The sequence below is a fragment of the Citrobacter gillenii genome, from assembly GCF_013337685.1.
GTDB lineage: Bacteria > Pseudomonadota > Gammaproteobacteria > Enterobacterales > Enterobacteriaceae > Citrobacter > Citrobacter gillenii.
On the sequence record NZ_SUQN01000003.1, the window covers coordinates 459,956 to 517,626 of the forward strand.

Annotated in this window: 58 protein-coding genes and 3 tRNA genes (2 of these 61 running past the window's edge); 23 read left to right on the forward strand and 38 right to left on the reverse strand. The window is 52.1% G+C overall.

Features of this window, described 5'->3' with window-relative positions:
* Together ulaB and ulaA are read right to left on the reverse strand one after the other, a co-directional pair.
* On the reverse strand, positions 1-110 hold the 5' end (the start) of the coding sequence (ulaB, locus tag FCH32_RS09450) for a PTS ascorbate transporter subunit IIB (protein WP_096758566.1). It extends 196 nt beyond the left edge of the window; the window shows 110 of its 306 coding nt (coding positions 1-110); the start codon lies at positions 108-110; its stop codon lies beyond the left edge, outside the window.
* Positions 111-125: 15 nt separating this feature from the next.
* The gene (ulaA, locus tag FCH32_RS09455; protein ID WP_096758567.1) at positions 126-1,523 is read right to left on the reverse strand and encodes a PTS ascorbate transporter subunit IIC; all 1,398 of its coding nucleotides are present in this window, start codon (positions 1,521-1,523) and stop codon (positions 126-128) included.
* 366 nt (positions 1,524-1,889) lie between these two features.
* Between ulaA and ulaG the strand changes: the two genes are divergently transcribed.
* Positions 1,890-2,954: an L-ascorbate 6-phosphate lactonase gene (gene ulaG, locus FCH32_RS09460; protein WP_096758568.1), complete on the forward strand. Its 1,065-nt coding sequence runs from the start codon at positions 1,890-1,892 to the stop codon at positions 2,952-2,954.
* Positions 2,955-3,060: 106 nt separating this feature from the next.
* Positions 3,061-3,816 carry an HTH-type transcriptional regulator UlaR gene (gene ulaR, locus FCH32_RS09465; protein WP_096758569.1) on the forward strand — a complete coding sequence of 252 codons (756 nt, stop codon included), beginning with the start codon at positions 3,061-3,063 and terminating at the stop codon, positions 3,814-3,816.
* Here ulaR and yjfP read toward each other — a convergent pair.
* The gene (gene yjfP, locus FCH32_RS09470; protein WP_115259609.1) at positions 3,813-4,562 is read right to left on the reverse strand and encodes an esterase; all 750 of its coding nucleotides are present in this window, start codon (positions 4,560-4,562) and stop codon (positions 3,813-3,815) included. The genes ulaR and yjfP overlap by 4 nt on opposite strands.
* A 182-nt stretch (positions 4,563-4,744) precedes the next feature.
* Between yjfP and bsmA the strand changes: the two genes are divergently transcribed.
* Positions 4,745-5,074, forward strand: a complete 330-nt coding sequence (bsmA, locus tag FCH32_RS09475; RefSeq protein WP_135912686.1) for a biofilm peroxide resistance protein BsmA — start codon at positions 4,745-4,747, stop codon at positions 5,072-5,074.
* A gap of 147 nt (positions 5,075-5,221) precedes the next feature.
* A complete protein-coding gene (gene yjfN, locus FCH32_RS09480; RefSeq protein WP_135912687.1) occupies positions 5,222-5,497 on the forward strand; it encodes a DUF1471 family protease activator YjfN in 276 nt (91 codons plus the stop codon).
* Positions 5,498-5,582: 85 nt separating this feature from the next.
* Here the strand turns inward: yjfN and FCH32_RS09485 are convergent, their stop codons facing one another.
* The 21 genes from FCH32_RS09485 to nnr all read right to left on the reverse strand — a co-directional run bounded on the left by FCH32_RS09485 (position 5,583) and on the right by nnr (position 27,471).
* Positions 5,583-7,205 carry an isovaleryl-CoA dehydrogenase gene (locus FCH32_RS09485; RefSeq protein ID WP_174360804.1) on the reverse strand — a complete coding sequence of 541 codons (1,623 nt, stop codon included), beginning with the start codon at positions 7,203-7,205 and terminating at the stop codon, positions 5,583-5,585.
* Between the two features lie 84 nt (positions 7,206-7,289).
* Positions 7,290-8,456, reverse strand: coding sequence for a glutathionylspermidine synthase family protein (locus FCH32_RS09490; protein ID WP_174360805.1), 1,167 nt, complete (start codon positions 8,454-8,456; stop codon positions 7,290-7,292).
* A 2-nt stretch (positions 8,457-8,458) separates the two neighbouring features.
* On the reverse strand, positions 8,459-9,100 hold the full coding sequence (locus tag FCH32_RS09495) for a DUF1190 domain-containing protein (protein WP_117342427.1): 642 nt from the start codon (positions 9,098-9,100) through the stop codon (positions 8,459-8,461).
* A gap of 9 nt (positions 9,101-9,109) precedes the next feature.
* Complete coding sequence (locus FCH32_RS09500; RefSeq protein WP_096758576.1) at positions 9,110-9,508, reverse strand: DUF350 domain-containing protein; 399 nt, start codon at positions 9,506-9,508, stop codon at positions 9,110-9,112.
* 17 nt (positions 9,509-9,525) lie between these two features.
* Positions 9,526-10,185, reverse strand: a complete 660-nt coding sequence (locus FCH32_RS09505) for a YjfK family protein (RefSeq protein WP_096758577.1) — start codon at positions 10,183-10,185, stop codon at positions 9,526-9,528.
* A gap of 58 nt (positions 10,186-10,243) precedes the next feature.
* On the reverse strand, positions 10,244-10,942 hold the full coding sequence (locus tag FCH32_RS09510; protein WP_153880283.1) for a PspA/IM30 family protein: 699 nt from the start codon (positions 10,940-10,942) through the stop codon (positions 10,244-10,246).
* 15 nt (positions 10,943-10,957) lie between these two features.
* On the reverse strand, positions 10,958-11,362 hold the full coding sequence (locus tag FCH32_RS09515) for a YjfI family protein (RefSeq protein WP_174360806.1): 405 nt from the start codon (positions 11,360-11,362) through the stop codon (positions 10,958-10,960).
* Between the two features lie 122 nt (positions 11,363-11,484).
* Positions 11,485-12,216: a 23S rRNA (guanosine(2251)-2'-O)-methyltransferase RlmB gene (rlmB, locus tag FCH32_RS09520; protein ID WP_096758580.1), complete on the reverse strand. Its 732-nt coding sequence runs from the start codon at positions 12,214-12,216 to the stop codon at positions 11,485-11,487.
* Positions 12,217-12,289: 73 nt separating this feature from the next.
* Positions 12,290-14,752: a ribonuclease R gene (rnr, locus tag FCH32_RS09525; RefSeq protein ID WP_096758581.1), complete on the reverse strand. Its 2,463-nt coding sequence runs from the start codon at positions 14,750-14,752 to the stop codon at positions 12,290-12,292.
* A gap of 38 nt (positions 14,753-14,790) precedes the next feature.
* Complete coding sequence (gene nsrR, locus FCH32_RS09530) at positions 14,791-15,216, reverse strand: nitric oxide-sensing transcriptional repressor NsrR (RefSeq protein ID WP_096758582.1); 426 nt, start codon at positions 15,214-15,216, stop codon at positions 14,791-14,793.
* 216 nt (positions 15,217-15,432) lie between these two features.
* Positions 15,433-16,731, reverse strand: a complete 1,299-nt coding sequence (purA, locus tag FCH32_RS09535; protein WP_096758583.1) for an adenylosuccinate synthase — start codon at positions 16,729-16,731, stop codon at positions 15,433-15,435.
* A gap of 102 nt (positions 16,732-16,833) precedes the next feature.
* Positions 16,834-17,031, reverse strand: a complete 198-nt coding sequence (locus FCH32_RS09540) for a DUF2065 domain-containing protein (RefSeq protein WP_096758584.1) — start codon at positions 17,029-17,031, stop codon at positions 16,834-16,836.
* An 82-nt stretch (positions 17,032-17,113) separates the two neighbouring features.
* Entirely contained in the window at positions 17,114-18,118 is a 1,005-nt protein-coding gene (gene hflC / locus FCH32_RS09545; protein ID WP_115259618.1) for a protease modulator HflC, read from the reverse strand.
* 2 nt (positions 18,119-18,120) lie between these two features.
* Positions 18,121-19,377: an FtsH protease activity modulator HflK gene (gene hflK / locus FCH32_RS09550; protein ID WP_115259619.1), complete on the reverse strand. Its 1,257-nt coding sequence runs from the start codon at positions 19,375-19,377 to the stop codon at positions 18,121-18,123.
* 189 nt (positions 19,378-19,566) lie between these two features.
* Positions 19,567-20,847, reverse strand: a complete 1,281-nt coding sequence (hflX, locus tag FCH32_RS09555; protein WP_096758587.1) for a ribosome rescue GTPase HflX — start codon at positions 20,845-20,847, stop codon at positions 19,567-19,569.
* A 74-nt stretch (positions 20,848-20,921) separates the two neighbouring features.
* The gene (hfq, locus tag FCH32_RS09560) at positions 20,922-21,233 is read right to left on the reverse strand and encodes an RNA chaperone Hfq (RefSeq protein ID WP_096758588.1); all 312 of its coding nucleotides are present in this window, start codon (positions 21,231-21,233) and stop codon (positions 20,922-20,924) included.
* Between the two features lie 84 nt (positions 21,234-21,317).
* Positions 21,318-22,268: a tRNA (adenosine(37)-N6)-dimethylallyltransferase MiaA gene (miaA, locus tag FCH32_RS09565; protein ID WP_174360807.1), complete on the reverse strand. Its 951-nt coding sequence runs from the start codon at positions 22,266-22,268 to the stop codon at positions 21,318-21,320.
* Positions 22,261-24,129 (reverse strand): DNA mismatch repair endonuclease MutL, encoded by a 1,869-nt coding sequence (mutL, locus tag FCH32_RS09570; protein WP_174360808.1) that lies wholly within the window; start codon positions 24,127-24,129, stop codon positions 22,261-22,263. Before mutL ends, miaA begins: the two co-directional genes overlap by 8 nt.
* 9 nt (positions 24,130-24,138) lie before the next feature.
* Positions 24,139-25,473: an N-acetylmuramoyl-L-alanine amidase AmiB gene (gene amiB, locus FCH32_RS09575; RefSeq protein ID WP_117342430.1), complete on the reverse strand. Its 1,335-nt coding sequence runs from the start codon at positions 25,471-25,473 to the stop codon at positions 24,139-24,141.
* A 17-nt stretch (positions 25,474-25,490) separates the two neighbouring features.
* On the reverse strand, positions 25,491-25,952 hold the full coding sequence (gene tsaE / locus FCH32_RS09580; protein WP_096758592.1) for a tRNA (adenosine(37)-N6)-threonylcarbamoyltransferase complex ATPase subunit type 1 TsaE: 462 nt from the start codon (positions 25,950-25,952) through the stop codon (positions 25,491-25,493).
* Positions 25,942-27,471: a bifunctional ADP-dependent NAD(P)H-hydrate dehydratase/NAD(P)H-hydrate epimerase gene (gene nnr / locus FCH32_RS09585; protein ID WP_174360809.1), complete on the reverse strand. Its 1,530-nt coding sequence runs from the start codon at positions 27,469-27,471 to the stop codon at positions 25,942-25,944. The genes tsaE and nnr overlap by 11 nt, the downstream gene beginning before the upstream one ends.
* On the opposite strand from nnr, the gene queG reads away from it, so the two are divergent.
* On the forward strand, positions 27,470-28,609 hold the full coding sequence (gene queG / locus FCH32_RS09590; RefSeq protein ID WP_115259624.1) for a tRNA epoxyqueuosine(34) reductase QueG: 1,140 nt from the start codon (positions 27,470-27,472) through the stop codon (positions 28,607-28,609). The genes nnr and queG overlap by 2 nt on opposite strands.
* Before the next feature lie 269 nt (positions 28,610-28,878).
* Here queG and FCH32_RS09595 read toward each other — a convergent pair.
* From FCH32_RS09595 to orn, 4 genes are all read right to left on the reverse strand, one after another.
* Positions 28,879-28,954 (reverse strand) — tRNA-Gly (locus tag FCH32_RS09595).
* A gap of 36 nt (positions 28,955-28,990) precedes the next feature.
* Positions 28,991-29,066 (reverse strand) — tRNA-Gly (locus tag FCH32_RS09600).
* Between the two features lie 157 nt (positions 29,067-29,223).
* Positions 29,224-29,299 (reverse strand) — tRNA-Gly (locus FCH32_RS09605).
* A 196-nt stretch (positions 29,300-29,495) separates the two neighbouring features.
* Entirely contained in the window at positions 29,496-30,041 is a 546-nt protein-coding gene (gene orn / locus FCH32_RS09610) for an oligoribonuclease (protein WP_096758595.1), read from the reverse strand.
* A 106-nt stretch (positions 30,042-30,147) separates the two neighbouring features.
* Between orn and rsgA the strand changes: the two genes are divergently transcribed.
* The 3 genes from rsgA to mscM all read left to right on the forward strand — a co-directional run bounded on the left by rsgA (position 30,148) and on the right by mscM (position 35,593).
* Positions 30,148-31,200 (forward strand): small ribosomal subunit biogenesis GTPase RsgA, encoded by a 1,053-nt coding sequence (gene rsgA / locus FCH32_RS09615; protein ID WP_170972982.1) that lies wholly within the window; start codon positions 30,148-30,150, stop codon positions 31,198-31,200.
* A 92-nt stretch (positions 31,201-31,292) separates the two neighbouring features.
* On the forward strand, positions 31,293-32,261 hold the full coding sequence (asd, locus tag FCH32_RS09620; RefSeq protein WP_096758597.1) for an archaetidylserine decarboxylase: 969 nt from the start codon (positions 31,293-31,295) through the stop codon (positions 32,259-32,261).
* 17 nt (positions 32,262-32,278) lie between these two features.
* On the forward strand, positions 32,279-35,593 hold the full coding sequence (gene mscM, locus FCH32_RS09625; protein WP_096758598.1) for a miniconductance mechanosensitive channel MscM: 3,315 nt from the start codon (positions 32,279-32,281) through the stop codon (positions 35,591-35,593).
* Positions 35,594-35,674: 81 nt separating this feature from the next.
* Here the strand turns inward: mscM and yjeM are convergent, their stop codons facing one another.
* A complete protein-coding gene (yjeM, locus tag FCH32_RS09630; protein WP_135912694.1) occupies positions 35,675-37,177 on the reverse strand; it encodes a glutamate/gamma-aminobutyrate family transporter YjeM in 1,503 nt (500 codons plus the stop codon).
* 212 nt (positions 37,178-37,389) lie between these two features.
* Complete coding sequence (epmA, locus tag FCH32_RS09635; RefSeq protein WP_096758600.1) at positions 37,390-38,367, reverse strand: elongation factor P--(R)-beta-lysine ligase; 978 nt, start codon at positions 38,365-38,367, stop codon at positions 37,390-37,392.
* Positions 38,368-38,691: 324 nt separating this feature from the next.
* Between epmA and frdA the strand changes: the two genes are divergently transcribed.
* The 5 genes from frdA (at position 38,692) to FCH32_RS09660 (ending at position 42,622) form a co-directional block, all read left to right on the forward strand.
* Entirely contained in the window at positions 38,692-40,482 is a 1,791-nt protein-coding gene (frdA, locus tag FCH32_RS09640) for a fumarate reductase (quinol) flavoprotein subunit (protein WP_117342443.1), read from the forward strand.
* A complete protein-coding gene (frdB, locus tag FCH32_RS09645; RefSeq protein WP_096758601.1) occupies positions 40,475-41,209 on the forward strand; it encodes a fumarate reductase iron-sulfur protein in 735 nt (244 codons plus the stop codon). The genes frdA and frdB overlap by 8 nt, the downstream gene beginning before the upstream one ends.
* Before the next feature lie 10 nt (positions 41,210-41,219).
* Positions 41,220-41,615 (forward strand): fumarate reductase subunit FrdC, encoded by a 396-nt coding sequence (gene frdC, locus FCH32_RS09650; protein WP_003025537.1) that lies wholly within the window; start codon positions 41,220-41,222, stop codon positions 41,613-41,615.
* Positions 41,616-41,625: 10 nt separating this feature from the next.
* Positions 41,626-41,982 carry a fumarate reductase subunit FrdD gene (gene frdD, locus FCH32_RS09655; protein WP_003025535.1) on the forward strand — a complete coding sequence of 119 codons (357 nt, stop codon included), beginning with the start codon at positions 41,626-41,628 and terminating at the stop codon, positions 41,980-41,982.
* Positions 41,983-42,088: 106 nt separating this feature from the next.
* Positions 42,089-42,622 carry a lipocalin family protein gene (locus FCH32_RS09660; RefSeq protein WP_115259631.1) on the forward strand — a complete coding sequence of 178 codons (534 nt, stop codon included), beginning with the start codon at positions 42,089-42,091 and terminating at the stop codon, positions 42,620-42,622.
* Here FCH32_RS09660 and sugE read toward each other — a convergent pair.
* A complete protein-coding gene (gene sugE / locus FCH32_RS09665) occupies positions 42,619-42,936 on the reverse strand; it encodes a quaternary ammonium compound efflux SMR transporter SugE (RefSeq protein ID WP_016151397.1) in 318 nt (105 codons plus the stop codon). The two genes, FCH32_RS09660 and sugE, sit on opposite strands and share 4 nt — an antisense overlap.
* A 259-nt stretch (positions 42,937-43,195) precedes the next feature.
* Between sugE and FCH32_RS09670 the strand changes: the two genes are divergently transcribed.
* Complete coding sequence (locus FCH32_RS09670; protein ID WP_174360810.1) at positions 43,196-43,795, forward strand: helix-turn-helix domain-containing protein; 600 nt, start codon at positions 43,196-43,198, stop codon at positions 43,793-43,795.
* 30 nt (positions 43,796-43,825) lie between these two features.
* On the opposite strand, the gene ecnB is transcribed toward FCH32_RS09670, so the two are convergent.
* The 3 genes from ecnB to efp form a co-directional block, all read right to left on the reverse strand.
* Positions 43,826-43,972, reverse strand: coding sequence for a lipoprotein toxin entericidin B (gene ecnB / locus FCH32_RS09675; protein ID WP_096758604.1), 147 nt, complete (start codon positions 43,970-43,972; stop codon positions 43,826-43,828).
* Between the two features lie 107 nt (positions 43,973-44,079).
* Complete coding sequence (gene ecnA / locus FCH32_RS09680; protein ID WP_043018154.1) at positions 44,080-44,214, reverse strand: lipoprotein antitoxin entericidin A; 135 nt, start codon at positions 44,212-44,214, stop codon at positions 44,080-44,082.
* A gap of 56 nt (positions 44,215-44,270) precedes the next feature.
* On the reverse strand, positions 44,271-44,837 hold the full coding sequence (gene efp / locus FCH32_RS09685; RefSeq protein WP_096758605.1) for an elongation factor P: 567 nt from the start codon (positions 44,835-44,837) through the stop codon (positions 44,271-44,273).
* Positions 44,838-44,877: 40 nt separating this feature from the next.
* Here efp and epmB point away from each other — a divergent pair, with 40 nt between their 5' ends.
* Both epmB and yjeJ read left to right on the forward strand, forming a co-directional pair.
* Entirely contained in the window at positions 44,878-45,906 is a 1,029-nt protein-coding gene (epmB, locus tag FCH32_RS09690; protein ID WP_096758606.1) for an EF-P beta-lysylation protein EpmB, read from the forward strand.
* Positions 45,907-46,089: 183 nt separating this feature from the next.
* Positions 46,090-46,953 (forward strand): YjeJ family protein, encoded by an 864-nt coding sequence (gene yjeJ, locus FCH32_RS09695; protein ID WP_135912696.1) that lies wholly within the window; start codon positions 46,090-46,092, stop codon positions 46,951-46,953.
* An 88-nt stretch (positions 46,954-47,041) separates the two neighbouring features.
* Here yjeJ and FCH32_RS09700 read toward each other — a convergent pair whose 3' ends face one another.
* The 3 genes from FCH32_RS09700 to FCH32_RS09710 form a co-directional block, all read right to left on the reverse strand.
* Positions 47,042-47,395: a DUF4156 domain-containing protein gene (locus tag FCH32_RS09700; protein ID WP_042999161.1), complete on the reverse strand. Its 354-nt coding sequence runs from the start codon at positions 47,393-47,395 to the stop codon at positions 47,042-47,044.
* Between the two features lie 186 nt (positions 47,396-47,581).
* A complete protein-coding gene (groL, locus tag FCH32_RS09705; protein ID WP_096758608.1) occupies positions 47,582-49,228 on the reverse strand; it encodes a chaperonin GroEL in 1,647 nt (548 codons plus the stop codon).
* 43 nt (positions 49,229-49,271) lie between these two features.
* Positions 49,272-49,565, reverse strand: a complete 294-nt coding sequence (locus FCH32_RS09710) for a co-chaperone GroES (RefSeq protein ID WP_000027827.1) — start codon at positions 49,563-49,565, stop codon at positions 49,272-49,274.
* A 275-nt stretch (positions 49,566-49,840) separates the two neighbouring features.
* On the opposite strand from FCH32_RS09710, the gene yjeH reads away from it, so the two are divergent.
* Positions 49,841-51,103, forward strand: coding sequence for an L-methionine/branched-chain amino acid transporter (yjeH, locus tag FCH32_RS09715; protein WP_174360811.1), 1,263 nt, complete (start codon positions 49,841-49,843; stop codon positions 51,101-51,103).
* 53 nt (positions 51,104-51,156) lie between these two features.
* Here the strand turns inward: yjeH and FCH32_RS09720 are convergent, their stop codons facing one another.
* Positions 51,157-51,636: an FxsA family protein gene (locus tag FCH32_RS09720; RefSeq protein WP_115259635.1), complete on the reverse strand. Its 480-nt coding sequence runs from the start codon at positions 51,634-51,636 to the stop codon at positions 51,157-51,159.
* 339 nt (positions 51,637-51,975) lie between these two features.
* On the opposite strand from FCH32_RS09720, the gene aspA reads away from it, so the two are divergent.
* The 6 genes from aspA to FCH32_RS09750 all read left to right on the forward strand — a co-directional run.
* Positions 51,976-53,412: an aspartate ammonia-lyase gene (gene aspA, locus FCH32_RS09725; RefSeq protein WP_096758611.1), complete on the forward strand. Its 1,437-nt coding sequence runs from the start codon at positions 51,976-51,978 to the stop codon at positions 53,410-53,412.
* 114 nt (positions 53,413-53,526) lie between these two features.
* Positions 53,527-54,828 carry an anaerobic C4-dicarboxylate transporter DcuA gene (dcuA, locus tag FCH32_RS09730; RefSeq protein ID WP_135323446.1) on the forward strand — a complete coding sequence of 434 codons (1,302 nt, stop codon included), beginning with the start codon at positions 53,527-53,529 and terminating at the stop codon, positions 54,826-54,828.
* Between the two features lie 128 nt (positions 54,829-54,956).
* Positions 54,957-55,304 (forward strand): divalent cation tolerance protein CutA, encoded by a 348-nt coding sequence (gene cutA, locus FCH32_RS09735; protein WP_096758613.1) that lies wholly within the window; start codon positions 54,957-54,959, stop codon positions 55,302-55,304.
* The gene (locus FCH32_RS09740; RefSeq protein WP_174360812.1) at positions 55,280-56,989 is read left to right on the forward strand and encodes a protein-disulfide reductase DsbD; all 1,710 of its coding nucleotides are present in this window, start codon (positions 55,280-55,282) and stop codon (positions 56,987-56,989) included. Before cutA ends, FCH32_RS09740 begins: the two co-directional genes overlap by 25 nt.
* Positions 56,990-57,024: 35 nt before the next feature.
* Positions 57,025-57,600 carry a transcriptional regulator gene (locus tag FCH32_RS09745; protein ID WP_174360813.1) on the forward strand — a complete coding sequence of 192 codons (576 nt, stop codon included), beginning with the start codon at positions 57,025-57,027 and terminating at the stop codon, positions 57,598-57,600.
* Between the two features lie 67 nt (positions 57,601-57,667).
* On the forward strand, positions 57,668-57,671 hold the beginning of the coding sequence (locus FCH32_RS09750) for a DUF1176 domain-containing protein (RefSeq protein WP_174360814.1). It continues 2,009 nt past the right edge of the window; only the first 4 of its 2,013 coding nucleotides appear in the window; the start codon lies at positions 57,668-57,670; the stop codon falls past the right edge of the window.

Genomic DNA, 57,671 nt, shown 5'->3' on the forward strand with positions numbered 1-57,671 from the left:
TTCACCGTGTGGTCGATATTTGACTGGGTTAAAAACTGGTCCACTTTCATTTTCATAATCATGGAGCTGCCTTGCCCATTACCACATACAGCCAGAATACGTACGGTCATAATCGGAACTCCTTATTAAGCAGACTGTTCTGCCAGTTGTTTTTCTGCGTCTTCCTCAGCACGCAATGAGCGTCCTGCGAAAAACATATAAGCCAGTGCAATCACAATAATGACGGCCATAAAAATCAGCCCTATGGAGGCGAAGCCCTGCATCATCGGCGGTGCCAAAATTGACCAGTCCGCCATACCCATCCAGGCGCTCATACCGGTGAGTTTCACCGCCCAGACGCAGCCGAAGATTTCAATCATCCCCATCACCAGGCAAATCTTGAGCGCAGCACGCCAGCCGCCAAAGTGATTAGCAAACACGCCGATAGTGGCGTTAGAGAAGAACATCGGGATAAAGCCCGGAATGATCAGAATGGAGGAACCTACGCCGACAAGGATGCCGACGGCGATCAGCTGACCGATGGTGCCCCACATAAAGCCCCAGACCACAGCATTCGGCGCGAAGCTATAAATGGCCGCACAGTCGATGGCCAGTACCGCCCCTGGGATTAGACGCTGGGAGATACCGTTAAAGGCTTCAGAGAGTTCGGCGACAAACATGCGCACGCCCTGAGTAATAATGAAAATGGCCACCGCAAACGAGAAGCCGGTTTGCAGGATATAGACCGTCCAGTGGGTTTTTCCCGCCATCGCCTGCACCACATCGATACCGAAAGAGAGCAGGATCGCACCGAAGAAAATGGTCATCACAATCGCTGTCGAGACGATGTTGTCGTGGAAGATATTCAGCCAGCCTGGCAGCTTGAGGTCTTCAACGCTTTCCTCCTTTTTGCCCAGATACGGTGCGATTTTATAAGCAATCCACGACGCAAACTGCTGCTGGTGCCCGATAGAGAAGCCGCAGCCATCAGTCACTTCCTGCGTCGGCTTGTACATCATGTTTGAAGTGATGCCCCAGTAAAGCGACACCAGCACCGCAGTGCAGATAATGGTGGTCCACATGGAATAGCCGAAGATATAGAACGAGACCGCAATCAATCCCGCCTGCTGAAACATGATGTGCCCGGTCAGCATGATGGTGCGAATACCGGTAATCCGTCGTAGCAACACGTAACAGATGTTCAGCGCCAGCGCTAACAGCACCGCATAGCCCACCCAGCTATAAGCGTCGCCCATGCGTTCAATGGTTGCCATCATTGAGGCGTAGGTATCGGAAATCGCCCCGTTGATGCCATAAACCTCAGACATCTTCGCCACGACCGGTTTGAACGTGCTGGTGAGAATGCCGGACCCGGCCTGCAGCAGCATAAAGCCGATGATCGTTTTGATAGTGCCCTTGATGATAACGCTGACACTTTTACGCAGCAGGATGTAACCGAGGCAGGTCACAATACCCAACAGCAGCGGGGCGTTGGTCATGACCTGATTAAAGAACACGGTAAAGATGTTGTAGAGGATCTCCATAACGATCTCCAGTAGACGAAGTTGCTGAACATTCATTACAGATGCCCAGGATATTGTGCCCTCACTTTAGTTTTCAAAAGTAATCACATCAAGATTGAATTTGATTAAATGTGATGCAGTACGCAAATTATTCACTTACGAATGAAATGGTTTTTCCCACATTCAATCAAACGAAAATAAAATCAATAAAAACAATTAAATATGATTATTAATTAATGAGATGGCACTTTATCTTATTGCAATATTTATCGAGAGCGTCTCTTTTTGTTGAAAAAACACGCATTGCCATTTTGATAAAATGGTGTCAGGATTAATCAAAATAAGTCACAATTTGATTCAACTTGAACAAACCTGAAGGTAAATGCGATGAGTAAAGTAAAAAGTATCACGCGTGAATCATGGATCCTGAGCACATTCCCGGAGTGGGGCAGCTGGCTAAACGAAGAGATCGAACAAGAACAGGTTGCACCAGGCACCTTTGCGATGTGGTGGCTGGGCTGTACCGGAATTTGGCTGAAATCGGAAGGCGGGACTAACGTCTGCGTTGATTTTTGGTGCGGAACAGGCAAGCAGAGCCACGGTAATCCACTGATGAAAACAGGCCATCAGATGCAGCGTATGGCAGGCGTGAAGAAACTCCAGCCAAACCTGCGCACCACGCCGTTTGTTCTCGATCCTTTCGCTATTCGCCAGATCGATGCCGTTCTCGCCACCCACGATCATAACGATCATATCGACGTGAACGTTGCTGCCGCCGTCATGCAGAACTGTGCCGACGATGTGCCGTTTATCGGACCACAAACCTGTGTGGATCTGTGGGTGGGTTGGGGCGTGCCAAAAGAACGCTGCATCGTGGTGAAGCCAGGCGACGTCGTTAAAGTAAAAGATATTGAAATTCATGCGCTCGACGCGTTTGATCGTACGGCATTGATCACCTTGCCTGCGGATCAAAAAGCGGCAGGTATCCTGCCTGACGGCATGGATGCACGTGCGGTTAACTACCTGTTCAAAACGCCGGGCGGTACGCTATATCACAGCGGTGATTCTCACTACTCCAACTATTATGCAAAGCACGGCAACGAGCATCACATCGACGTCGCACTTGGCTCCTACGGTGAGAACCCGCGCGGTATCACCGACAAAATGACCAGTTCCGATATGCTGCGTATGGCAGAAGCGCTGAACACCCAGGTGGTTATCCCCTTCCACCATGATATCTGGTCAAACTTCCAGGCCGATCCACAGGAGATCCGTGTTCTTTGGGAGATGAAAAAAGACCGGCTGAAGTATGGCTTCAAACCGTTTATCTGGCAGGTTGGCGGCAAGTTCACCTGGCCGCTGGACAAAGATAATTTTGAGTATCACTACCCGCGCGGCTTTGAAGACTGCTTTACCATTGAACCGGATTTACCGTTTAAATCCTTCCTGTGATTGCAGTTAAATGCCGGGTCTTCCCGGCATTTTTACCCATTTATCTTAGTATTTTCAGGCTATTTCAAATATCATCTTTTCAAATCAATTTGTATCGGAATAGCTCATGACTGAAGCACAAAGACATCAAATATTGCTGGATATGCTGGCGCAATTGGGCTTTGTTACCGTTGAGAACGTGATTGAACGTTTGGGAATCTCACCCGCCACAGCGCGCCGGGATATCAATAAACTCGACGAAAGCGGCAAGCTCAAGAAAGTCCGTAACGGTGCAGAAGCCATTACCCAGCAGCGCCCGCGCTGGACCCCAATGAATCTGCATCAGGCGCAAAACCACGACGAAAAAGTGCGGATTGCCAAAGCCGCTTCCCAGTTAGTGAACGCAGGTGAAAGTGTAGTGATCAACTGTGGATCAACGGCGTTCCTGCTTGGCCGCGAAATGTGTGGCAAACCGGTGCAAATCATCACCAACTACCTGCCGCTGGCGAATTTTCTGATCGACCAGGAGCATGAAAGCGTGATCATCATGGGGGGACAGTACAACAAAAGTCAGTCCATCACGCTGAGCCCACAAGGCAGCGAGAATAGCCTGTATGCCGGACACTGGATGTTTACCAGCGGTAAAGGACTGACCGCTGACGGACTGTATAAAACCGATATGCTCACCGCGATGGCTGAACAAAAGATGCTTAACGTGGTCGGCAAACTGGTGGTGCTGGTCGATAGCAGCAAGGTCGGTGAGCGCGCGGGCATGCTGTTCAGCCGTGCCGATCAAATCGACATGCTGATTACCGGCAAAAATGCGAACCCTGAGATCCTGCAACAGCTGGAAGCACAGGGCGTGACTATTCTGCGCGTTTAGAGGTGTTGGCGGAAAAACGCGACTGTCGCCGCCAGCGCTTCTGGCGTGATGCGATGCCGTACGCCTGCTTCCCACAGGCAGGTCAGAGAGTTGTCCAGACCTGCCTGGATTAGCGCCTGTTGTAAGCGGAAGGTTTCCACTGCCGGCACCACGTCGTCATCCTGGCCATGCCACAACAGCAACGGTCTGTCGGCAAGGCGCTCCAGTTGATGCGTTACCTCCCAGTCAGCCAGTGGCGCGACAATCGCATCAAATTCCGCCTGCTGCTCCGTCGTCTGTACCAATACTGGCGGAAAAAGCGTATGGGCAAGTCGGGTAAAATAGCCCGATCCCATCAGGCAGGCTGCACATTTCACCTCGGGATGGCGCGCCATAATGCCCAGCGTTGTCATGCCCCCCATAGATGCCCCTGCCACGGCAAGACGTTCATCCAACAGCCAATTTTCAGCCACCAGCGCCGCACGTAACGCCGTAAATTCCTGCATGTTTTGCTGCAATATCTGCCAGAAGCGGTGCATTCTTTCCTGCGCATTACCGTGGAAGCGCGTGCCATGATCGGGCGCATCGGGCATGATGACCCGAAACCCGGCCTGTGCCAGTGCAACGGCAAAATAGCTGTAGACCAGACTGGAAGAGGTAAACCCGTGATAGACGATAACGCAGGGGAGTGAAAGGTCGTGTTTATTCGTGGGAAATGCGTGCAGGACAGGGATCCCCGCCAACTGTCGTGTTTCAATTTCTATCATATGTCGCCTCTTTTTTTCTGGTATGCCATGGCGAAATACTTAACGCAAGTGAATGTGTGCGGCAATGATTCATAATGTTGAGAACTGGGTTACGCTTTCGCAACATTTTCATTCGAAAATCGCGTGAGAGATAACAATTCGGGAACATTCCCCCTAAAGGGAAATTAATAAGGCACTACACTATGGCTATCAGGAAACGAGATAGAGTTATGCGTCGGTTTGCCTCTTTGATGCTGGTGATGATGTTAAGCGCCTGTAGCGTGCTGCAGGGCACGCCACAACCGGCACCGCCCGTCGCCGATCACCCACAAGAAATCCGCCGTGACCAGAGTAATGGGTTACAGCGATTGGGGGTTGTGAGCGCGTTGGTAAGAGGTTCTCCAGATGATGCGCTGGCAGAGATCCGCGCCAAAGCCGCTGCGGCTAAAGCTGATTATTACGTTGTCTTATTAGTCGATGAGACCATCGTAACAGGCCAATGGTATTCACAAGCCATTTTGTATCGTAAATAACATTGGGTTGAAATTTAGTCAGTTTTACATTGCTTTGCGCCCCTATGCGTTTTCCTGTGCACAATAAACCAACAGCAGGGAGCTGGAGGTTTATTCTCGCGATGGAATGCCCTGCCACGTGTAGGGGTACGAATAATGGAGCTGACGATGAAACAATCACTAGCCTTATCCTCACTGCTGCTTTCTGCTGGAATGGTGGATACCACGGCACAGTCTGCCGAGTTCGCCAGCGCTGACTGCGTAACGGGTCTCAACGAAATTGGCCAGATATCTGTCAGTAACATTGCGGGAAATCCGCAGGATGTGGAGCGTGTTGTGGCGTTAAAAGCGGATGAGCAAGGTGCCTCATGGTACCGGATTATTCAGATGTACGAAGAACAGCAGCCCGATAACTGGCGCGTACAGGCCATACTTTATGCATAACAGATTGCCGGATGGCGTAAACTTATCCTACCTACAACGAACGTAGGCAGGATAAGACGCGCCAGCGTCGCCATCAGGCATATTATTACCGTAATCCCCCCGTTGCCCGCAGTAGCAAATCATTCTGTACCTGTTCAGACAACTTCATCCCGCCGCGCGTATCCAGCATCATCTGACACCAGGCCTGCGCCACGGGCGGAGACGCATAACGCAACATCTGCGTCCCGCAGCCGAGCAGGAACAGTTGCTGGGTAATTTCCCGTCCCAGCGCTTCACTGGGTTTGTGTAAATGCGGCTGTAGCTTACGCACCATTCGATCGTAATGCCTGTCTTGCCCTTTGACCTCGGCAAAGGCCTCGCTGAGCATGTCGACCATACCAGGTTGTTTCGCCAACACCCGCAACACATCAAGGCACATGATGTTGCCAGACCCTTCCCAGATGCTGTTGACCGGCATTTCACGGTATAAACGCGGCAGCTCACTCTCTTCGCAATAGCCTGCACCGCCGAGCACCTCCATGGCCTCTGCAACAAATGGCATACCGCCTTTGCAGATGGAAAACTTGGCTGCCGGGGTGAATAACCGGGCCCACAACGCTTCTTTCGCATCCGTTCGACGATCCCAGGCCCGCGCCAGGCGAAACAGTAGCGCGGTTTGACCTTCCAGTTGAAGCGCCATGCGGCTTAATACCTGTCTCATCATCGGTTGATCAATCAACGGCTTGCTAAATACCTGGCGTTGATGCGCATGATAAATGGCGACAGAAAAAGCGCGTCGCATCATACTGTGGCTCCCCAGCGCACAGTCAAAACGCGTCATGCCGCCCATTTTCAGAATATGGCGAATACCTTCACCTTCTTCTCCCAGCAACCAGCCCATCGCGTCCTGAAATTCAACCTCACAGCTGGCATTAGAGCGATTGCCTAGCTTATCTTTCAGGCGCTCAAGACGGATGGAGTTACGCTGGCCATCAGGTAAAAATCGCGGCACAAAAAAGCAGGATAAGCCGCCTCTGGCCTGCGCCAGCACCAGATGGGCGTCACTTTGCGGTACCGAGAAGAACCATTTATGCCCCACCAGCCGATACGCGCCATCCGCCAGCCGTTCTGCCTGAGTGGTATTGCTCAGCACATCCGAGCCACCCTGCTTTTCCGTCATCCCCATACCAATCAGCAGGCCGCGTTTTTGCCCGCCGGGCAGAAGATGAGAATCGTAGCGATCGCTACGCAGCGGCGTCAGCCAGTCATGAAATTGCGAAGGTAACATCTGGAGTAACAACGGCGTAGCGGCAAAGGTCATGGTCACCGGGCATAAGGTTCCCGCTTCCACCTGTGCATGCAGCATAAAACGTGCAGCTCGGGCAACAAACGTTCCCTGCCGCGCATCCTCTTCCCAGGCAAGATTATGCACGCGGTTGGCGCACAATCCCTGCATCAGTAAATGCCAGGCGGGATGAAAGCGCACATCATCCAACCGCTGCCCCTGCGGATCGTATCGCAGCAATTCAGGCGGATACGCGTTAGCCAACCTACCCAGTTCAAGCGATTCTGCAGTGCCTAATTGCTGACCAATACTGGCGAGGAGATCGCTATCCCAGGCAGCGCCTTCGCGGTTGACTGCTTCACACAGTGCTCCATCCGATAGGTATAAGTTGCTGTTATTGAGTGGTACAGGTTGGTTAAAAACGGTATGCGTTTGCCAGTGCATTGTGTCTCCCTCCATCAATGGCCATCGCCTTAAGTATGGTCAGAACCACACTCTCTGCGAAGGAGGGAGATCACAAAAGTACGTTTAGCCAGCAATGTAATGAGGAATAAACCGAGAAGTATCTTTCGTAATCAACGTATTGTCTTCACGGATCCCCATGCCGCAGGCTTCATCGTCGACGATCCAACTACCAATCAGCGTGTAGCTATCGCCAAAACGCGGCAGCGGCTGAAACGCCTGATAGATCATCGGTTCTTCTGCGTAGTCGCCATCAGCATGTTCAACAATCTGCTGCTGACCATTAAAAATGGTGACGTTGCCCCCCTCACGGGAAAATATCGGTTTGCGTACATAGCTTTCGCCGGGTGCAATTTTTGACGTTTCACCTTCGAACCAGGCTGGCAGGAGGTTTGGATGGTTGGGGAAGTATCGCCACAGCAGAGGCATCAACCCTTTGTTACTGAGCACGCTCTTCCACAGTGGTTCGACCCACTGTTCCCGGCGATGACGTAGCAACGGACCGTTATCGTCACGCATCATCCACTCCAGAGGATAGAGCTTAAAGGCGCGACGAATGACGTTGTCATCAAGATCCGTCAGCACACCGCCGACGCCAAGCCCCAGATCCTCAACATAAATAAACCGCGACGCTTGACCTGCCTGCTGCGCACAATCCTGCAAATACAGCACGGTGGTGCGATCTTCGTCGGAATCTTCGCAGCAGCAGAAGTAAAACGGCTCCGGACTGTAAAGCTCACTAAAACGGGCGATCAGACGTTCCTGGATAGCGTTGTACTGGTCAGTGTCCCGCGGGATCGCCCCACTGCGGCGAGCATCTTCCAGCCATAGCCACTGGAAATACGCCGACTCGTACAACGACGTTGGTGTATCAGCGTTGTATTCCAGCAGCTTGACCGGCGCATTGTTGCCACACCAGACAAAATCCATTCGCCCATACAGCGAAGGATCGCGATTGCGCCAGCTCTCAGCAATAACATCCCAATACAGTGGGGGGATCGCCAGTTGCTGGAGGATCTGCTCATCCTTAACCGCCCGCTCAACGACGTCCAGACACATTTGATGCAACTCAGCAGTAGGCTTTTCGATCTGCTCTTCAATTTGCCGTAGCGTAAAGCGATAAGCCCGGCTTTCATCCCAGTAGATTTCGTTGTCGATAATGTGAAAATCAAAACCATGATCGTAGGCGATCTGGTCCAGATCCTGCCGAACAGGAATACCATGTCGTAACATCGTTAGCCTCCCCAGTGCCCGCGCGCGCTGGACGAACGCCCGTAACCCCCGCGAGAAACCGTCGAGACTTTCTTCGTCGTGTAGGCATGCGTCGTGGCGGTATCGTTTTTTCCGCTACCGGAACGCCAGGCATAGTCGCCTGAGGTCGTACGCCAGACGGGGCGGGAAACGTATGATGAGCCGCCACTGCTGTAAACATACTGCTCGTCACGATCTTTGCGAATCACCCGACTGAGCAAAAAACCGGTAAACACCGGCACCCAACTCTGATCGGTGCTATCGAGGTAGCAATCGCCAAACTGGGTCTGACAACTCGCCTTACTTAATTGCGTTGGCACTTTGCCATAGAACTCTGTCTTGGCATTGTTCCAGCCGTCCGCACACACGGTAGCGGTATTACCGTCATCAATACATTCGCTCACCGTGGAGTAAAACCGGCCGTCGCCGTCGTTGTCCGAGCCTGTATCATCCCCGCATCCCTTGAGGATAAAAAATGCTGCGCCGCCCATAATCGCCAGCGTCAGATACTTTCCACTGTAGCGACTGCGTTTTTTCTCAAAGGGATTCACCGGGCGATTCATTCGGGCGATCGCCGAATGACCTGTTCCCAATTTCTTTTGTCCGGATTTACGTTTTCTAGCCATGATCGTCCATTACCATGTCATACAGGCGGCATTAAAAATCCCGCCAGCCAGCGCAGCGGTTCCCATAAACAGTCCCGCAGCGGTGTTGTGGTTAATAATTTTTTCACTCAATGCTGGCATATATAAGCGTACACCACCGTAGATAATAAGCTGTATCACCAACGCAATACCGCCCCAGGCAAAATAATCAGGAATACTGACCGCGTTGATTGCTGCGCTGGATAAAGGAATAACGTAGCCTAGCAGCGTGCCGCTAAATGCCAGCGAGGCTGCCGTATTGTTATTTTTAATCAACTGCCATTCATTGTGCGGTGTTATCTTTGAATAGATAATAAGAAAAATTATCACCATGGCCGCACCAATAAAAAAATAGGCACAAAAGGCCAGTAATGATTCCAGGATATGCATTGTTTTCGTCCCTGACGTTAACCAATAATATTAAGAGATGTTAATGGGATATCGACACCCAGCGCCCGTGAGAATATCCACTCTGGCTCGCCTTGCTCATTAAACGACTCTTCGCCGTTCAACAGCAGATATTCCCAGGTATCTGCTGTTACCTGTCGTTGGTAGCCCATGGTAAAGTTATGCACTTCCCACTTTGCATGCTGCTGATTCTCGACCTTTTCCAGCATGTAGACTGGCTCAATATTCCCCGGTTCTTCGTCATTAAAAAAACGCTGCCAGTGCTGACCCTGCCAGAAAAGCGCTGGCATGCCGATCTCTGCCGGGCTAATGGCGGACTGCCAGTGTTTTTTCTGAGTTAAGCCATAGCTTTCTTCATACACAAACAGTTTGATATCGTCGATATCATCCATATCTGACCCGCCGGTGGTATTGATTTGCAGAAATTCCTCGCCCGAGGTGTAGTAGCGGAAAATCTGGCTTCCACCGCCCAAATTAATATGGCTGATTGCCGCAACGGTATACTCCTCGCCGGGCAACACCACCAACAAATCCTCTTCTAACAGGCGAAACGCCAGTGTGTCGAGCGTAAACCCTGCGCTCAAATGTAGGCCCAATGGGCCACGAACGGGCGTAGCGGCCTCTGCAGTGCCAAATATACGCTGTAAAAAAGTCGACATCGTTATCCCTTACTAACCTGCCAGCTAGCAATCTTTGCGGGCAGGCTTTGCCGTATAATTACTCGCCTTGCTGGCGTTGTAGTCGCGCCAGCACATCCTGGGCAGAACTTTTGTTGGCAGCGCCAATGCCGACTTCAGCCAGTTTCTCGTCCAGATTACGTCCGTCAGCCACTTTCTCCAGCTGTGTTGCCGCATCCAGCCGGGCCTGTCGCTCTGCCTGACGTGTTTGCAGACGTTTAAGTGACTCTGCTGCCGTCGATACGCTGGAAGAAGCCCCGACTGTAGATGTAGTCACGGCCTGTTGAGCGCGCTGCATCGCTTCCGTTGCCTTAACCACCTCAAGCTGCTGTTCAAACTGGGCAATCCGCTGGCCCGTTGCGGTAACGGCCTTTTCAACGCCATCACGTGAGATTTCTAAGTTAGTAAGCACTTGCTGTTCAGCCGCAATCACGTTCTCCAGACGCGCGATCTCTTCGGCGACTTCGTTAATTAACGACGGATTGACGTTTTTACTTAGCGCTTCCAGCGCCCGCGCTTCAAGAGTGGACTGACGTTCGCGCAGATCTTTCAGTTTGTCATTGCTCAGTTTCACGCGTGCCAACAGGTCAACTCGCGATTTCCCGGCTTTTTCCAGTTCATTTCTTGCGTCACGAATGTGTTGCTCCAGCATTCTGACGCCCTGTGCTTCTTCGATTGACTCTTCTGCCTGAGAAAGCACAGATTTGCCGAGGGTAAACAGGCTTTTCAAGATTCCCATCAACAGCGTTCCTTGTTATTTGTGAGTATATTCTTCAGTGATTTCCGCCAGATCTAGCGCGTTATCCACGAGCGTTGTCATTTCAAGCACCACGTCCTCTAATGTGGAGTTCAGCGACAGCGCACCAAATGCGACGTAGTATTCATCCTGCCGCACACGAGAAATGCCTACAGACGACAGTGGAAGCAGCTTTTGATTGCGTAATAAGAAAAGATTAAATGCATCCTGATGCTGAATATTATTCACTGGGCAAATAACAGTTTCGATAATCATCTGGCGGGAGGTAAATAGAATACTGAGAAGTAAGTCTCCATAATCATTCATTTTAATAATCAATGACTGCTCATTACTTATAATATCTATATTTAAACCATGAGAATTAGTGAGCGCTTTAGTCAGCACCTGCGGGGTCCATGCCATATATAAATCCTGTATGTTATACTTAAATAAATATAAAAATATTTTCCTTCTCTTATTAGAATATCAGTTTTAGATAAAAAAAAACCATCCGAAATTGGATGGCTTTTTCTGAAAATTAACGTTTATCCACGCTGGCGGACGGCCTCAAACAAGCAAATCCCCGTCGCAACAGAAACGTTAAGCGATGAAACGCTCCCCGCCATCGGAATACTGATCAGCTCATCACAATGTTCGCGGGTCAGACGACGCATACCTTCGCCTTCTGCGCCCATCACCAATGCCAGACGACCGGTCATTTTACTCTGGAACAGAGTATGGTCCGCTTCACCGGCGGTTCCGACGATCCAGATATTCTCTTCCTGCAGCATACGCATGGTACGTGCCAGATTGGTCACGCGGATCAGCGGTACGTTTTCAGCAGCACCGCAGGCTACTTTTTTCGCCGTGGCATTCAGCAGCGCAGAACGATCTTTCGGTACGATAACCGCGTGCACACCGGCAGCGTCTGCGCTACGCAAGCAAGCACCAAGGTTGTGCGGATCGGTGACACCATCGAGGATCAAAAAGAACGGTTGATCAAGTGAGGCAATCAGATCCGGCAGATCGTTCTCCTGATACTGACGACCCGGTTTCACGCGGGCAATGATTCCCTGATGAACTGCACCCTCACTTTTCTCATCCAGGAACTGGCGATTCGCCAACTGGATGACAACACCCTGGGCTTCCAGGGCATGGATCAGCGGCAGCAGGCGTTTGTCTTCACGCCCTTTGAGAATAAAGACCTCCTGAAAGCGCTCAGGCGCACGCTCAAGCAGGGCCTGCACCGCATGGATGCCGTAAATCATTTCACTCATGAATGTACTCGTTAAGATAGTTTAAGTGTAACGCCGGGCAACGCGTGGTCGCCCGGCTTACGGTTTATGGCTGTTATTGCGCGACGTTCTTTTTCGCCGCGCGCTTGGCTTTGGTGGCGGCCGCGATTTTAAGCGTTTTTGTCGAGGGCTTTTTCGCTTTTTTATCGCCTTTTTTCTCAGCCGTTTTTTTATCCGCCTGAGGTTTAGCTTTGCCTTTTTTCTCGCCGCGGAATGCGCTATCCGGTTCGAAATTCACCTTTTTTCCCGCCTGACGACGTCGGCCGGTGCTTTTACCCGTATCGCCTTTCTTCGCCTTTTCACGCGCAGTTTTACCCTCGTTGCGCGGGGCACGTTCGCTGGAGATCAGGCTAAAGTCGATTTTACGCTCGTCCATGTTGACGGCTTCCACACGCACTTCGACGCGATCGCCCAGGCGATACATCTGACCGCTTGATTCACCGGTCAGGCGTTGCCCAACCTGATCGAAGCGATAGTAGTCGTTATCCAGCGAGGAGACATGCACCAGGCCGTCAATAAACAGTTCATCCAGGCGGACAAAGAAGCCAAAACCGGTCACACTGGCAATGACGCCTTTAAAGACATTACCGACCTGATCCAGCATGAAGTCACACTTCAGCCAGTCAGATACATCGCGCGTAGCTTCATCAGCACGACGTTCTGCCATAGAACAGTGCTGACCCAGTTGCAGCATCTCTTCCATCGAATAGTGGTAGCCACCGGTTTCCGTGGTATTGCCTTTGTGGCCCTGCTCCTGCGCCAGCAGATACTTGATCGCACGGTGCAAAGAGAGGTCCGGGTAACGACGGATCGGCGAGGTAAAGTGGGCATAAGACTGCAGCGCCAGACCAAAGTGACCGCGGTTTTCGGGATCGTAAATCGCCTGCTTCATCGAGCGCAGCAGCATAGTTTGCAGCATTTCTGCGTCAGGTCGATCGGCAATCGACTCCAACAACTCGGCGTAATCGCGCGGCTCAGGTTTGTTGCCGCCCGGCAGCTCCAGTCCCAACTCCGCCAGCACGGAACGGAAGGAGGTAATCGCTTCAGTCGTCGGCTTGTCATGGATACGGAACAGTGCCGGCTCTTTGGCTTTCTCAACAAAACGTGCCGCTGAGATGTTCGCCAGGATCATGCACTCTTCGATCAGCTTGTGTGCGTCGTTACGCTGAGTCTGCTCAATGCGTTCAATACGGCGTTCGGCATTGAAGATAAACTTCGCTTCTTCGCTCTCAAACGAGATACCGCCGCGCTCTTCACGGGCTTTATCCAACACTTTGTAGAGATTGTGCAGCTCTTCAATGTGTTTCACCAACGGTGCGTATTGCTCACGCAGTTCCTCATCACCCTGCAGCATGTGCCAGACCTTGGTGTAGGTCAAACGCGCGTGGGAGCTCATCACCGCTTCATAGAATTTGTAGCCCGTCAGGCGCCCTTTCGTGGAGATGGTCATCTCACAAACCATGCACAGCCTGTCTACCTGCGGGTTCAGCGAGCATAACCCGTTGGAAAGGACTTCCGGTAGCATCGGTACAACCTGCGACGGGAAGTAGACGGAAGTCCCGCGGCTGCGCGCTTCCTGGTCCAGCGGGGTAGGCGGACGCACGTAATAACTGACGTCAGCGATAGCAACCCACAAACGCCAGCCACCGCCGCGTTTCTTCTCACAGTAGACTGCGTCATCAAAGTCACGCGCATCCTCACCATCAATTGTCACCAACGGCAAATCACGCAGGTCAACACGACCGATTTTGGCCTCTTCCGGTACTTCTTCTTTCAGCCCGGCGACCTGTTTAACGACTGCATCAGGCCAGATATAAGGGATTTCGTGCGTACGCAGGGCCATATCAACGGCCATGCTGGTACCCATATTGTCACCCAGCACTTCAACAATTTTACCCACCGCTTTAGTGCGACGAGTCGGGCGCTGGGTCAGTTCAACCACCACCACGAAGCCCATGCGGGCGCCCATCACCTCTTCTGGTGGGATCAGGATATCAAAGCTGAGACGGCTGTCGTCCGGAACGACAAAACCTACGCCCGCATCGGTAAAGTAACGACCGACAATCTGACTGGTTTTCGGCACCAGTACACGCACAATACGCGCTTCGCGGCGGCCTTTACGATCCGCGCCCAGCGGTTGCGCCAGTACCTGATCGCCATGGATGCAGGTTTTCATCTGCTCACTCGAGAGATACAGATCGTCTTTACGTCCTTCGACGCGCAGAAAGCCGTAGCCATCACGGTGGCCAATAACGGTACCTTTCAGCAGGTCAAGACGCTCCGGCAGTGCGTAACACTGCCGGCGGGTGAAGACCAGTTGCCCATCACGCTCCATCGCGCGCAGGCGGCGACGAAGCGCTTCGAGCTGCTCTTCGCCTTCAATGTTGAGTTCAACGGCCAGCTCATCGCGGTTGGCCGGTTTTTCACGTTTAGTTAAATGTTCGAGGATAAATTCCCGGCTCGGGATGGGATTCGCGTATTTTTCTGCTTCGCGTTCCTGGAAAGGATCATGTGACATCGAGGTTCCTCCATTGTCAGCTCTGATGAAGATTTTCGTCACTCCACCAGCAATAATTTATATAGCGGTTGATTCTTTTCAACCAAATCAGCAAGTGTGTAGTTGTCCAGTTCCGTGAGAAAACTTTGCACTGCCTTAGAAAGCGCCTGTTTGAGTCGACAGGCAGGGGTAATGTGGCAAAACTCGCTGCTGCAGTTGACCAACGTCAACGGCTCCAACTCGCGGACCACATCACCAATACCAATATCCTTTGCCGCTTTGCCCAAGCGGATACCGCCATTTTTTCCACGGATAGCAGTAACGAAGCCAGCCCGGCTAAGTTGATTAATTATTTTGACCATATGATTACGGGACACGCCGTAGACTTCTGTCACCTCAGAAATACTGGTCATACGTCCTTCGGGTAGCGACGCCATGTAGATTAGCGCACGTAATCCGTAATCGGTGAAACTCGTTAACTGCACATCAACCTCTGGAAAAAGGATAAAACGGATAAGCCTGGTAGTATTAATTATATTGATGATAAACCAGCCACCAGCCAGGTCGCTAATTTATTTCAATTCGGGAAGGAAAAAAGCGAGGAACCTACATGATTTTAAGCCAGATACTGATACAAAGCCTTGCATCCGGCTTGCTTTAAAGCAAGCGCAGCGCCATCTGACGCTACGCTACAACCTACATTATGCGTCGAACGGGTCGCGCAGAATCATGGTTTCAGTACGGTCTGGGCCAGTTGAAATGATATCAATCGGCACACCGGTCAGCTCTTCAATACGCTTGACGTAGTTCAGCGCTGCCTGCGGCAGACCGCTACGCTCTTTCACACCGAAGGTGGACTCAGACCAGCCAGGCATGGTTTCGTAGATCGGCTCGATGCCTTTCCAGTCGTCAGCTGCCAGCGGGGTAGTCGTGACTTCACGGCCATCCGGCATACGGTAAGCGACACAGATTTTCACTTCTTTCAAACCGTCCAGGACGTCCAGTTTGGTCAGGCAGAAGCCAGACAGGGAGTTAATCTGTACTGCACGACGCACAGCAACGGAGTCCAGCCAGCCGGTACGACGACGACGACCGGTGGTTGCGCCATATTCGTTACCCTGCTTGCACAGGAACTCGCCGACATCATCAAACAGTTCGGTCGGGAACGGACCCGCACCTACACGAGTAGAGTAGGCTTTGATGATACCCAGAACGTAGTCCACATAACGCGGGCCCAGGCCGGAGCCGGTCGCCACGCCACCTGCGGTGGTGTTGGAGGATGTTACGTACGGATAGGTACCGTGGTCGATATCCAGCAGCGTACCTTGCGCACCTTCAAACATGACGAAATCGCCACGCTTACGCGCCTGGTCCAGCAGATCGGAGACATCAACAACCATAGAGGTCAGGATGTCGGCAATCGCCATCACATCATCCAGCACTTTCTGGTAGTCAACGGCTTCAACTTTATAGAAATTCACCAGCTGGAAGTTGTGATATTCCATCACTTCTTTCAGTTTTTCAGCGAAGGTTGCTTTATCAAACAGATCGCCAACGCGCAGACCGCGACGTGCTACCTTGTCTTCATAAGCTGGCCCGATGCCACGACCGGTGGTGCCGATCGCTTTCGCGCCACGTGCTTTCTCACGCGCATTATCTAACGCAACATGATAATCAAGGATCAGCGGACACGCTTCAGACAGCAGCAGGCGCTCACGGACAGGAATCCCGCGGTCTTCCAGTCCTTTCATCTCTTTCATCAGCGCGGACGGAGACAGCACAACACCGTTACCGATGATGCTGATGACGTTTTCGCGAAGAATACCTGATGGAATAAGATGGAGGACGGTTTTTTCACCGTTGATTACGAGAGTATGGCCTGCGTTGTGACCACCCTGGTAGCGCACAACATATTTAGCCCGTTCAGTCAGGAGATCGACGATCTTCCCTTTACCTTCGTCACCCCATTGGGTGCCCAGTACGACGACGTTGTTACCCATTTTTCAAAATCACCGTTTGCTTAAAAATGGATTCTACCACCGCTTTTTCAGATATACAGCACTTTTTGCATGCGGAAATCCGTAAATTAGTCTACTTATTGGTCAGCCAATCGTTTTCTTCAACATGTAGTAGACCACCACGCCTGCAACCACAAGACCTCCACCAAAACGCCGCAAAATATTTTCAGGAAGTTGCGCCATTGCCCCGATCATTTTCTTCCAGGCACTGGGATATAGCATCGGACCCAGTCCTTCCAGCACCAAAACCAGCGCGAGTGCCAACAAAATTGTTGAGTTCATCCGTTGTCCTTATCTAAAAAGAAAACCACCGCATCCTTGGGGATGCTGGTGGTTTTGCTGGTTTAAAACCGCGGGTGCGAGTTTAGCGTGTTGCGTTGCTCGGCGTCTTCATGTAGCGGAAGAAATCGCTGTCCGGGCTCATGATCATCACGTCCTGATTGCCTTCGAAGCTCTTCTCATAAGCACGCAGGCTACGGATGAAGGCGTAGAAGTCAGGATCCTGACTGAATGCATCAGCAAACAGTTTAGCGGCTTCTGCATCGCCTTCACCGCGCATAATACGGCCCTGACGCTCAGATTCTGCCAACGTTTTGGTGACTTCATAGTCCGCTGTTGCACGCAGTTTTTCCGCTTCTTCCTGACCCTGTGAACGATGGCGACGTGCTACGGCTTCACGCTCAGCACGCATACGGTTGTAGATCGCCTCAGACACTTCAGCAGGCAGGTTGATTTGCTTAATACGCACGTCAACCACTTCGATCCCCAACGCCGCCATACTGTTCGGGTTGATGACCGGTACTTTACCGTTGGTTTCAGCCTGAACGCGCTCAGCCGCTTCGGCAATCGCGCTATCCGCTGCCGGCGTTGCGACTTCGTCTTCCGTACCTGCAGAACCCGAGTTCAGCGCGTCACGGACTTCCAGCGTTAAGCGACCACGAGAGTCGGTAACGATGTCTTTTACGTCCAGACGACCAATTTCAGAACGCAGACGGTCAGAGAACTTACGTTTCAGCAGAACTTCTGCCTGAGAAACATCGCCACCGCCCGTTGCCAGGTAGTAACGGCTGAAGTCACTGATACGCCACTTGATGTAGGAATCAACGATCAGGTCTTTCTTCTCTTTGGTGACAAAGCGATCGGCCTGGTTGTCCATGGTCTGAATACGCGCATCAAGCATCTTCACGGATTCAATAAATGGAATCTTGAAGTGCAGGCCCGGTGCAACAACCAATGGTTTGTTGTCATCGTCACGTAAAACTTTGCCAAAGCGCAGAGTAATACCACGCTCGCCTTCTTTGACCACAAAGAGAGACATGAACAGCACTACCAGAACGATGATGATAATCGCAATAACTGACTTACGCATCGTTATTCCCCCTGACGCTGGTAGTCGTTACGCTGCGCGTTAACGCGGCGTTGGTCCATAATATCGCCCTGACTGGTGGACGAAGTGTTGCTTGCTCCCGTGCTGGAAGAGGATGCTGGCGGCAGAGTCAGCAGGTTTGAGCTGCTCTGACTCTTGGCTGCCGGAGCGTTGCCGCCTTTTAGCATTTGATCCAACGGCAGAACCATCAGATTGCCACCCTTGTCGTTAACCAACACCTTACGGGTATGGCTCAGCACTTTTTCCATGGTCTCGATATACAGACGCTCGCGAGTAATTTGCGGTGCGGCTTTATATTCCGGCAGAATTTTGGCAAAACGCGCCACTTCACCCTGAGCTTCCAGGATGGTTCGTGTTTTGTATGCACGCGCTTCTTCAAGAATACGCTGCGCCTGACCATTAGCACGCGGCTGTACTTCGTTGGTGTACGCTTCTGCTTCACGAATGTACTGCTGCTCGTTTTCACGCGCCGCAATGGCATCGTCAAATGCCGCTTTCACCTCTTCCGGCGGACGAGCAGCCTGGAAGTTGACGTCCAGCAGGGTAATACCCATGTTGTATGGACGAATGGTCTCTTCCAGTTCACGCTGGGTATCGCTACGAATAACGGTACGCCCTTCGGTCAGGATACGGTCCATGGTGTATTTACCGATAACCCCACGCAGTGCACTGTCGGTTGCCTGACGCAGGCTGTCATCAGCACTGGTCACGCTAAACAGATATTTCTGCGGGTCGGTCACGCGGTACTGCACGTTCATCTCAACGCGCACGACGTTTTCGTCAGAAGTCAGCATCACACCGGAGGCTGCCAGTTCACGCACGGCTTCAACGTTTACCGGCGTAACGGTATCCACAAATGTCGGTTTCCAGTTCAGACCCGGCTCAACCAAATGGCTGAATTTACCGAAGCGTGTCACTACGCCGCGTTCCGCTTCTTTAATGGTGTAGAAACCGCTGGCTGCCCAGATAATGACAATAGCGGCTGCAGCAATAGTAAAGACTCGACCGCCCAGTTGCGGACGCGGGCCTTGCGATGAACTACCGCCACCACCAGAGCCTGTACCTTTACCGCCACCCAGACCACCGAGTTTTTTACTCAGCTTGCGGAAGATATCATCAAGATCGGGAGGCCCCTGCTCGCGACCACCTTTGTTTCCATTTCCCTCAGGGTTGCCGCCAGGTTTGCTGCTTCCCCAGGGGTCGCGGTCTTGTCCGTTATTACCGGGCTGATTCCACGCCATGTTTGTGCTCCATATTTGTTATGCGATGCTATACCTGCGTCTTTTGCGTTGCAGATGCGTTGGCTACGCCCTTCACTCCCAGTCACATAGTTGACTATGCGTTTGGGGATGCCGGGACTTGCCGCCTTCCTACCGTACAAAATCCACGAGGTATAGAGGCGAAAAAATCTTCAGGCCATATCCGACAGGTCAGACAACATAGTCTTCCAGTGCCGGTTCTTGTTTACAGAGGCGACGCCAGTCCACGATCGGCATACGTACTTGCAGACCTACGCTGCCGTCTTCCTCCATCCACTCTCTTTCTATTGCCTGAAGTTGGTAAAACCGGCTTCTCAGACGCCCTTCCTGCGGCGGCAAACGCAGCGTATGCTGCGCAACCTCACCAGAAAGACGCTCTGTTAAAGCCTGAAAAAGCTGTGGTATGCCAATACCGGTTTGCGCTGAAACCCAAACGCGGATTGGTTTATTTTCTTCATCTCTGTCGATACGCGGTTCAAAATCGTCCAGCATATCGATTTTATTCATTACCAGCAGAGTCGGGATCTCATGCGCATCGATCTCTTCGAGTACCGTATCGACGGCCTCAATGTTTTCCTGCACACGAAAATCTGCCGCATCAATAACGTGCAGCAGCAATGTCGCCTGACGAGTTTCCTGTAAAGTGGCTTTAAATGCCGCTACCAGGTCATGCGGTAAATGACGGATAAACCCTACGGTATCCGCCAGCACGGTTTCGCCGACGTCCGCCACATCGATACGACGTAGCGTCGGATCCAGGGTCGCAAACAGTTGATCTGCTGCATAAACCCGGGCTTCGGTTATCTGGTTGAACAGGGTGGATTTTCCGGCGTTGGTATATCCCACCAGTGATACGGTTGGGACATCCGCTTTCTTGCGCGACTGCCGCCCCTGCTCACGTTGCTTTTCAACTTTTTGCAGGCGCGACTGGATCTGCAAAATACGATTACGCAGCAAACGACGGTCGGTTTCGAGCTGGGTTTCACCCGGACCGCGCAAACCAATCCCGCCCTTTTGCCTTTCAAGGTGGGTCCAGCCACGGACCAGACGCGTAGCCATATGGCGCAACTGCGCCAGCTCAACCTGCAACTTACCTTCATGGGTACGCGCACGTTGGGCAAAAATATCTAAAATGAGACCGGTCCTGTCGATAACAAGACACTGGCATAACTGTTCCAGGTTACGTTCCTGGGCAGGGCTCAAAGCATGATCAAAAATCACCACCGCAGCGCCAGTCGCTTTTACGGCTTCCGCAATTTCGATTGCCTTACCTTCACCAACAAAAAACTTCGGGTGCGGTGCTTTACGGCTCCCGGTAATCACCTGCATTGCTTCGACACCGGCGGAAGAAACCAGAGATTCAAACTCCTGGAGGTCTTCCATATCTTTGTCTTGCGAAAAATAGATGTGTACCAGTACCGCCTGCTCACCGGCATCATAACGGTCAAACAAGCGTCAACCCCTTAATATATATCAACGGGGAACGCAGGATCTCTGGCTCCCCGTGTGTAAAACAGCCCAAAACCTTATTCGGTTTCTTCGCTGTCCTGTTGCGCAGAAGAACCCTGCGCGCTGCTACCATGATGGTAGTTACTGCTACCTGTGCCGCCGGTGGCATTATTGCTGTGATGAGATACCGGGCGAGACGGGACAACAGTAGAAATCGCGTGCTTGTAAACCATCTGGCTGACCGTGTTTTTCAACAGGATCACGAACTGATCAAAAGACTCGATTTGACCTTGCAGTTTAATACCATTCACCAAATAAATAGAAACTGGAACACGTTCCCGACGCAATGCGTTCAGGAACGGATCTTGTAAAGATTGCCCCTTAGCCATTCTCTCTTTTCCTTATATGCTTATTTGTACTTTGAACCTTTCGATTCTGAAAAATTGCGCACGATACGTTTCAATTGTACACATTCAATTCGCGATAGCACCAACAACCTGTAATACTTCGTTTCGCGCCTGGTCAGGCTTTTCACTGTCAAGCCAGTGCCCCCCTTCCCAACCACGTAACCAGGTTACCTGCCGCTTCGCCAATTGCCTCGTGGCGCAAACACCTCTATAAACCATTTCATCGTATGAAATTTCGCCTTCAATGTACGACCACATCTGGCGATACCCAACACAACGAATGGAAGGCAAATCCGTATGCAAATCTCCTCGGGCAAAAAGCGCCCGGACTTCTGCTTCAAAACCTGAAGCTAACATCTGATGAAAACGCTGCTCAATTCGCTGATGGAGCAGTTCACGGCTCGCCGGGGCGATTGCAAACTGATGCACCTGATACGGCAAAGCATCTCCTGACGTTTGCGTCAGCTCCGTTAAAGTTTTACCCGAAATGAAAAAAACTTCCAGTGCCCGGGAAAGTCTTTGCGGATCATTTGGATGAATCCGCGCCGCAGCAACCGGATCGATCTCCTGAAGCTGTCGGTGTAACGCATCCCATCCACGCTCTGCCGCCTGCTGCTCAATGCTGGCTCTGACCTCCGGGTCCGCCGACGGTAACGGCGACAACCCTTCCAGCAAGGCTTTGAAATATAACATTGTGCCACCCACTAACAGCGGAATTCGTCCCGCTGCGGTGATATCGGCCATCTCCGCTAGCGCATCGCGACGAAAATCCGCCGCAGAATACGCCTGCGCTGGATCGCGAATATCCAGCAATCGATGCGGCGCAGCCTTTAACTCTTCAGCATCCGGCTTAGCTGTACCGATATCCATCCCCTTGTAGATAAGGGCGGAATCAACGCTTATCAACTCTACTGGCAAAACTTTACGCAATTCAATTGCTAATGCTGTTTTACCGGAGGCCGTCGGCCCCATCAAAAATAGTGCCTTTGGCAGGCTCGCCTTACTGATATCACTCATGTTTCAGGGCGTTCATTACCGAATGTAAGTCAACAGGTTGTAACAGACCACCCGGCGGCGCCTTCACTAATTGTGGGCATAGCCGCTCAACATCCGTTAACAGCGTAATGGCCTGAGCCATGCTCCACTGCGGATGTTCACTCGTGACGTTTCGCGCAATCCACTGTGCAATATCGCCAGGTTCGGATACGGACTGCAGCGCCAGGTAGCCTATCAGTTCAGGAATCAAGATTTGTAAATTTTGTTGGCGTAAGGGTAAAGGCACCGCTCGGATGGTCACATGCTGCGCATCCAGTTGAAATTCAATGCCCAACTCAGCCAACTGACTCTGTGCTTTTTCCAGTGCCGTCTTCTCATCATCGGTCACTTTCAAACGCAAAGGGATCAGTAACGGCTGGGCGCAAACGGGTCCTTGCGCTGGCGTTAACTGCGCCTGACGCAGCCAGCGCTCGGCCACCGGCAACGCCAGCAGGCGAATATGACCGTCACATTCCAGTAATGCACAGTCAGCCCCCACGATCGTCAATACACGACCAAAACTTTGGCTATTTCCGGTAAGCGGTGCCGCGGGTGTTTCAGGCATCGTGGTTTTATGCGTTGGCGCAGGTGTCTGCAGCAGTTGCTGATAAACTTCCCCCTGCTGCTTTTGATACCCAGGCTGAGCATGTGGCCAACTGGCACTCGCCTGACGGCCACCACCACCACCACCACCACCGCCTGCCGATACGGAATAACGCGGCGTAGCCGGTTCACGCGCGGGGGCAGGTTCGGCAAAGTGGTTTCGTCCAGCCGCAACCCGGTTCTCCGGGATATGCCTTGGCGCAGGCGTGTCGTCATCGGCCAACGGCAGCGACGTTTCAAGCTGCTGTTGCAATACGCTCAACACCCCCTGATAGATAAAGTCATGCACCAGCCGGGACTGATGGAAACGGACTTCATGCTTGGCAGGATGCACGTTAACGTCCACCTGATGCGGGTCGATTTCTAGGTACAGGACAAACGCAGGCTGTTGATCGGCCCCAAGTTTGTCTTCACAGGCCTGACGGATAGCATGGTTGATCAGCCGATCGCGCATCATACGGCCATTCACATAGCAGTACTGTATTTCGGCCAGCGCCGTCGTGGTGTGATTCGGGTCAGCGACCCAGCCACGCAGCGTTAAATCTCCATGCTGCCACTCAATCGCCAGCGCATGCTCCAGAAACGGCGTGCCGCAAATCGCGCCCAGACGACGCTCTTTCTGCCCATCGGCGGCGACTGCACGGTACTGACGCACCATTTTACCGTTATGCGACAAATTTATGGTCACATCAAAACGCGCCAGCGCAATGCGGCGGATTATCTCGTCGATATGGTTAAATTCGGTTTTCTCGGTGCGCATGAACTTACGCCGTGCTGGCGTGTTGTAGAACAGATCCAACACTTCCAGCGTGGTGCCCACCGGATGTGCGGCAGGTTTAATCGTCACATCCATATCGCGCCCTTCGGCATAGGCCTGCCAGGCTTCGGATTGTTCTTGCGTACGTGACGTCAGGGTTAATCGAGAGACCGAGCTGATGCTGGCCAGCGCTTCCCCGCGAAATCCGAGGCTAACAATAGCTTCGAGATCGTCAAGGGAGGCAATTTTACTGGTCGCATGACGCGCCAGCGCGAGCGCCAGCTCGTCTTTTTTAATGCCGCAGCCGTTATCACGAATACGGATCAGCTTGGCGCCACCACGTTCGATATCAATATCAATGCGCGTTGCACCCGCATCGATACTGTTTTCTACCAGTTCTTTAACCACTGACGCAGGCCGTTCTACCACTTCACCTGCGGCAATTTGGTTCGCCAACTGTGGCGGTAGAACCTGAATCGGCATGGCTAATCCTTAATTGGTTAACGTGTCGCCCGGCGAGATGGCGCTAGCAGTTTGCGCCGGTGCGCCCTGTGGCCCGGTTTGCATCGGATGCGACTGGAAGTAATTACGCAATCCTTTGTAAATCGCCTCGGCCAGCTGCTGCTGATAATCATCGCTCGCCAACAAACGTTCTTCGCTGTTGTTACTGATAAAGCCGGTTTCAACCAGCACAGACGGGATATCCGGAGAACGCAATACGCCAAGGCTGGCGTGCTCCGGGCGGCGCTTATGCATCGAACCAATGCGCTCCAGCTGGCCGATCATACTGGTTGCCACATCATACCCTACACGCTGTGAATGACCGAACTGCAGGTCCAGCACCGCCTGACTCAAATACGGGTCGGACTGACTGTTGGCCAGCACATCACCCGCGCCACCCAGCAGCTCCGATTGCTTCTCGTGCTGTTCCAGCCAGCCAGCCATTTCAGTGTTGGCTCGACGGTTTGACAACACCCAAACGGAAGCACCCGTGGCATCCCGGTTGGGTGCCGCATCCGCATGAATGGAGACCAGGAAGTTGGCATTTTGTTTACGCGCCACATCAGAACGTCCCATCACTGAGATGAAGTAATCGCCGTCGCGAGTGAGTACGCCCTTAAACATCGGATCGTCATTGAGCAGACTGCGCAGCTTACGCGCGACGGCGATGGTGACGTTTTTCTCACGCGTGCCGCCAGGACCAATCGCGCCAGGATCTTGTCCACCGTGCCCGGCATCAATCGCAATGACCACTTTATCGCCATTATTGTTGCTCACCGCCCGAGCGGCAGGCCGCGTGGCCGTATTACTGTTGATGACGGCGGTCGTGCGATTATTTTCCGTTTTAAACGGGTTACGCGCAGGTTCTGACGGACGCGGAGCGACAACGGGTGCTTCAACGCGCTTCACCACCACAGGAGGTGGCGGTGGCGGCGGAGGTGCATCAGCATTGATGGTAAACACCACGGTATAGTTACCGCCGTTTTGCCGTTTTACAGCGGCGGCTTTTCCGTTCTCGGTTAAATCGACAACCAGTCGCAAAGACTGTGGATCGTTCGGTGTACCCGCACGGATGGCCTTAACCAGGTTATTACCGCTAAACAGCAGCGGCAGTCCCTGAATCACGCCGGTTTGTTTAATATCCAGCGCAACGGTGCGCTTCCCGTCCTGCGAAACAGCATATTCAGGCTCGCCAATAAAACTGAGCGTAATCCGCGCCTGCTGTTCGCCGTTAGAAACCTGAAGATCGGAAAGGCTGGCGGCCCCTGCCTGCGCGCACAGCAGGACCAGGGTTGCCATCAGCCAATTTCTGATGCGATAAATCATCCCGCCACCCTTTAAGGTTATTCGGCTAAACGCGCCAGCAATAAATTACCCGATGAGGAGACGGCACTTACGCGCGCCTCTCGACCTTGCGCCTGGTATTCGATGTGTATTTCGACGTCCGGGTCCGGGAGCACACCTTTACCTTGTTGTGGCCATTCCACCAGGCAAATTGCATCATTGGCAAAATAATCACGGATCCCCATAAATTCGAGCTCCTCGGGGTCCGCAAGTCGGTACAGATCGAAGTGATATACCATTAAATTTTCAAGCGAATAGGGTTCGACCAGCGTATAGGTGGGGCTTTTTACATTGCCTTTATGACCTAGCGCCTGCAGGAATCCCCGGCTGAAGGTGGTTTTACCCGCGCCTAAATCGCCGTACAAATAAATAACCGTTGCGCCGTCACAGGCCTTCGCGACCCGCAGTCCCAGGTCTAATGTCGCCTGTTCATCCGGTAGCGGAATTACTCTATTCATCATGATAAACGTCAATCACATCAGGGTTAACAATACGCTGTAGCGTGGTAAAGAGATCTGTCGCCAGCATGCCGCGCGTACCAAATCGCGCCGCCAGCACATCCGCTGCCGCGCCGTGCGCCACACATCCCGCACACGCAGCATCATACGGGGTAAGCTTCTGTCCGAGCAATGCGCCAATGATTCCGGAAAGGACATCACCCATACCGCCGCTGGCCATTCCTGCGTTACCGGCATCGATAATGGCTAATGCATTGTGCTCCGAGGCCACTACCGTACCCGCGCCTTTCAGCACCACCACACCTCCGTACCGTTTTACCAGACGTTGTGCAGAAAGTAAGCGATCGTCTTCAATTTCTGTAATGGAGCAGCCCAACAGTCGCGCAGCCTCGCCCGGATGCGGCGTGATCACGCGATTGTGACGTTTATCGGGATTGATTGCCAGCAGGTTAAGCGCATCGGCATCCCACAGCATCGGTTTGCGAAAATTCTCAACTTTTTGCAGTGTTTTTTTTCCCCACTCTTGCTGCCCAAGTCCGGGACCGATGACCACGACATCCGCCCACACCAGACTTTCCTCCACCGCGCGAGGCGTCAACTCATCGACCATCAGTTCCGGACGGGCGGTCAGGATCGGTGCAATATTTTCACTGCGCGTGAGCACCTTAACCAATCCGGCACCAGCGCGAAGCGCCGCTTCACCGGCCATGCATATGGCACCTGCTGTGCCATAGTCACCCCCGATGATCGCCAGTCGACCATGGTCACCTTTGTGCGATGTTGCGCGGCGTGGTGTCAGCCAGCATCTAAGCTGTGAGGCATCAACGCGCTGAATGGGCGCGTCCTGCCCCGCCAGCCAGGTATCCAGCCCGAGCGCGTTAAAATGGATACGCCCTGTGACATCACGCGCTTTGCCCGTGATCAGACCGGGCTTCAATGCAATAAAGGTAACGGTATGGGTAGCATGAATCACCGCTCCGGGCGTTCCCCCCGTCTGCGCCAGCAGACCGGAAGGAATATCAATAGCCACTGTGGGAGCAGAATGCGCATTCGCCTGTTTGATTAATGTCGCCAGTGGGTCGCGAGGTGCATGTTTTAAGCCGGTGCCGAGCAGCGCATCGATAATCACATCCACCTCTTGCGGCCAGATAATATCCGGGGCGTGGATAACGCCACCTGCGTTCAGCCAGGCATGACGAGCATGTTCTGCCTCCTGTGGGAGCGGTTTGTCGCTTTCTTGCGCTAATAGCGTGACGTGAATCCCCGCGGCTTTGGCAAGTCTCGCCACGACATAGCCGTCGCCGCCGTTATTACCGTGGCCACAGAGCACCAGCCAGTGCCGAGCGGCAGGATATGCATTGCGAGCAACCTGGAACGCCGCCTCTCCCGCACGTTGCATCAGCTCATACAGCGTCAGCCCAAGGCTGTCTGCCGCCTCATGTTCCATCCGTTTGATGTCATCGGCGTGCCAGATGGAGTGTGGTATACTTGCGGGGTTTTTCTTCATTGTATGGTCCGTCATGTCAGAGCCCCTCGATCTCAATCAGTTAGCACAAAAAATTAAGCAGTGGGGGCTGGAACTTGGCTTTCAGCAGGTCGGTATTGCCGATACAGACCTTAGCGAAGCCGAACCCAAACTGCAGGCCTGGCTGGATAAACAATACCATGGCGAAATGGACTGGATGGCCCGTCACGGTATGATGCGCGCCCGCCCCCACGAGTTATTACCCGGAACTTTACGCGTCATCAGCGTACGGATGAATTATCTCCCCGCCAACGCCGCGTTTGCCAGCACGCTAAAAAATCCGTCGCTAGGCTACATCAGCCGTTATGCACTGGGCCGTGACTACCATAAGCTGCTGCGTAACCGTTTAAAAAAGCTGGGAGAGTTGATCCAGCAGCATTGCGTTTCGCTGAATTTTAGACCTTTTGTCGATTCTGCGCCCATTCTGGAGCGTCCGCTGGCGGAAAAAGCCGGACTTGGCTGGGTTGGTAAGCACTCACTAATTCTTAGCCGTGAAGCCGGGTCATTTTTCTTCCTTGGTGAACTGCTGATCGATTTACCGCTTCCGGTGGATCAGCCTGTAGAAGAAGCCTGCGGCAAATGCGTGGCCTGTATGACCATTTGCCCCACGGGCGCCATCGTTGAACCCTACACCGTTGATGCCCGCCGCTGTATTTCCTATCTCACGATCGAACTAGAAGGCGCTATCCCGGAAGAGTTTCGCCCACTGTTGGGCAACCGAATCTATGGCTGCGATGACTGCCAGCTCATTTGCCCCTGGAATCGCTATTCGCAGCTCACTGTAGAAGATGACTTTAGCCCACGTAAACAACTGCATGCCCCGGAACTGATTGAGCTGTTTGGCTGGAGCGAAGCGTGGTTTTTAAAAGTGACGGAAGGTTCGGCTATTCGTCGCATCGGACACCTGCGTTGGTTGCGAAATATCGCCGTCGCGCTGGGAAATGCCCCGTGGGATGAAACCGTAATAAATGCGCTGGAAAATCGCAGAGGTGAGCACCCACTTCTCGACGAGCACATAGAATGGGCGATTGCGCAGCAGATTGAGAAAAGAAATGCCTGCGTGGTTGAAGTGCAGTTACCGAAGAAACAGCGGCTGGTCAGGGTGATTGAAAAAGGTCTGCCGCGTGATGCTTAAGTCATCCACAGCTTGTGCATAAAAATAAAAACACATTGATATTCAAGAAGGAAAAAATCGTCAAGTGATCACATTAACAATTTGAAATGATAATTAACTCATTAAATTCAAATGGTTATAAAGATACTATTCACCAAGCGAAGTTTTTTGCATTCCAGGAATATTACTCTTACCTGTGGATAAGTCTGTTTACAAGAGTATGTCAAAGACAAAAGAAAACAGCCCCAACGCGATTATTCGTTGTGGATATGTTTATTGAGATAAGAATTTGGAGCGGGAAACGAGACTCGAACTCGCGACCCCGACCTTGGCAAGGTCGTGCTCTACCAACTGAGCTATTCCCGCTTGGGTGGTGCGTATCTTGCGATACTTTTCAAATTTTGGAGCGGGAAACGAGACTCGAACTCGCGACCCCGACCTTGGCAAGGTCGTGCTCTACCAACTGAGCTATTCCCGCTTAATCTTCGTCTTTCGAAACGCTACTGCGTTGGCTGCCTTCATTCACCTTAGTCACTTACTCAAGTAAGTTGCCAAGGATTCATTCAGTTGCCGCCTTGTCGCAATTCGAAATCCTGCGATTGGTGGTCTGTGCTTAGAAAGCACTTTTCAAATTTTGGAGCGGGAAACGAGACTCGAACTCGCGACCCCGACCTTGGCAAGGTCGTGCTCTACCAACTGAGCTATTCCCGCAAATCTGTACTGCTTTTGTTGCTGTCGTAACGCGTAAATCTCTGTCGTTACGGGAGGCGCATTATACGAGAAATTCGTTTAGCTGCAACCCCCTTGAATACGATTTTTTTGAAAACTCGTTCAAGTGATTACTTTACAATCAAGCTGGACAATTTAGCGTCAAAAAGCCGGTGACGCAAGCCACCGGAGAACAAAATCAAAGCTTAATAAAATGCTCACGGTAGTAAGCCAGCTCAGCGACGGACTCACGAATGTCGTCCATCGCCTGGTGTGTCCCCTGCTTCGTGAAGCCATCGAGGATCTCCGGCTTCCAGCGACGGGCCAGCTCTTTCAACGTGCTAACGTCCAGATAGCGATAATGGAAATACGCTTCCAGTTCCGGCATGTATTTGAACAGGAAACGACGATCCTGGCCGATGCTGTTGCCACAAATCGGGGATTTCCCTGCCGGAACCCACTCTTTTAAAAATGCCAGCGTCGCCAGCTCCGCTTCACGATCGCCCATGGTGCTCGCCTTCACGCGCTCCACCAGACCACTTCCGGTATGCGTACGCACGTTCCAGTCATCCATTAGCGCCAGCTGCGCGTCGGACTGGTGGACGGCAATCGTCGGTCCTTCAGCCAGAATATTCAGATTGGCGTCAGTCACCAGCGTCGCGATCTCAATAATGCGATCGCGCTCGGGATCCAGACCTGTCATCTCCAGATCGATCCAAATCAGGTTGTTTTCATTGCCACTCATGCTATTTTCCACCCTTCAGACGTCACATTCAGTGTGACTATATTCATCTAAAATTGCGTGTATCATAAATGTTTTGCCCATCATGGGCGACCAGGAGTCAGTACGATTGAGTAAAAATAAACTCTCCAAAGGCCAACAGCGCCGCGTGAACGCCAATCACCAGCGTCGTCTTAAAACGTCCACGGAGAAGCCCGACTACGACGACAACCTGTTTGGCGAGACCGCTGAAGGTATTGTTATCAGCCGCTTTGGCATGCATGCCGACGTGGAGTCTGCCGACGGCGATGTCCACCGTTGCAACATCCGTCGCACAATTCGTTCGCTGGTAACCGGCGATCGTGTAGTCTGGCGTCCAGGTAAGGCCGCAGCCGAAGGCGTGAACGTTAAAGGGATCGTTGAAGCGGTACATGAACGTACCTCGGTGCTAACGCGTCCGGACTTTTATGACGGTGTAAAACCCATTGCGGCCAACATCGACCAAATCGTCATTGTCTCAGCCATCTTACCCGAGCTGTCACTCAATATTATCGACCGATATCTGGTTGCCTGCGAAACGTTGCAGGTTGAGCCCATTATCGTACTCAACAAAATCGATCTGCTCGACGATGAAGGCATGGTCTTCGTGAATGAGCAGATGGATATCTATCGCAATATTGGCTATCGCGTGTTGATGGTCTCCAGCCATAAAAAAGACGGCCTGCAGCCGCTTGAGGAAGCGCTGACCGATCGCATCAGCATTTTTGCTGGTCAATCAGGCGTGGGCAAATCCAGCCTGCTCAACAACCTGCTCGGCCTGCAGAAAGAGATCCTGACCAACGATGTCTCCGATAACTCCGGTCTTGGGCAACACACCACCACGGCCTCTCGCTTGTACCACTTCCCGCACGGCGGTGACGTCATTGACTCCCCCGGCGTACGTGAGTTTGGGTTGTGGCATCTTGAGCCGGAACAAATCACCCACGGGTTTGTCGAATTCCATGACTTCTTAGGTCATTGCAAATACCGCGACTGTAAGCATGATACGGATCCAGGCTGCGCTATCCGTGAAGCAGTAGAGAAAGGGGCTATCGCCGAAACTCGGTTTGAGAATTATCACCGCATCCTTGAAAGCATGGCGCAGGTAAAAACGCGTAAAAACTTTTCTGATACGGACAACTGACAACTAAGCTAAGCATCGCTAGAATCGTCCCCCTTTTTTCAGGATCCGGCCCGCATGCCGGATCGGGAACAAATTATGGCCTGGAGGCTACCTTGTTAAATTCATTTAAGCTTTCGCTACAATACATTCTGCCGAAACTATGGCTCACTCGCCTGGCGGGTTGGGGTGCAAGCAAACGAGCAGGATGGCTAACTAAACTGGTTATCGATCTGTTCGTGAAATATTACAAGGTCGATATGACAGAGGCGCAGAAGCCGGATACCGCCAGCTATCGCACCTTTAACGACTTCTTCGTGCGCCCACTGCGTGACGATGCCCGCCCAATTAATACCGACCCGAATGTTCTGGTTATGCCAGCTGACGGCGTGATTAACCAGTTGGGGAACATCGAAGAAGACAAACTGTTGCAGGCCAAAGGGCACAGCTACAGCCTTGAAGCACTGCTGGCAGGTAACTACCAGATGGCGGACAAGTTCCGTAACGGAACGTTTGTCACGACGTACCTCTCACCGCGTGATTACCACCGCGTACATATGCCGTGTAACGGTATTCTGCGGGAAATGCTGTACGTGCCCGGCGATCTTTTCTCGGTCAACATTCTGACCGCGCAAAACGTGCCCAACCTTTTTGCGCGTAACGAACGTGTTATTTGCCTGTTTGACACTGAATTTGGCCCGATGGTGCAAATTCTGGTCGGTGCAACCATCGTCGGTAGCATCGAAACTGTCTGGGCTGGCACCATCACGCCACCGCGTGAAGGCGTAATTAAGCGCTGGACATGGCCTGAAGGTGAAAGTGAAGGTTCAGTGGCGTTGCTGAAAGGCCAGGAAATGGGCCGCTTTAAGCTTGGTTCAACCGTCATCAACCTGTTTGCGCCAGGCAAAGTTAATCTGGTCGAGCAGTTGCAGGATCTTTCGGTCACCAAAATCGGTCAACCGATGGCAATCTCTACCGAAACGTTCGTGACGCCAGAGGCCGAACCCGCCCCGCTTGCGCAAGACGAGATCGAAGCAGAACACGCTGCCAGCCCGCTGGTTGACGACAAAAAAGACGAAAGTTAAACATAGGAATCGCTGCTGTGCGCCTGATTATCACTTTTCTGATGGCCTGGTGCCTCAGCCAGGGGGCGTACGCTGCGACGGCCCCCGATACCAAACAAATCACCCAGGAACTGGAGCAGGCCAAAGCGGCAAAACCCGCTCAGCCAGAAGCCGTCGAGGCGCTCCAGTCCGCGCTGAATGCCCTTGAAGAGCGTAAAGGCTCTCTCGAGCGCGCCGAACAGTATCAGCAGGTTATTGATAACTTCCCCAAGCTGTCCGCGACGCTACGCGCGCAGCTTAGCAACCTGCGCGATGAACCTCGCAGCATCCCCACGGACCTCTCGGCTGACGCCTTAAACCAGGAGATCCTGCAGGTCAGCAGCCAGTTGCTGGAAAAAAGCCGTCAGGCCCAGCAGGAGCAGGATCGCGCCCGCGAAATCGCCGATTCATTAAACCAGCTCCCTCAACAGCAAACCGATGCTCGCCGTCAATTAAATGAAATTGAACGACGCCTTGGCGCAGCCAGCGGCAATACGCCGCTCAATCAGTCGTTGCAAGCTGAATCCGCCAGACTCAAAGCGCTGGTCGATGAGCTGGAGCTGGCACAACTTTCCGCCAACAATCGTCAGGAACTGGCGCGTATGCGCTCCGAACTGGCCGAAAAACAGAGCCAGCAGCTCGACGCTTACCTGCAGGCATTACGAAATCAGCTCAATAGCCAGCGGCAGCGTGAAGCGGAGCGGGCGTTGGAAAGCACCGAACTGCTGGCAGAAAACAGTGCAGGACTGCCGGAAGGCATTGTCGATCAGTTTAAGGTCAACCGCGAACTGTCACAGGCGTTAAACCAACAGGCACAACGTATGGACCTGGTGGCGTCTCAGCAGCGTCAGGCCACCGGTCAAACGTTGCAGGTACGTCAGGCATTGAACACGCTGCGCGAGCAGTCACAGTGGCTGGGGGCGTCGAATATGCTGGGCGAAGCTCTTCGCGCGCAGGTTTCCCGTCTACCTGAAATGCCTAAGCCGCAACAGCTCGATACCGAAATGGCGCAGCTGCGCGTACATCGCATGCGCTATGAAGACCTCCTCAACAAACAGCCGCAGCTACGCCAGATCCATCAAGCGGATGGACAGCCGCTTACCGCAGAGCAGACCCGTATTCTCAATGCCCAACTGCGTACCCAGCGTGAGCTGTTGAATTCCCTGCTACAGGGCGGCGATACGCTGATACTCGAGTTAACCAAGCTGAAAGTCTCCAATAGTCAGTTGGAAGATGCGCTGAAAGAGGTTAACGAAGCCACGCACCGCTATCTGTTCTGGACCTCTGACGTCAGCCCGATTTCACTCTCCTGGCCGGTCGATTTGGTTCAGGATCTGCGTCGTCTAATCTCATTAGATACGTTTAATCAGCTTGGTAAAGCCAGCGTCATGATGCTCACCAGTAAGGCCACGCTGCTGCCGTTGTTCGCCGCGCTGGTGCTGGTAGGGTTTAGCCTCTATTCGCGTAAGCACTTCACCCGCTTTCTTGAGCGATCGTCTGCGCGGGTCGGTAAAGTCACCCAGGATCACTTCTGGCTGACGATACGAACGGTATTCTGGTCAATTCTCGTTGCCTCGCCGCTGCCGGTGCTGTGGGCGACGCTGGGTTACGGCCTGCAGGAAGCCTGGCCCTATCCGCTGGCCGTCGCCATCGGCGATGGTGTGACCGCCACGGTGCCTATGCTGTGGGCGGTGATGATTTGCGCTACCTTTGCGCGGCCGAATGGTCTGTTCATCGCGCACTTTGGCTGGCCGCGCAACCGCGTCGCTAAAGCTATGCACTATTACCTGATGAGCATCGGACTGATTGTTCCGCTGATCATGGCGGTGATCATGTTTGATAATCTCAATGACCGGGAATTCTCCGCTTCATTAGGACGCCTGTGCTTTATGTTGATTTGTGGCGCACTGGCCATCGTCACTCTGAGCCTCAAACGCGCCGGGATCCCGCTGTACCTCGACAAAGAGGGCAACGGCGACAACATGGTCAACAGCATGCTGTGGAATATGCTAATGGGTGCCCCGTTAGTTGCCATTCTTGCGGCCGCGGTAGGTTACCTGGCCACAGCACAGGCGCTACTGGCCCGCCTGGAGACGTCTGTTGCTATCTGGTTCTTGTTGCTGGTGGTTTATCACGTCATCCGCCGCTGGATGCTTATCCAGCGCCGTCGTCTGGCTTTTGACCGCGCCAAACACCGACGCGCAGAAATGCTGGCGCAGCGTGCACGTGGTGAAGAAGAACCCGCGCACTCCACCAGCCTGGAAGGAGCGATAGATATCGATGAAAGCGAAGTCGATCTGGACGCGATAAGCGCGCAGTCGCTGCGCCTGGTGCGGTCTATCCTGATGCTCATCGCCCTGCTTTCAGTCATCGTGCTGTGGTCAGAAATTCATTCCGCATTCGGCTTCCTGGAAAATATCTCACTATGGGATGTGACGTCCACGGTGCAGGGCGTAGAAAGCTTAGAGCCGATTACGCTGGGCGCAGTGCTTATTGCCATTCTGGTGTTTATCATCACCACCCAGCTGGTGCGTAACCTGCCTGCACTGCTGGAACTGGCGCTGTTGCAGCACCTGGATTTAACACCAGGTACCGGTTACGCCATCACCACTATAACCAAGTATCTACTGATGCTAATTGGTGGCCTGGTGGGCTTCTCAATGATTGGTATTGAGTGGTCGAAACTGCAGTGGCTGGTTGCTGCTCTCGGTGTTGGTTTGGGCTTTGGTTTACAAGAGATCTTCGCCAACTTTATATCCGGCCTGATCATCCTGTTTGAAAAACCAATTCGTATTGGCGACACGGTGACCATTCGCGACCTCACCGGCAGCGTGACCAAGATTAACACCCGCGCGACCACCATCAGCGACTGGGATCGTAAAGAGATCATCGTGCCCAACAAGGCGTTTATCACCGAGCAGTTTATCAACTGGTCGTTATCCGACTCAGTGACTCGTGTGGTATTGACCATTCCTGCACCGTCAGAAGCCAACAGCGAGGAGGTCACGCAAATCCTGCTCACTGCCGCCCAGCGCTGCTCACTGGTTATCGACACACCGGCGCCGGAAGTCTTCCTGGTTGACCTTCAGCAGGGGATTCAGATCTTTGAGCTGCGTATCTATGCCGCAGAGATGGGACACCGTATGCCATTGCGCCACGAGATCCACCAGCTGATTCTGGCGGGCTTCCGTGAGCACGGTATTGATATGCCATTCCCACCGTTCCAGATGCGTCTGGAGAGCCTCAGCGGAAAGCAAACGGGGAGAACGTTAAGTTCTGCGGGCAGAGGTAAGCGCCCGGCGGGAAGCTTGTAAACGTGAGTGGTGCCTGATGGCGGCTTCGCCTAATCCGGCCTACGAAGATGCTTCTTTAGTAGGCCGGATTAGGCAGGTCGTTTATTCAACCGCCCATTCAGGCTCATTGGCTATACGACGGCTGTAGTTCTGGTAAATCGCCATGGCTAACAACGAGAAGAAAATCGGCCCGCCGGTCATCCACAGTGCACTGTTCCAGTCGCCAGCTTCAATCACCGGCTGGATAATGGTGAACACGTTGGCGAACGTCACCACCAGCACCACGACACTCGTTGCCAGTAGCGTTGCGGCTCGGGTTTTAAATATCACAAACGGTCTTTCCAGACCGACGCGAGATTTAAAGAAAGGGAACGCCAGCGCGAGGAACAGATACGGCAGCGTCATCGAGACGTTCGCCATCAGCGTCAGCTTGTTATAGAACGCTGAGGCCGTATCGCCGCCAAACGACACCAGAAGAATAAACAGGCTCACCAGCAGACACTGCATCCACATCGCCGTCGTCGGCATCCCCATAGCGTTCAGTCTGGTCATCGGTGCAGGCCACAGTGCTTTTGGCGTCCCCTGAATAATCGCTTTCAGCGGCGAGTAGCTGAGCGTGAAGAATGCCCCGGTATAAGCAAGGAACATAGACAGGCCGGTAATACGCGCAAACCAGACGCCTGTAGTGATAGCCGCCTCAGGTGAAAGATGCAGCGCATGGCCCAGAGTCATCCCCAAACTCTTCATCAGGATATAAGTAATATTACCCAAGTTCACTGAACTATTACTTAATACATCCTGCCAGTTGGTACTCACGCCCCATAAAAAGATGGCCAGCGAATAACCCACTGAAATGACAATCGCCGCGAAGACAATGCCTTTCGCGAAGTTCTTTTCAGGTTTCTCTGTTTTATCAACCAGTCCACCCACGGCTTCTATTCCGCCATAGGCAAAAATAGCAAACACCACAAATGACAGCATGGCCAGACCGGACTGATATCCCGGATTCGGTGAAGAGACAAAATTAATATCCTGTGCAAAGTGGCCACCGGTTAATAACAAAATAGCGATACTCACTAACAACAGAACTAAATTAAGACACATGACGGCAATTCCGCCAACCGCCGTAATGCGAGCAATCTTATTAATACCCCGTGACGCTACGCCAGTCACCAACACCATCCAGCCAACAGCAAGCAGTCCGACGACCTGCGTGGGCTCAAACCCGGCGATACGCCAGGTCTGCGTCATATCCGCGCCGAATATAAAGGTGGAAAAAGGCACCCAGACTTTCGCCGCGGTGCTCACCATCCAGATAACGTAGGAAGAGAACCACATAAAGGTGCCGATAAACGCATAACGAGGTCCGACGCTATTATTCATCCACGAATAGATCCCACCCTCTTCTTTCCGATAGGCAGACCCCATTTCAGCCATCATTAAGGCAAATGGGATAAAGAATAATAATGCAGAAAATACATACCATGGAATGGCACTGTATCCCATTAAATAGAAAGCCGAGGGGCTATTAGCAAATCCAAAAACAGACGTAAATATCATCAGGATGAGACCAGTCAGGCTCATCTTTTTTATTGTTTGGGTCATTAAACTATCCCTTACTCTGGAGAGTGTTTATCAAACACCACTCACCGGTGAATACTGCCCCCTTGCAGAGATCAGCAATAAGAAAATCAACACAGGATTGATACCTGAATGCTAACAAAATTCCAGAGTTAAATTGTGGCTATTAGAGGGGAAATGAAAAAAGATGCTACAAAGTGGCGACTATGCGCCACTTTGCAATGCGGAGACGTGAATTACGCACGATCGACGGTAAAGGCGATAACATCAGCGAGGCTATCGGCCCCCAGTGCCAGCATAACCAGACGGTCGACGCCCAGCGCCACGCCTGAGCAATCCGGCATCCCAACTTTTAGCGCTTCAAGCAGATTGTTATCGATAGGCTGTTGCGGTAAGCCACGGGCGGCACGTTTGCGGTTATCCTGTTCGAAGCGTTGCTGCTGCTCGCGCGCATCGGTCAACTCATGGAAACCATTCGCCAGCTCAATACCTTTGTAGTACACCTCAAAACGTTCGGCCACGCGGTGGTCTTCAGTACTGATTTGCGCCAACGACGCCTGGCTGGCCGGGAAATGATATACAAACGTCGGTTTATCTTTGCCAATGTGCGGTTCGACGCCCATCGCAAACAGCAGTTGCAGCAAGGTATCCCGGTCTTCTTCGGTGTCCGCGATATTGCTGAGATCCAGCTTAGCCGCCGCTTCGCGCAACTGTGTTTTATCCGCTGACAGCGGGTCGATTTCAAGATGACGCTGGAAGGCTTGCTGATAAGAGAGGCTTTCCGCCGGAGAGCAGTCCAGCACTTGCTGGAGCAAATCATCCACTTCATTCATCAGACGGTACATGTCGTAATGAGGACGGTACCACTCGAGCATGGTGAACTCGGGGTTATGGTGACGCCCCATCTCTTCGTTACGGAAACTGCGACACAGTTGGTAGACCGGACCACACCCTGCCACCAGCAGGCGTTTCATATGGTATTCCGGGCTGGTCATTAAATAGAGGTTCATGCCCTGAGAATGACCCGGGCCAACGAAACGCGTTTCGAACGGGAACAGATGAATATCCGTAACCGTCGCCTGACTCATACAAGGTGTCTCAACCTCAAGCACGCCACGGTCGGCAAAAAAGCGGCGGATTTCCGCTATAATTGCTGCACGTTTTAACAGATTGGGGATGGACGCGCTCGGCTGCCAGGTTGCCGTTTCGCTCATGGTTGTTTCTCCGATTTAAGACAAGGGCACGAAGTCTACTCGTAACGCGTTAGCGAGACAAATTTCGGGAGGGAATAACAAACACGGACAAGTTGATAAAAAAAGCAACATTGGGTGGTTTAGTAATTAAATTAATCAAAATCAATGATAATTCCCCCCTGTGATACGCTAAAAAAATCGAACACGTCAAATTTCCCGCTCCTCCCTGAGACTATACTATTGTACCTATAAAGGAGCAGTGGAAACGCGTTCATAACCCGTTTGACTCAGATGAAGCATCTGATTACGGGCGGGGATGAAATAACAACAATCTGGAGGAATGTCGTGCAAACCTTTCAAGCCGATCTTGCCATTATAGGCGCCGGTGGCGCGGGATTACGTGCTGCAATTGCTGCCGCACAAGCAAATCCCAACGCTAAAATCGCACTGATCTCAAAAGTGTACCCAATGCGCAGCCATACCGTTGCTGCCGAAGGCGGCTCTGCTGCTGTCGCGCAGGATCATGACAGCTTTGACTACCATTTTCACGATACGGTAGCTGGCGGAGACTGGCTGTGTGAGCAGGATGTCGTGGATTACTTTGTCCACCACTGCCCAACTGAAATGACGCAACTGGAACAATGGGGTTGCCCATGGAGCCGTCGTGAAGACGGTAGCGTCAACGTACGTCGCTTCGGCGGTATGAAAATTGAGCGCACCTGGTTTGCCGCGGATAAGACCGGCTTCCACATGCTGCATACGCTGTTCCAAACGTCTTTGCAGTTCCCGCAAATTCAGCGCTTCGACGAACACTTCGTCCTGGACATCCTGGTTGATGACGGTCAGGCTCGCGGCCTGGTTGCGATGAACATGATGGAAGGCACGCTGATGCAAATCCGTGCTAATGCGGTTGTCATGGCAACAGGCGGCGCTGGCCGTGTGTACCGTTACAACACCAACGGCGGCATCGTTACCGGCGACGGTATGGGCATGGCACTGAGCCACGGCGTTCCGCTGCGTGATATGGAATTCGTTCAGTATCACCCGACTGGTCTGCCAGGCTCCGGTATCCTGATGACCGAAGGCTGCCGCGGTGAAGGCGGTATTCTGGTCAACAAAGATGGCTATCGCTATCTGCAGGACTACGGCATGGGTCCGGAAACCCCACTGGGCGAGCCGAAGAACAAATACATGGAACTGGGTCCGCGCGACAAAGTTTCTCAGGCCTTCTGGCACGAATGGCGTAAAGGCAACACCATTTCCACACCACGTGGCGATGTGGTTTACCTCGACCTGCGTCACCTCGGTGAGAAAAAACTGCTCGAGCGCTTACCGTTCATCTGCGAACTGGCGAAAGCCTACGTGGGTGTCGATCCGGTTAAAGAACCGATCCCGGTACGTCCGACCGCGCACTACACCATGGGCGGTATTGAAACCGATCAGCACTGTGAAACCCGCATTAAAGGTCTGTTCGCCGTTGGTGAATGTTCCTCTGTTGGTCTGCATGGCGCTAACCGTCTGGGTTCTAACTCTCTGGCAGAACTGGTGGTCTTTGGCCGCATGGCGGGTGAACGTGCAGCAGAACGCGCTGCAACGGTAGGCGCAGCAAACGGTGCCGCACTCGACGCACAGGTTGCTGGCGTTGAAAAACGTCTGAAAGATCTGGTGAACCAGGAAGGTAACGAAAACTGGTCCAAAATCCGCGACGAAATGGGTCTGTCCATGGAAGAAGGTTGCGGTATCTACCGTACGCCGGAACTCATGCAGAAAACCGTTGATAAACTGGCCGAACTGCAGGAACGTTTCAAGCGCGTACGTATCACCGATACCTCCAGCGTCTTCAACACCGACTTGCTGTACACCATCGAACTGGGTCATGGTCTGAACGTTGCTGAATGTATGGCGCACTCTGCGCTGGCACGTAAAGAATCCCGCGGCGCGCACCAGCGTCTGGATGAAGGCTGCACCGAGCGTGATGACGTTAACTTCCTCAAACACACTCTCGCCTTCCGTGATGCTGACGGCACAACTCGCCTGGAATACAGCGACGTGAAAATCACCACTCTGCCGCCAGCTAAACGTATGTACGGTGGCGAAGCGGAAGCAGCCGATAAGAAGGAGAAGGCGAATGGCTGAGATGAAAAACCTGAAAGTTGAGGTGGTGCGCTATAACCCGGAAACCGATACCGCGCCGCACAGTGCTTTCTATGAAGTTCCTTATGATGAAACCACATCTCTACTGGATGCGTTGGGTTACATCAAAGATAACCTGGCACCGGACCTGAGCTACCGCTGGTCCTGCCGTATGGCAATTTGCGGCTCCTGCGGCATGATGGTCAACAACGTGCCTAAACTGGCGTGCAAAACCTTCCTGCGTGAATACACCAACGGTATGAAGGTTGAAGCGCTGGGCAACTTCCCGATCGAACGCGATCTGGTCGTCGATATGACGCACTTTATCGAAAGCCTGGAAGCGATCAAGCCGTACATCATTGGTAACCCGCGTACTCCGGATCAGGGTCCAAACACCCAGACTCCGGCGCAAATGGCGAAGTATCATCAGTTCTCCGGTTGCATCAACTGTGGTCTGTGCTATGCCGCGTGCCCGCAGTTCGGCCTGAACCCAGAGTTCATTGGACCGGCTGCAATCACCCTGGCGCATCGTTATAACGAAGATAGCCGCGACCACGGTAAGAAGGAGCGTATGGCTCAGTTGAACAGCCCGAACGGCGTCTGGTCCTGTACTTTCGTGGGCTACTGCTCCGAAGTCTGCCCGAAACACGTCGATCCGGCTGCGGCCATTCAGCAGGGTAAAGTTGAAAGTTCAAAAGACTTTCTTATCGCTACCCTGAAACCACGCTAAGGAGTGCACGATGACGACTAAACGCAAAGCCTATGTGCGGCCAATGACGTCCACTTGGTGGAAAAAACTGCCATTTTATCGTTTTTACATGCTGCGTGAAGGCACGGCAGTTCCGGCAGTCTGGTTCAGCATTGAACTGATTATCGGCCTGTTTGCACTCAAGCATGGTGCAGAGTCCTGGATGGGTTTTGTCGCCTTTTTACAAAACCCGGTGGTGGTAATTCTTAATATTATCGCCCTGGCTGCAGCGCTGCTGCATACCAAAACCTGGTTTGAGCTGGCGCCAAAAGCTGCCAACATCATCGTAAAAGACGAAAAAATGGGGCCAGAGCCGATCATCAAAGGTCTCTGGGCAGTTACTGTGGTTGCGACAGTAGTAATACTGTTTGTTGCCCTGTTCTGGTAAGGAGTCCGGAATGATTAATCCAAATCCAAAACGCTCTGACGAACCCGTATTCTGGGGCCTGTTTGGTGCAGGCGGTATGTGGAGCGCTATCATTGCGCCGGTGATGATCCTGTTGGTAGGCATTATGCTGCCGCTGGGCTTTGTTCCTGATGCTTTCAGCTATGAACGCGTACTGGCATTTGCTCAGAGCTTCATCGGACGTGCGTTCCTGTTCCTGATGATCGTTCTGCCGCTGTGGTGTGGTTTACACCGTATGCACCACGCGATGCATGACCTGAAAATCCACGTGCCGGCTGGCAAGTGGGTATTCTACGGTCTGGCTGCGATCCTGACCGTTGTAACGGCGATTGGTATTCTGACCATCTAATCGCTCCGCCCTCTTATCATCCGGTAAGAGGGCGTTTTTTCGCTCTCTCTTCCCTTAATTCCCCGCCAGGTTCTACACTTAGGAAAAACCTTAAAAGGAAAATCCTATGCGCTTGCTGCCTGTAGTTGCTGCCGTTACGGCTGCATTTCTGGTTGTCGCTTGCAGCTCCCCTACGCCGCCTGCAGGCGTGACCGTTGTCAATAACTTTGACGCTAAACGCTATCTCGGAACCTGGTACGAAATCGCGCGCTTCGATCATCGCTTCGAACGAGGACTGGAAAAGGTCACTGCAACCTACAGCTTACGCGATGACGGGGGTATCAACGTCATCAACAAAGGCTACAACCCCGACAGAAGCATGTGGCAAAAAACGGAAGGCAAGGCTTATTTCACTGGTGATCCTACGCGAGCGGCGCTGAAGGTGTCGTTCTTCGGTCCATTCTACGGTGGGTATAACGTGATTGCTCTCGATCGGGAGTATCGCCACGCGCTGGTTTGTGGCCCGGATCGCGACTACCTGTGGATCCTCTCACGTACCCCCACTATTTCAGACGAGATGAAACAGCAAATGCTGGCAGTCGCGGCCCGGGAAGGGTTTGAAGTGAACAAGCTAATTTGGGTAAAACAGCCTGGCGCTTAGTGGGTACTGAGCTTCAGACCAATAATTCCGGCGACAATCAGACCCAGACTCAGCAAACGTGCCGGACTGGCGGATTCCCCCAGCAGCAGGATACCGGTAATGGCCGCCCCTACCGCACCAATACCGGTCCAGACCGCATAAGCTGTTCCAACGGGCAACGTTCGCATCGCCCAGGAAAGCATGGCGATACTGACGATCATGGCCACAATGGTAATAATGCTCGGCGTCAGACGGGTAAAACCGTGGGTATATTTCAGGCCAATTGCCCATACGACTTCAAGCAGGCCAGCAATCAATAAAACGATCCAAGACATATCAGGCTCCAGAATAACAATGGGGCCGTCCCCGGTGAGAGAAGCGTTTGCAGGTCGTCCTACAACGCTGAAGTATGAAAAAGCATTTTTGCCCGAAAGAAAATGAATTTCAACATTTTTATCCATTGCCTGCTTAAAGCAAGAATTGAGCACAAATAGCAGCGTAGTTCACGCATTTGGCTGCCATTGGTCTTATCTATGATAAATGGCTTTCTGAAGTCAGGAAGCCGTTTTTCCCACTTCTGAATGCGAAAAGTTTATGCATAAAATTTTAGTGATTGACCGGTGCCACTTTACCCGTACAGGGGTCGAGGCCTTGCTTAATCATTCTGGTAGGTTTAATTCGTCGTTTCTGGTATCAGGAATCAATAACCTCTTACTGGCAAAAGAACATATTTCGCAGTGGAAACCGCATCTGGTGATTGCAGATTTATATGGTTTTCTCAGCGATGTACATGCCAGTCCGCCGATTGCGCCTTTTTTTATGAGCTGTGGTCTGATCCCCCTGATTTTACTGCAATCAGGAGACAGAAAGCCTGTACCCGCTCACAACCCGCAATACGCCGTCCATTCGGTATTATCCAAACGCACTACGCTCTCTGAGTTGTCAGACAGTATTCAGGATGCTCTCTGCGTTCGTCCTGCGCTAAAGACCACTAAAAACGCGACACCGCTGCTTACGCCGCAGGAAGAGAAAGTACTGTCGATGTGGATGGATGGCGTGAGTAACACTGCGATAGCCTCGGCCCTCGGCATTCATGGCAAGACGGTTTACACCTATAAACGCAACATTCGCATCAAGCTGCATTTAGGAAACCGCTTTTCACCGTTTCTGTCGCTACCGGGGAAAATGAATTAACGGTACGACAGAGCGTCGTACCGTTCATGATTATTGCTGAGCTTTTGTCGCTGCACCAGAGATTGCGCTACCGCCTTCAGAAATATCCTGCCCAACACCTTTTGTTGTATTACACGCAGTCAACACTGAAGAAAGAACCAACACAGAAAAGAGCGCTGCAATTGTCTTTTTAACCATAACGTCTTCCTTTTCTAGCCAATATTGTTTGTGTATAGCTACTTAATGATAGACAAGATCCGGAAGGATGACGGAAAAACGCAGATTTTTAAGACAATATGACAGGCTCAACTGGCCGCGTGAGAGATTGAATTACCAAGATGTTTGATGTCTTCACCGAAGCCACGTGCGGTATTACAGCCCGTCAGGAGTGTGCTGGTGAACAGGATAAGCATTACAAGACCGAGAAGACGTTTCATCATTCCTGCCCTGGAAAAGTATGGCGCAGCAGCCTGCGCCATCGATCAAATAGGATGTATTACTTAACGCGGGAAACGTATTCGCCTGAACGCGTATCCACTTTGATCACTTCGCCGATCTGTACGAACAGCGGAACTTTAACAACTGCGCCGGTGGACAGCGTCGCTGGTTTGCCACCCGTACCCGCGGTGTCACCTTTCAGACCCGGGTCAGTTTCAACGATTTCCAGCTCAACAAAGTTCGGTGGGGTCACGGAGATAGGCTGACCATTCCACAGGGTCACGATGCACTCAGCCTGATCCAACAGCCATTTAGCGCTATCGCCTACCGCTTTCGCGTCAGCAGCCAGCTGTTCGAAAGTGGAGTTGTTCATGAAATGATAGAACTCACCGTCGTTGTACAGGTAAGTCAGGTTCATATCTACAACGTCTGCGCCTTCAGCGGAGTCGGTGGATTTGAAGGTTTTCTCTACACGAGTACCGGTCAGCAGGCGGCGCAGCTTAACGCGCGCGAAAGCCTGGCCTTTACCCGGTTTAACGAATTCACTGGCTTCAACCGCATAAGGTTCGCCGTCCATCATGATTTTAAGACCGGCACGAAAATCGTTGCTATAGTAAGTCGCCATAAGGCCCTCTGAAATTGTTAACTGGTAGCTTAGCCACAAAATGGCGCATATTGTAACCCTAAACACCCCATCCAGAGAAGATTGGTTAGTACAACTTGCCGATGTTCTCACCGATCCGGATGAACTATTACGTCTTTTGAATATAGACGCTGATGAAAATATGCTCGCAGGTCGTGAGGCAAAACGTCTTTTTGCCCTGCGCGTCCCGCGATCGTTTATCGCGCGGATGGAAAAAGGCAACCCCAACGATCCGCTGCTGCGCCAGGTACTCACCTCCCAAGATGAATTTGTCGCCGCGCCAGGATTCTCGACCGACCCGCTGGAAGAACAGCACAGCGTCGTGCCGGGATTACTACATAAGTATCGTAATCGGGCGTTGCTGCTGGTAAAAGGCGGATGCGCGGTCAACTGTCGCTACTGCTTCCGTCGCCATTTCCCTTATGCCGATAACCAGGGGAATAAGCGTAACTGGCAGATTGCGTTAGATTACATCGCGGCGCACCCGGAGCTGGATGAGATTATCTTCTCCGGCGGCGATCCGTTAATGGCCAAAGACCACGAACTGGACTGGTTGCTCACGCAACTGGAAGCCATCCCACATATTAAGCGCCTGCGTATTCACAGCCGTTTGCCGATTGTCATCCCGGCGCGAATTACCGACGGATTGGTCGAGCGTTTTGCTCACTCTTCTCTGCAAGTTCTGCTGGTGAATCACATTAACCACGCCAACGAAATTGATGAGACATTTCGTCAGGCGATGGCAAAACTGCGTCGGATTGGCGTCACACTGCTCAACCAAAGCGTGTTATTGCGCGGCGTGAACGATAACGCCCAGACGCTGGCGAATCTTAGCAACGCGCTATTTGATGCCGGCGTGATGCCCTATTACCTGCACGTGCTGGATAAGGTGCAAGGGGCCGCACACTTTATGGTCAGCGACGATGAAGCGCGTCAAATCATGCGAGAACTGTTGACGCTGGTGTCTGGCTATATGGTCCCCAAACTGGCGCGTGAAATTGGCGGAGAGCCCAGTAAAACGCCGCTGGATCTGCAATTACGTCAGCAATAATCCAAATGAGTGTCCGTTTTCGGACACTCACTGCCAAATAATATAATTTCAATTTATTCAGTCCTTCTCTGACTTTTAATTTATGTTATTTTAGCGATAGCTATCTTTTAATGTATTTATAAATCATATAAATAAATCAATATTTAGTTTTCCGTTGAATATTAGGTGAGAGAGAGAACCGCCGTGGCTATAACGATTAAAGGTATTAATACGGGCATTATTCGTCAAAAAAATGAGTTCATTGCGCTGGCATTAAAGATAAAGGAACCCAGAAATAAAGAGTCGCTGTTTTTTCTGTCACCATTCGGGCTACGAGACCTGCTTATCGCGCTGGAGAGCAGACTGCATACCAAGCACCTGTTGGGCGAGGATGCGCGTCTGCAGTATGAAAAAGCACGTGACAAAGTCAGTCAAAAAATGCATGAAAACATGCCATTAATTCAGGAGGATGAACTTAAAAATGCGGATATTAATCGTCGGATAAATTCACTGGTATTAGTAAGCGACGAAGGCGAAAACTTAACGCTCTCTCTTACACTGCATAATGGTCGAGTTTGCGAGCTATTAATTAATGAACTACAAATTACGGTACTGGCACATGCAATTATTCACGCAATAAATAATGCAGGGATGCGCGAATTAGCACTGCGTATCACATCGTTATTAGATTTCCTGCCTCTGTACGACATTGATTGCCTGGATAACGATAATCTTGAATACGATGCCTATACACAATCAGAATGGAAACATAATCTGTTTAATCATTATCTGGCTGTCATCTATCGCTATCAAGATAAAGCAGGGAAAGTTCGGTTCTGTGGTTCAGTGGTGAAAACTCGAGCCCCTTCGGATGATAAAGACGTAGAAGCGATCTCTCGTCGGCTTATCGACTTCAGCCCACGGCTAAAAAAACTGGCCGGTGTACCGTGCAAAGTGTTTGTCAGAACACTCACGGGGGATAAAACACAAAAGCTGACACAGGATCAGTGCCTGCGCGCGCTGCATCATTTACGCCTACAGTCTGCCAGTAAAGCGCAGAATGCCTGATGGCGCTGCGCTTATCAGGCCTACGCTCATGTGTACCGTAGGCCGGATAAGACGCTTCAGCGTCGCCATCCGGCATCAACAGCGTTTATCAATTAGGGCACTTATAAACCTGACCAATCATCTCGCTGGCGGTTGGGACAAAACTCGACAACATACCTTGTGATGGGCTGCTTACACCATAAATCACATTACCGCCCATTGCCGCAGCCTGGTTACGCAGATCGTTCGCCGCGCCGCGCATAGAGCCGCCCTCTTCGCCGTGCTGACCAGAAAGCCAGTTGCTCTGCTTACCTGTTGCGGTACCAATCAGCTGGCACTCGGCACCTGGCTTCTCTTCAACGAAGCGTACGCTTTGTCCGGCTGAACTCAGTTCGTTGCTGGAGCTACAACCCGCCATCAGTAGCGCGGCACCAACGATCCCTGCTAAATATTTCACGTGCATGTTATTCCCCATAATCAATGCGCTGGACGTTTTGTCCGTAGCTGAATCATATACTAAAAAGATGACCAAAAGAAAAACCCCCGGACATTTCTGCCCGGGGGTTTCTCATTTTTCGCGAGATGCGTATTTAATCAAATAATTCAAGTTGCAGCCAACGAACCTGCGGCTTGAAGTATGAAGATTAAATTACATCATGCCGCCCATTCCGCCCATGCCGCCCATACCACCAGCAGCACCTAAGTCAGCGGAATCGCCTTTCGGCAGGTCGGTTACCATGCACTCGGTGGTGATCATCAGACCCGCAACAGAAGCCGCGTACTGCAGAGCAGAACGGGTTACTTTAGTCGGATCCAGGATACCCATGTCGATCATGTTGCCGTATTCTTCAGTTGCAGCGTTGTAACCGTAGTTACCGTCACCCGCTTTCACGGTGTTAGCGACAACAGACGGTTCTTCGCCGCAGTTCAGAACGATCTGACGCAGCGGGGATTCCATTGCGCGCAGCGCAACTTTGATACCCACGTTCTGGTCTTCGTTCTGACCACGCAGTTCGCTCAGTTTGGATGCTACGCGGATCAGCGCAACACCACCACCAGCAACCACGCCTTCTTCTACCGCAGCACGGGTCGCGTGCAGGGCATCTTCAACGCGTGCTTTCTTCTCTTTCATTTCAACTTCGGTAGCAGCACCCACTTTGATGACTGCAACGCCGCCTGCCAGTTTCGCTACGCGCTCCTGCAGTTTTTCACGGTCGTAGTCAGAAGTTGCTTCTTCGATCTGCTGGCGAATCTGGGTTACACGACCCTGGATTGCCGCTTCTTCGCCCACACCATCGATGATGGTGGTGGTGTCTTTGTTGATCACAACGCGTTTTGCCTGGCCCAGATCTTCCAGGGTCGCTTTTTCCAGCTCCATACCGATCTCTTCAGAGATAACGGTACCGCCGGTCAGGGTCGCGATATCCTGCAGCATAGCTTTACGGCGGTCGCCGAAGCCAGGTGCTTTAACCGCAGCCACTTTCACGATGCCACGCATGGTGTTAACGACCAGGGTAGCCAGCGCTTCGCCTTCAACATCTTCAGCAATGATCAGCAGCGGTTTGCCTGCTTTCGCAACGGCTTCCAGAACCGGCAGCATTTCGCGGATGTTGGAGATTTTCTTATCAGCCAGCAGGATGAACGGCGTTTCCAGTTCTACTGCGCCCGTTTCCGGCTTGTTGATGAAGTAAGGAGACAGGTAGCCACGGTCGAACTGCATACCTTCAACTACGTCCAGTTCGTCCTGCAGACCGGTACCGTCTTCAACGGTGATCACGCCTTCTTTACCGACTTTGTCCATCGCTTCTGCGATCAGTTTACCTACGGTTTCGTCGGAGTTAGCGGAGATGGTACCAACCTGAGCAATCGCTTTAGAGTCGGAGCACGGTACGGACAGGGCTTTCAGTTCTTCAACCGCAGCAGCGACAGCTTTGTCGATACCACGTTTCAGATCCATCGGGTTCATACCCGCAGCAACAGCCTTCAGGCCTTCAGTGATGATGGACTGAGCCAGTACGGTCGCAGTAGTCGTACCGTCACCTGCAGCGTCGTTCGCTTTAGAGGCAACTTCTTTCACCATCTGCGCGCCCATGTTTTCGAACTTGTCTTCCAGCTCGATTTCACGTGCTACGGAAACACCATCTTTAGTGATAGCTGGGGCACCGAAAGATTTATCCAGAACCACGTTACGGCCTTTCGGACCGAGGGTAACTTTTACTGCGTCTGCCAGTACGTTCACGCCGCGCAGCATTTTCACACGAGCGTCGTTACCGAATTTTACGTCTTTAGCTGCCATTTTCTCTTTCCCTTAAATTCGTATGTTCAGTGTCGTTCGCGGATTAAGCTTCAACAATCGCCAGGATGTCACTTTCAGACATGATCAACACTTCTTCATTGTCGATCTTCTCAGATTTAACACCGTAGCCATCGTTGAAAATGACGATATCGCCAACTTTCACGTCCAGCGGCTGTACGGTACCGTTGTCCAGGATGCGACCCTTACCGACAGCGATGATTTCGCCACGAGTTGATTTACCCGCTGCGGAACCGGTCAGTACGATGCCGCCAGCAGATTTGGATTCAACTTCTTTACGTTTGACGATCACACGATCATGTAACGGACGAATACTCATTGATAGCTCTCCTTTGAGAAAGTCTTTATCAGTTATGGGTGGCGCCGGCCCGTGAACGGTTTACCGGCTAGTGACCAGAGAGATGGGGATGGGGTTTTCTCCCTTCAAGGGGGCAAGCGAAAAATTTTTTTTATCAGGAGAAAATCCCGCCAAAACACCGACACACCTCACATTTAATACCGATTTCAGTCACGTCGTCATAAGCAAATCCGATTGTGATACCATCGAAAATCTGCGCTGTAGCCTATTTAACGGGCATAATCGGATAACAATTTATGAGTGGACTGAAGCAAGAGCTGGGGCTGGCTCAGGGCATTGGCCTGTTGTCGACATCATTGTTAGGGACAGGCGTTTTTGCTGTTCCCGCATTGGCTGCCCTGGTGGCGGGTAACAATAGCCTGTGGGCCTGGCCGGTCCTCATTCTTCTAGTCTTCCCCGTAGCGATTGTCTTTGCCGTGCTCGGTCGCCATTACCCCAGCGCCGGCGGTGTGGCACATTTTGTCGGCATGGCCTTTGGCTCTCGCCTGGAGCGTGTTACCGGCTGGCTGTTTTTATCGGTGATTCCGGTCGGGCTGCCAGCGGCATTGCACATTGCCGCCGGATTCGGTCAAGCCATGTTTGGCTGGCATGGCTGGCAGCTTTTGTTGGCAGAACTCGGTACGCTGGCGTTGGTTTGGTATGTGGGTTCCCGCGGTGCCAGCTCCAGTGCAAACCTGCAAACGGTCATCGCCGGGCTGATTGTTGCCCTGATCGTTGGCATCTGGTGGGCGGGTGAACTTAAACCCGGCGAAATCCCCTTTCCTGCCATTACCGATATTGAACTGCCTGGGCTATTCGCGGCGCTGTCGGTGATGTTCTGGTGTTTTGTCGGTCTTGAAGCATTCGCACACCTGGCCTCGGAGTTCAAAAAACCGGAGCGAGACTTTCCCCGTGCACTGATGATCGGCCTGCTACTGGCCGGTTCAGTCTACTGGGCATGTACGGTCGTGGTACTACATTTTGGCGCCTATGGTGAGCAAATGGCTGCGGCGGCATCGCTACCTAATATTGTCGTACAACTGTTTGGCGTACAAGCTCTGTGGGTCGCCTGCATCATTGGTTATCTGGCCTGCTTTGCCAGCCTGAACATTTATATTCAGAGTTTCTCCCGCCTGGTGTGGTCGCAAGCGCAATATAAGCCGGAGAGTTACCTGGCTCGCTTGTCCCCTCGCCATCTTCCGCGCAATGCTTTGAACGCGGTGTTAGCTTGCTGCGTGGTCAGCACATTGTGCATCTATATACTGCAAATCAACCTCGATGCATTAATCATCTATGCCAACGGCATCTTTATTATGATTTATCTGCTGTGCATGCTGGCAGGGTGCCGACTGCTAAAAGGACATTATCGTGCGTTGGCGGTGATTGGCTGTCTGTTGTGCCTGTTGCTGCTGGCAATGGTTGGCTGGAAGAGTCTGTATGCACTGGTTATGCTGGCAGGACTGTGGTTGTTTTTACCCCGCAGGCCGGATAAGGCCGTTACACCGCAATCCGGCAAGTAAAGCCTCGTTGCCGGATGATGCCGCTCACACGGCGTATCCGGCCTACAACGTCATTAATCCCGACGGTCGTCGTCTTTATGATCAAGGCGGTTGCGCTCATCATCTTTACGCTGGAACTCACCGTCAAAGGTCTCGCCCCCACCAGTTCCTGCACTAAAGCCGCCCCCCGGCATACGAGAAAAGCGCAGGTGCGGCAGCAGCTTCATGGTCAGATGCTTCTGCACCGGAGGTAATAAAAGAAGAAGACCAAGGAAATCGGTGAAGAAGCCCGGCAGCACCAGCAGCAAACCAGCAATAATCAGCGACACGCTCTTGATCATTTCTTCAGCAGGACTTTCACCCGCCGCCATTTTTTGTTGCATCAACAAAAAGTTCTTAAACCCTTGGTTACGAACCAGAGACATACCGATAACCGAGGTAAAAATGACCAAAATCAGCGTCATCAGAACACCCATAACATGGGCAACCTGAATGAAAATAGATATCTCTATGTAAACATAGAGAAAAATGGCAAGTAATGGTATCCAGCGCAAAGGACTCTCCTGTAAATAACAGCCGTTTTCGCCACGTCTGTCCGAATGGTTATGTGACTCGCATCGGAAAGATGTGGGGGGAATTAGCAAAATTTCAAGCGGGTTCTACACTTATTTTTGGTATTAATCCTAAAGGGGTGATCCATTTCACAGAATAATAATTAAGGGGTAATTTCCGCGTTTTAAGTGATCCAGATTACGGTAGAAATCCTGAACCAGCATATGATCTCGGGTATCAGACCGATGCAGGGGATAATCGTCGGTCGAGAAACAATCGAAATCACATATATCCTGTGTGTTTAGTAAAAAATCATTGGCAGCTTGAAAAAGAAGGTTCACATGTTAAACAACATTCGTATCGAAGAAGACTTGTTGGGTACCAGGGAAGTTCCAGCGGACGCCTACTACGGTGTTCATACTCTGAGAGCGATTGAAAACTTCTACATTAGCAACAACAAAATCAGCGATATCCCTGAATTTGTTCGCGGTATGGTAATGGTGAAAAAGGCAGCGGCCCTGGCCAACAAAGAGCTGCAAACCATTCCTAAGAGTGTGGCAAATGCCATCATCGCAGCATGTGATGAAGTTCTGAATAACGGAAAATGCATGGATCAGTTCCCGGTAGATGTTTACCAGGGTGGTGCGGGTACCTCCGTCAACATGAACACCAACGAAGTGCTGGCCAATATCGGTCTGGAACTGATGGGTCACCAGAAAGGTGAATATCAGTACCTGAATCCGAACGACCACGTGAACAAATGTCAGTCTACCAACGACGCTTATCCGACCGGCTTCCGTATCGCTGTTTACGCATCCATCATCAAACTGATTGATGCCCTTAACCAACTGCGTGAAGGCTTCGAACAAAAAGCTGTTGAATTCCAGGACATCCTGAAAATGGGTCGTACCCAGTTGCAGGATGCTGTACCGATGACTCTCGGTCAGGAATTCCGTGCTTTCAGCGTTCTGTTGAAAGAAGAAGTGAAGAACATTGGCCGTACTGCTGAGCTGCTGCTGGAAGTTAACCTCGGCGCAACCGCAATCGGTACAGGTCTGAACACCCCGAAAGAGTACTCTCCGCTGGCTGTACAGAAACTGGCTGAAGTGACTGGTTTTGCCTGTGTTCCGGCTGAAGACCTGATTGAAGCAACGTCCGACTGTGGCGCATACGTTATGGTGCACAGCGCACTGAAACGCCTGGCTGTTAAGATGTCCAAAATCTGTAACGACCTGCGTTTGCTCTCCTCTGGCCCACGTGCCGGCCTGAACGAGATCAACCTGCCGGAACTGCAGGCGGGCTCTTCCATCATGCCAGCAAAAGTAAACCCGGTTATCCCGGAAGTCGTCAACCAGGTGTGCTTTAAAGTCATCGGTAACGACATCACCGTCACCATGGCGTCTGAAGCAGGTCAGCTGCAGTTGAACGTTATGGAACCGGTTATTGGCCAGGCGATGTTTGAATCTATCCACATCCTGAGCAACGCTTGCTATAACCTGCTGGAAAAATGCGTTAGCGGCATTACGGCTAACAAAGAAGTGTGTGAAGCATTCGTGTATAACTCTATCGGTATCGTGACCTATTTGAACCCGTTCATCGGTCACCACAACGGCGATATCGTCGGTAAAATCTGTGCCGAAACCGGTAAGAGCGTGCGTGAAGTTGTCCTTGAACGTGGCCTGCTGACCGAAGCTGAGCTGGACGATATCTTCTCTGCTCAGAACCTGATGCACCCTGCTTATAAAGCAAAACGTTATACTGATGAAAGCGAACAGTAATCGTGTAGGGTAGTACCAGAGAAGGCACGTCAGATGACGTGCCTTTTTTCTTGCACGAAGTTACTTAAAAACAACAATTTAATATCAACTTGTTAAACAACAAGGAAGGCTAATATGATAGTTTTAGAACTTATCATCGTTTTGCTGGCAATCTTTTTAGGTGCCAGACTTGGGGGTATCGGTATTGGATTTGCAGGTGGGCTGGGTGTTCTGGTTCTCGCCGCTATTGGCGTAAAACCGGGTAACATTCCGTTCGATGTTATTTCCATTATCATGGCGGTCATCGCTGCCATTTCTGCTATGCAGATTGCAGGTGGTCTGGACTATTTGGTTCACCAAACTGAAAAACTGCTGCGTAAGAACCCAAAATACATCACGATCCTTGCACCGATCGTGACCTATTTCCTGACTATCTTTGCAGGTACAGGCAACATCTCTCTGGCAACGCTGCCGGTTATCGCTGAAGTGGCGAAGGAACAAGGCATCAAACCTTGCCGTCCGCTGTCTACTGCAGTGGTTTCTGCACAGATTGCGATTACTGCGTCGCCAATCTCCGCAGCTGTGGTGTACATGTCTTCCGTCATGGAAGGTCATGGCATCAGCTACATCCACCTGCTGTCCGTGGTCATTCCGTCCACGCTGCTGGCGGTACTGGTGATGTCCTTCCTGGTCACTATGCTGTTCAACTCCAAGCTGTCTGACGATCCGGTTTACCGTAAACGTCTGGAAGAAGGCCTGGTCGAACTGCGCGGTGAAAGACAAGTTGAAATCAAAGCGGGCGCAAAAACTTCCGTATGGTTGTTCCTGCTGGGCGTAGTTTGCGTGGTGGCTTACGCCATTATCAACAGCCCAAGCCTCGGTCTGGTCGCTAAACCGCTGATGAACACTACCAACGCCATCCTGATCATCATGCTGAGCATCGCGACGCTGACCACGATCATCTGCCGCGTTGAAACGGACTCTATCCTGAACTCCAGCACCTTCAAAGCCGGTATGAGCGCCTGTATTTGTATCCTGGGCGTTGCGTGGCTGGGTGATACTTTCGTTTCTCACAACATTGACTGGATCAAAGACACTGCAGGTAGCGTTATTCAGGGCCATCCGTGGCTGCTGGCTGTCATCTTCTTCTTTGCTTCTGCACTGCTGTACTCTCAGGCAGCAACGGCAAAAGCTCTGATGCCGATGGCTCTGGCGCTGAACGTTTCTCCGCTGACCGCTGTCGCATCTTTCGCGGCGGTTTCTGGCCTGTTCATTCTGCCAACTTACCCTACGCTGGTTGCGGCGGTTCAGATGGATGACACCGGGACAACCCGCATCGGTAAATTCGTCTTTAACCATCCGTTCTTCATCCCGGGTACGCTGGGTGTGGTACTGGCTGTCTGCTTCGGCTTCCTGCTGGGCAGCTTCATGCTGTAAGCTTTACCTGCAGGGCGCCTGTGCGCCCTGCAGTTCCTCTCTCCCGTCTCGCTTTGACTAACATCCTTCTTCCGTCCGTTGTATAGTGACTCCTCTCTTGCTGGTTACTCTGTGCTTTCGAGGTGTTTATGCTTGATGTAAAGAATCAGGATATCTCCATCCCCGATACCGTTGTCGTGCTCTGTACCGCCCCGGATGAAGCAACCGCTCAGGATCTGGCCGCTAAAGTACTGGCGGAAAAACTGGCCGCCTGCGTCACACTGCTGCCCGGCGCTACCTCCCTCTATTATTGGGAAGGCAAGCTGGAGCAGGAATATGAAGTCCAGATGATCTTAAAAACCGCAGTTTCACACCAGCAAGCACTTCTCGATTGCCTGAAGTCACATCACCCGTACCAAACACCTGAACTTCTGGTTTTACCCGTCACTCACGGAGATTTTGATTACCGCTCATGGCTCAACGCATCCTTACGCTGATCCTGCTGCTCTGCAGCACATCAACTTTTGCTGGCTTATTTGACGCACCAGGTCGCTCGCAGTTTGTCCCGGCCGACCAGGCATTTGTGTTCGATTTTCAGCAAAACCAACACGATCTGAACCTCTCCTGGCAGGTCAAAGACGGCTATTATCTTTATCGTAAACAGATAAGCATAACCCCATCTCAGGCCGAGACTGCCGAGGTAAAATTGCCGCCCGGGGTCTGGCATGAAGATGAGTTTTACGGCAAAAGTGAAATTTATCGTCAGCAGTTGACTATCCCTGTCACCGTCAAGCAGGCTGCTGCGGGTGCGACGCTAACGGTTACCTACCAGGGCTGTGCCGACGCCGGGTTCTGTTATCCGCCTGAGACAAAAACCGTGCCGTTACGTGAAGTGGCGGCCAGTGCAGAAGCACCACCGACGACCTCTTCAGCAACGGTATCGCCAGAAGAACAACCACAACCCACGACCCAACTGCCGTTCTCCGCATTGTGGGCACTGCTGATCGGGATTGGTATTGCCTTTACACCTTGCGTCCTGCCGATGTACCCGCTGATTTCCGGTATCGTGCTAGGTGGAAAACAGCGTTTATCAACCGGACGAGCACTACTGCTAACCTTTATCTATGTCCAGGGAATGGCGCTCACCTACACCGCGCTGGGTCTGGTGGTTGCCGCTGCGGGGTTACAGTTCCAGGCGGCGCTACAGCATCCTTATGTCCTGGTTGGCCTTGCTATCGCCTTTACGCTGCTGGCTTTATCGATGTTTGGCCTGTTCACGCTACAGCTGCCTTCATCACTGCAAACACGCCTCACGTTAATGAGTAACCGTCAGCAAGGCGGCTCTCCCGGCAGCGTATTTACAATGGGGGCGATTGCCGGTCTGATCTGTTCGCCTTGCACCACCGCCCCACTGAGCGCAATTCTGCTGTATATCGCTCAGAGCGGAAACATGTGGCTAGGCGGCGGCACGCTGTATCTGTACGCGCTGGGAATGGGACTGCCCCTGATGCTCATTACCGTCTTTGGTAACCGTCTGCTACCGAAAAGCGGCCCGTGGATGGAGCATGTCAAAACCGCCTTTGGTTTTGTCATCCTGGCGCTTCCCGTATTTTTACTGGAACGTATTATCGGTGACGAGTGGGGGATCCGCTTGTGGTCGTTACTCGGCGTCGCGTTCTTTAGCTGGGCCTTCATTACCAGTCTGCAAGCCAAACGCCCATGGATGCGCCTTGTGCAAATAGCCCTGCTCGCCGCCGCTCTGGTGAGCGTACGTCCCTTGCAGGACTGGGCATACGGTACGCCGCATGCCCAAACGCAGGCGCATCTGAACTTCAAACCCATCGCCACGGTTGATGCGTTAAATCAGGCGCTGGCAGAGGCAAAAGGTAAACCGGTGATGCTGGATCTGTACGCCGACTGGTGCGTGGCCTGTAAAGAGTTTGAGAAATACACCTTCAGCGATCCGCAGGTTCAGCAGGCATTAAGCAACACGGTATTGCTGCAGGCGGACGTCACGGCCAATAACGCTCAGGATGTCGCTCTGCTGAAACATTTGCAGGTTTTAGGGCTCCCCACGATCTTGTTCTTTGATACCCAGGGGAAAGAGCAGCCTAACGCGCGGGTAACCGGCTTTATGGATGCCGCAACTTTTAGCGCACATTTGCACGATCGCCAACCGTGAGCGACACTTGCAAAAGGAAAACGGAGGAGAATACCGTGCAACGTGAAGATGTCCTGGGAGATGCCCTGAAATTACTTGAGGTTCAAGGGATAGCCAATACCACGCTGGAAATGGTGGCCGACCATATTGATTATCCGCTTGATGAGCTGCAGCGCTTCTGGCCCGATAAAGAGGCCATTCTGTACGATGCTCTGCGTTATCTCAGCCAGCGGGTAGATATCTGGCGGCGTCAGTTACTGCTTAATGACACCCTGAGCGCTGAGCAGAAGTTACTGGCTCGCTATAGTGCCCTGGCAGATTGTGTGAGCAATAACCGTTACCCCGGCTGCCTGTTCATCGCCGCCTGTACCTTCTACCCTGACCCTGGCCACCCTATCCATCAACTTGCGGATCAACAAAAAAAGGCGGCACATGATTTTACCCATGAACTGCTGACGACGCTGGAAGTTGACGACCCGGCGATGGTCGCCAAACAGATGGAACTGGTGCTTGAAGGTTGCCTGAGCCGCATGCTGGTCAATCGTAGCCAGGCCGACGTGGAAACGGCACACCGGCTGGCGGAAGACATCCTGCGCTTCGCCCAATGCCGACAGGGTGGTGCGCTGACCTGATTCGGATTTCGTAACTTGTCTAAACCGCATATAATTTCGGCAACACCGATATATTAAAAGGAATTATATGC

Coding starts and splice junctions, on each gene's coding strand:
- ulaA (WP_096758567.1), bottom strand. CDS start 1,523: ATGGAGATCCTCTACAACATCTTTACCGTGTTCTTTAATCAGGTCATG.
- ulaG (WP_096758568.1), top strand. CDS start 1,890: ATGAGTAAAGTAAAAAGTATCACGCGTGAATCATGGATCCTGAGCACA.
- ulaR (WP_096758569.1), top strand. CDS start 3,061: ATGACTGAAGCACAAAGACATCAAATATTGCTGGATATGCTGGCGCAA.
- yjfP (WP_115259609.1), bottom strand. CDS start 4,562: ATGATAGAAATTGAAACACGACAGTTGGCGGGGATCCCTGTCCTGCAC.
- bsmA (WP_135912686.1), top strand. CDS start 4,745: ATGGCTATCAGGAAACGAGATAGAGTTATGCGTCGGTTTGCCTCTTTG.
- yjfN (WP_135912687.1), top strand. CDS start 5,222: ATGAAACAATCACTAGCCTTATCCTCACTGCTGCTTTCTGCTGGAATG.
- FCH32_RS09485 (WP_174360804.1), bottom strand. CDS start 7,205: ATGCACTGGCAAACGCATACCGTTTTTAACCAACCTGTACCACTCAAT.
- FCH32_RS09490 (WP_174360805.1), bottom strand. CDS start 8,456: ATGTTACGACATGGTATTCCTGTTCGGCAGGATCTGGACCAGATCGCC.
- FCH32_RS09495 (WP_117342427.1), bottom strand. CDS start 9,100: ATGGCTAGAAAACGTAAATCCGGACAAAAGAAATTGGGAACAGGTCAT.
- FCH32_RS09500 (WP_096758576.1), bottom strand. CDS start 9,508: ATGCATATCCTGGAATCATTACTGGCCTTTTGTGCCTATTTTTTTATT.
- FCH32_RS09505 (WP_096758577.1), bottom strand. CDS start 10,185: ATGTCGACTTTTTTACAGCGTATATTTGGCACTGCAGAGGCCGCTACG.
- FCH32_RS09510 (WP_153880283.1), bottom strand. CDS start 10,942: ATGGGAATCTTGAAAAGCCTGTTTACCCTCGGCAAATCTGTGCTTTCT.
- FCH32_RS09515 (WP_174360806.1), bottom strand. CDS start 11,362: ATGGCATGGACCCCGCAGGTGCTGACTAAAGCGCTCACTAATTCTCAT.
- rlmB (WP_096758580.1), bottom strand. CDS start 12,216: ATGAGTGAAATGATTTACGGCATCCATGCGGTGCAGGCCCTGCTTGAG.
- rnr (WP_096758581.1), bottom strand. CDS start 14,752: ATGTCACATGATCCTTTCCAGGAACGCGAAGCAGAAAAATACGCGAAT.
- purA (WP_096758583.1), bottom strand. CDS start 16,731: ATGGGTAACAACGTCGTCGTACTGGGCACCCAATGGGGTGACGAAGGT.
- FCH32_RS09540 (WP_096758584.1), bottom strand. CDS start 17,031: ATGAACTCAACAATTTTGTTGGCACTCGCGCTGGTTTTGGTGCTGGAA.
- hflC (WP_115259618.1), bottom strand. CDS start 18,118: ATGCGTAAGTCAGTTATTGCGATTATCATCATCGTTCTGGTAGTGCTG.
- hflK (WP_115259619.1), bottom strand. CDS start 19,377: ATGGCGTGGAATCAGCCCGGTAATAACGGACAAGACCGCGACCCCTGG.
- hfq (WP_096758588.1), bottom strand. CDS start 21,233: ATGGCTAAGGGGCAATCTTTACAAGATCCGTTCCTGAACGCATTGCGT.
- miaA (WP_174360807.1), bottom strand. CDS start 22,268: ATGAGTGATATCAGTAAGGCGAGCCTGCCAAAGGCACTATTTTTGATG.
- mutL (WP_174360808.1), bottom strand. CDS start 24,129: ATGCCGATTCAGGTTCTACCGCCACAGTTGGCGAACCAAATTGCCGCA.
- amiB (WP_117342430.1), bottom strand. CDS start 25,473: ATGATTTATCGCATCAGAAATTGGCTGATGGCAACCCTGGTCCTGCTG.
- tsaE (WP_096758592.1), bottom strand. CDS start 25,952: ATGATGAATAGAGTAATTCCGCTACCGGATGAACAGGCGACATTAGAC.
- queG (WP_115259624.1), top strand. CDS start 27,470: ATGTCAGAGCCCCTCGATCTCAATCAGTTAGCACAAAAAATTAAGCAG.
- nnr (WP_174360809.1), bottom strand. CDS start 27,471: ATGACGGACCATACAATGAAGAAAAACCCCGCAAGTATACCACACTCC.
- orn (WP_096758595.1), bottom strand. CDS start 30,041: ATGAGTGGCAATGAAAACAACCTGATTTGGATCGATCTGGAGATGACA.
- yjeM (WP_135912694.1), bottom strand. CDS start 37,177: ATGACCCAAACAATAAAAAAGATGAGCCTGACTGGTCTCATCCTGATG.
- epmA (WP_096758600.1), bottom strand. CDS start 38,367: ATGAGCGAAACGGCAACCTGGCAGCCGAGCGCGTCCATCCCCAATCTG.
- frdB (WP_096758601.1), top strand. CDS start 40,475: ATGGCTGAGATGAAAAACCTGAAAGTTGAGGTGGTGCGCTATAACCCG.
- frdC (WP_003025537.1), top strand. CDS start 41,220: ATGACGACTAAACGCAAAGCCTATGTGCGGCCAATGACGTCCACTTGG.
- frdD (WP_003025535.1), top strand. CDS start 41,626: ATGATTAATCCAAATCCAAAACGCTCTGACGAACCCGTATTCTGGGGC.
- FCH32_RS09660 (WP_115259631.1), top strand. CDS start 42,089: ATGCGCTTGCTGCCTGTAGTTGCTGCCGTTACGGCTGCATTTCTGGTT.
- sugE (WP_016151397.1), bottom strand. CDS start 42,936: ATGTCTTGGATCGTTTTATTGATTGCTGGCCTGCTTGAAGTCGTATGG.
- FCH32_RS09670 (WP_174360810.1), top strand. CDS start 43,196: ATGCATAAAATTTTAGTGATTGACCGGTGCCACTTTACCCGTACAGGG.
- ecnB (WP_096758604.1), bottom strand. CDS start 43,972: ATGGTTAAAAAGACAATTGCAGCGCTCTTTTCTGTGTTGGTTCTTTCT.
- ecnA (WP_043018154.1), bottom strand. CDS start 44,214: ATGATGAAACGTCTTCTCGGTCTTGTAATGCTTATCCTGTTCACCAGC.
- efp (WP_096758605.1), bottom strand. CDS start 44,837: ATGGCGACTTACTATAGCAACGATTTTCGTGCCGGTCTTAAAATCATG.
- epmB (WP_096758606.1), top strand. CDS start 44,878: ATGGCGCATATTGTAACCCTAAACACCCCATCCAGAGAAGATTGGTTA.
- FCH32_RS09700 (WP_042999161.1), bottom strand. CDS start 47,395: ATGCACGTGAAATATTTAGCAGGGATCGTTGGTGCCGCGCTACTGATG.
- groL (WP_096758608.1), bottom strand. CDS start 49,228: ATGGCAGCTAAAGACGTAAAATTCGGTAACGACGCTCGTGTGAAAATG.
- FCH32_RS09710 (WP_000027827.1), bottom strand. CDS start 49,565: ATGAGTATTCGTCCGTTACATGATCGTGTGATCGTCAAACGTAAAGAA.
- yjeH (WP_174360811.1), top strand. CDS start 49,841: ATGAGTGGACTGAAGCAAGAGCTGGGGCTGGCTCAGGGCATTGGCCTG.
- aspA (WP_096758611.1), top strand. CDS start 51,976: ATGTTAAACAACATTCGTATCGAAGAAGACTTGTTGGGTACCAGGGAA.
- dcuA (WP_135323446.1), top strand. CDS start 53,527: ATGATAGTTTTAGAACTTATCATCGTTTTGCTGGCAATCTTTTTAGGT.
- cutA (WP_096758613.1), top strand. CDS start 54,957: ATGCTTGATGTAAAGAATCAGGATATCTCCATCCCCGATACCGTTGTC.
- FCH32_RS09740 (WP_174360812.1), top strand. CDS start 55,280: ATGGCTCAACGCATCCTTACGCTGATCCTGCTGCTCTGCAGCACATCA.